Here is a 53,978-nt window from a genome sequence, read left to right on the forward strand (position 1 = left end):
GGGCACGGGCACGGCGCGGCCGGTGCCCCACCAGGCGGCGACGTCCGCGAGCGTGCGGGCGAAGTGCCGCCCGCTGACGTCCAGCCGCAGCACCACGCCCGCGTCCGGCGAGGCGTCGTGCTCGACCCAGAACCCGAACTCCCCGGTCTCCTCCACGACCCCGGTGCGCGTGCGCACCGGCTTGACGACCTCGCCCGCCGCGTACGTGCACACCGACACGTCGCCGGCGCCGACGAGGCAGCCGACGGGCGCGTTCCGCTCCAGCGCGGCGGTGCGCGGCCGGCGCCAGAACGGCGGCAGCCCCCGGTGCTCACCCCCGTCGGCCGCCCAGAACGCGGTCACGTCCACGCACGGCAACCGCCAGCCGACCCGTACGGGCGCCGGCCGGTCGGGCACGACCGTGATCTCGGCCACGCCCGGCGGTCCCGGGACGACGGTCCACGAGAGCGAGGCGGCGGCCATGGCGTCCAGCACGATCCCGGCGCCGCCGGCGGCGGTCAGGCCGGTCGGCACGCGCTCCTCGCGGATCGGCGCGAACGCCTCGTCGTGGGGCTGCCAGATGCCGGGGGCCAGGCTCACGGCCGCTCCCGCGTCGGTCGCTCCTGCGTCACGGCTCCTCCTGCGTCCCGGTGGGTCCTGTGTCACGGCTGGCCCTGCGTCCCGGTCGGTCCTGTGTCACGGTGGGTCCTGCGTCACGGCTGGCCCTGGAGGGTGAACAGGGACTGGATGGCGACGGCGGCCGCGCCGCGGGCCCACTGCTCGAACGGGCGGGGCCGCAGGACGAGCCGGCACTCGGCGGCGGCGCCGAACGCCTGGCCGGTGAAGCCCCGCCGGATCTGCTCCTCGAACAGGTCGTAGGCCGCCAGCCCCTGCACGTCGCCGGTCACGATGATCCGCTCGGGGCCGACGAGGTTGGCCATGGCGGCCACGGCCAGGCCGATGGCGTGCCCGGCGCGGGCGAACACCTCGCGCGCCGCGGGGTCGCCGGCGTGGGCCAGCTCGATCGCGCCGTCGACGGTGAGCGCGGCGTCGCCGGTCGCGGATCTGACGGCCGCCAGGATGGGCGCGGTCCCGGCGATGGCTTCGACGCAGCCCCGCCCGCCGCAGTGGCACGCGGGCTCGTCACCGCCGACCGGCACGTGGCCGATCTCACCCGCGACGCCGTGCGACCCGGCCACCACGCGGTCGTTGACCACCAGTCCGCACCCTATGCCGGCCCCCACCGTGACCAGCGCGAACGACGACGCCCCGAGGCCCTCGCCGAACCACTGCTCGGCCACGGTGAGCGACTTGACGTCGTTCTCGACGGTCACTGTCAGGCCGGTGGCCTCGGCGGCCATCCGGGCCAGCGGCACCTGGCGCCAGGTGAGGAACGGCGAGTAGCGCACCACGCCGTGGGCCTTGTCGACGTCGCCGGACACGGCCAGGCCGAGCCTGTGGCACCGCTCCCGGTAGGCGGGGCGGACGTCGAGCAGCTCGGACACCAGCGCGGCGATCTCGGCCACCACCTCCTCGGCGGACGCCGTGCGCAGGGGCCGGCGGGCCGACTCCATGACCTGGGCGCGCAGGTCGGTGACCACGCCGATGAGCTCGTCGTCGGTGATCTTCACCCCGGCGAAGAACTGCCGGTCGGGCCTGATGGCCAGCGGGCTCGCCGGCCGCCCCGCGCCGGGGCCGGGCCGCTCGGTCGCCTGGAGCTCCTCCAGGTAGCCCGCCTCGATGAACGGGCGGGCCGCCTTGGTGACCGCGGCGGACGACAGGCCGGTCCGCCGGGCGATCTCCACACGGGACACCGGCCCCTGCGTGAGGACCATGGTGAACACGGTGGCCGACGCTGGGGTGGTGAGCGGTGCGAGCATGAGCCAAATTAACTTCGTTAGGAAAGGAATTGTCAAGCCGGCGGCATCCGCCTCCAAGCCGCCTGGCGGGGGCCCTAGGACTCGGCGGCCGAACGGGTGTCACGGTGCGGCCGCGGGCGGGTGTCAGCCCAGCGAGCGCAGGCCGCGGAGGGTGATCTCGGTGGCGACCAGGGCCGCGTCCAGCGCCTGGTCCATGGACTCGCCCCGCTCGACGCTGGCCATGACCGCCAGCTTGGCCGCGCCCGCGAACGCGCCCACCGCCGCGGCGGCCTCCACCGGGCTCAGCCGCCCGCGGTAGGACTCGTGGAGCGCCCGCGCCAGCCGGAGCTGGCTGGTGTAGAGCAGGTGGAGGGCGCGCGCCTGGAGGGCCGGGACCGTCATCATGAGCCGGATCCGCAGCGGCATCTCCTCCACGGCGTAGTTCTCGTCCCCGGCGGCGTGGGCCAGCGCGTCCCGCGCGATCCGCGTCAGCAGGTCAGGCAGCGGCTCGTCCGGCGCCCGGTCCCGCACGAGCGCGGCCGTGCGCTCCATGCGGCTCTCCATGTCATGGAAGATCACGTCCTCCTTGCTCGCGAAGTAGCTGAAGAACGTGCGCGTCGACACGTCGGCCTCCGCCGCGATCTCCGCGAGCGTGGTCTCCTCGTAGCCCTTCTCGGCGAACAGCCGGAGCGCGGCCTCGATCAGCGCCCGGCGCGTGCGCTGCTTCTTGCGCTCCCGGATTCCCGCCATGGCGGAACTGTACTGCACGCATTTTAGTTTTTCATCCGTTGAAAGTTTGCATTCGCTGATGTTTTGTGGAAGGTGACCCGGAAGGAGACCACAGATGTCCGAGCTGACCATGTCCACCGACCGCGAACGCCCCTTCGACCCTCCCGACCGCCTCACCGAGCTGGGCGGGGAGGCGCCTCTCCACCGGCTGACGTTCGCCGACGGCCACGAGGGCTGGCTGGCCACGGGCTACACCGCTGTGCGCGCCGTCCTCGCCGACCCCCGCTTCAGCAACCGGCCCGAGCACATCCACCCCACCATCCCGGCCCGCGCGGCCGTCGCCAAGGAACTGCGGGAGAAGGCCTTCGTGCCGCCCGGGTTCTTCCTGCGCATGGACGCGCCCGAGCACACCCGCTACCGCAAGCTGCTCACCGGCCAGTTCACCGTCCGCCGGATGAAGCAGCTCGAACCCCGCATCGAGGAGATCACCCACGCCCGCCTCGACGCCATGGAGGCCGCGGGCAAGCCCGCCGACCTGGTCGAGCAGTTCGCCCTGCCCATCCCGTCGCTGGTGATCTGCGAGCTGCTCGGCGTGCCGTACGAGGATAGGGAGCGCTTCCAGCGCGACTCGAAGGCGCTGCTCGCCCTGGAGAGCGGGGCGGCGGAGGTCATGGACGCCATGACCAGCATGACCTCCTACCTCGGCGAGCTCATCCGGCGCAGGCGCGCCGAGCCGCGCGACGACCTGATCAGCGGCCTCGCCCAGGGCGGGGAGCTGGCCGACGACGAGCTGACCGGCGTCGCGTTCCTGCTGCTCGTGGCGGGGCACGAGACGACCGCCAACATGCTCGGGCTCGGCACGTACGCGCTGCTGCGCAACCCGGACCAGCTCGCCGCCATGCGCGACGACCCCTCCGTGGTGGACAACGGCGTCGAGGAGCTGCTGCGCTACCTCACGATCATCCACATCGGCCCGATCCGCACCGCGCTGGAGGACGTCGAGGTCGAGGGCGTCGCCATCGCGAAGGGCCAGTCGGTCGCCCTGTCCCTGCCGGTCGCCAACCGCGACTCCGCCCGCTTCCCCGGCGGGGATACGCTCGACGTGACTCGGCCCGCCGGCGGCCACCTGACCTTCGGGCACGGCATCCACCAGTGCCTCGGGCAGCAGCTCGCCCGGATCGAGATGCGCATCGGCTACCGGGCGCTGCTGCGCCGCTTCCCCGGGCTGCGCCTGGCCGTGCCGCCGGAGGAGGTGCCGATGCGGACGGACATGAGCATCTACGGGGTGCACCGCCTCCCCGTCACGTGGTAGGGAGATCATCATGGAGATCAAGGCAGACACGACCGTGTGCATCGGGGCGGGCATGTGCGCGCTCACGGTGCCCCAGGTCTTCGACCAGAGCGACGAGGACGGCACGGTGGTCCTCCTGGAGACGGCGCCCCCCGAGGAGCTGGAGGAGGCGGTCAGGCGCGCGGTGACCCTGTGCCCGTCGGGAGCGCTGTCGGTCACCCCCTGACGCCGCGCGAGGGGTGCGTCGAGAGTCCCTATCCGACATGCCGATCGAACCTGTGTTCTGAAACGGGTTGACACCGAGCGTGATCGAAATTATGTTCGACGTAGTGGCGTGAGGCTCGCGGCTCACGTCGAAGGACCTGGTCGCGGGCCACGCTTCCCCCAAGCGGGACCCGCGGTCAGGCTCCACGGGCGAAGGGCGTGTCCTCGTCGTCGGCGGAGACGAGTCGGGGCACGTCCTGGCCGGACGGGGAGAGGGGAAGCTTCTCGTCCGGCCCGCCCGGCGGAATTGTCGGTGGCGCCTGCGATTCTGGCTTCACCGGTGGTGACGCCGGCAGCCGCCCACGACCCCAAGGAGGCGTGCACATGGCACCACGGTCAAGAGACCCGCAGGGTCCCAGGCTGTCGCCCGCCGTTCGGGCGCACCTGACGGATTCCCGTTCCTGCCTGGCGGAGGCGACGGTCGCGCGCACCCCGGCATCCCGATATGTGGCAGCACACCTGGCGGCGCTCCGAGCGGCCGCCGCGATCCTGGCCGCCCGGCCCCGGCCGATGGAGGGCCGCAGGCGCCGCCTGCGCAGCGCGTGGGAGCTGCTGCCCGAGGCGGAGCCCGAGCTCGCCGAGTGGGCCGCCTACTTCGAGGTGAGCGCCGCCAAGCGCGCCGCCGCCGAGGCGGGCATGGTCCGCGGCGTCTCCGCGGCCGACGCCGACGAGCTGCTGTCCGAGGCCGACACCTTTGTGACGCGAGTGGAGGAGATCCTGGGGGTCCCTACCCAACCCCAGTTGCCCGTCGACGTTCCTTTGGCCGGGTGACCCGCCGCCGCACCCCACCACCCCAGGGCCCGACCCTCTTCTAGCGCCCCTTTCGACCGGACGCGCGCAGCATCCCGGTCAGACGGCGAGCCCTCGCGGCACGCGTCGCCTCGCCCGGTCACCTCCGGGGGCCCCTCACGCGCGGCGGACGATTCCTGCCCACGCCCGCGTCGGAGTCGGCGTCCAGCTTGCCGGAGCGCTGCGAACGAGAAGCGTCACGGCGGGTCCCCCTCGCCCGAGCCGGCACACGGCCCCCGCACCGCCCCCCTCGAAGCGCAGCGGCCCCACCCGCACGCGGCCTCCCGGTGCCCGCCCACAAGCGCCTGCGGCCCCACCCGCCCGCCCCGAAGCGCACCCGCCCGCACGCGCATGCCGGAAGCCCAAGCAGCCCGCACGCGGCCTCCCCGCTCACGCGGCCTCCCCAGCGCACGCCTGAGCGCGCGGCCCTGTCCAGTGCACGCCCGGAACTGCCCGCGGCCCCGAAGCGCAGGCGGCCCGCGAAGCGCAGGCGGCCCCGAAGCGCACGCAGCCGTACGTCAGAACTGGGGCCGGACACGCCTGAGGGGCGCGCAGTGCGGTGCGCGCCCCTCAGGTGAGAACATCGCCCCCGGAACGGGAGCCGACCGAGCGGGAGCCGGTGGGGCCAGGTGCCGGTGGGGCCGGGCCCGGGTCCGGCGGGGTCAGAACGACTCGACCGCCCGGCGCGCCTCCGCGTCGAGGACACCCCAGCTGATGAGCTCCTCCGTCAGCTCGCTGGGCGACTTGTCATAGATCACGGCCAGGGAGCGCAGATCCTCCTGGCGGATCGACAGCACCTTGCCGTTGTAGTCGCCACGCTGGCTCTGGATGGTGGCGGCGTAGCGGGCGAGCGCTCCGGCCTTCTCCTTGGGCAGCGTGGCCAGCCGCTCCAGGTCGATCACAAGCTTCGGGGTCGGCCCGAGCGGGCTGGGCGCGGCACCGCCCGGCAGGAGCTCGGAGACGGGCACCCCGTAGAAGTCGGCAAGCTCGGCAAGCTTCTGCACCGTGACCGCGCGGTCGCCACGCTCGTACGAGCCCACGACCACGGCCTTCCACCTGCCACGCGACTTCTCCTCGACCCCGTGCAGGGACAGACCCTGCTGGGTGCGGATGGCGCGCAGTCGTGCACCCAGCGACTTCGCGTACTCAGACGGCATCGTGTGGCCCCCCGGCTCTCGTATGTATCGCTATCAGTAGATTGTGCTCCCTCGCGGTGAACGCCGAAGCCACCGGGGGTCTGGTGCCGAATACGGCACCATCGGTAGCCATGGCCTTGGGTTTACCCCCAAAACGCCGCGAGGTGTGGTTACGCACAGTGACGGTAAAGGGGAGGACGCCTAAGGTCAAGCTGATTGGAAAAAAGATGCCGAATCCGATCCGGGAGGCTACGCCACATTAGCCCCAGTTGTCCCGGCAATAACGGTACTTCGTCACGATTTGTCGAGTACGAGATTTCCGTTTCACGGCTGCCGAGTGAGGATCATCACAGGGCACGTGGCCGCCCGGACAATCTTGACGGAGGTGTCACCGAGGAAGACGCGGCGCAGCGGCCCACCCGTGCTCGACGCGCACAGGAGCAGCTCCCCGCTCACCCAGGACGCGGTGGCGAGCGCCTGGCCCACGTTCCGCCCCTCCAGCACCTCGACCTCCACCTCCAGCCGCCGCCGGTGCCCCCGGGCCGCCGCCTTGAGGTCGGCCGCCGTCTGGTCGCGCAGCCGTTCGAGCATCCGCTCCTCGACCTCGACCCGCCTGCCGCTGCTGACGACCAGCGTCACCAGCCGCAGCGGCACCTCCAGGGCGGCCGCCGCCTGGGCGGCCGAGACGACCGCCGCGTCGGCGGACGGGCCGCGCCGGTAGGCGACCGTGATGCGCTCGAAGGCGCCCGGCGGCTCGTCCGCGAAGCCGCGCGGGGCCAGCAGCACCGGCACCGAGGAGGAGTGCAGCAGCTGGTCGGCGGTGCTGCCGATCTCGATGCGGCCCTTGCCGCCGCCCGGCGCCGAGCCGATCACGACGACGTCCGCCCCGCGCCTGCGGGCCAGCTCCACCAGCCCGCGCCCGCTGCCCTTGTGCATGTGGATCACGTAGTCGGCGTCGTCGCCCACGATCTGCCGGGCCTGGGTGAGCGTGCTCTCGGCCTGCTCCTCCAGGTAGGCGCGCCAGGCGGTCTCCTCCGCCCGCGCCGGTCCGGGCGTGGTCCAGGCCGGCGGCTGCACGGTCGCCACCGTGAGGCGCCCCCCGGCCTGCTTGGCCAGGAGCGCGGCCAGCACGATCCCGTCGCGGCCCCTCGGCTCGGGAATGGCTCCGGCGAGAATGTTGTCGAACCGCATCAGACCACCTCGGCGTTCAGCCGCGACTTGCGGAAGCCGTACAGGAAGTATCCGGCCAGGCCAGCCAGCATCCACAGCCCGAACGCGATCCACGTGACGCCCGCGAGCCCGGCCATCACGATGGCACAGAAGATCGCTCCGAGCACCGGCGTGACCGGGAAGAGCGGCGTGCGGAAGCTGCGGGGCAGCTCGGGGCTGCGGTAGCGGAGGACGAGGACGCCCACGTTCACGATGAGGAACGCGAACAGCGTGCCGATGCTGGTGGCCTCCGCGAGCTGCCCGAGCGGGACGAACCCGGCGAGCACCGAGATGAACGCCGCGACGATCAGCGTGTTGGCGACCGGCACCTGGTGGCGCGGGTTGACCTTCTGGAACACGTGGGGGATGAGCCCGTCACGGGACATGGCGAACAGGATGCGGGTCTGGCCGTAGATGACGGTCAGCACGACGCTGGCGATGGCGATGACCGCGCCGAAGGAGATGATGATCCCGGCCCAGGTGGAGCCGGTGGCGAGGTCGGCCACCTGCGCCAGGCTCGCCTCGGTGCTCTCCGGGTTGAACTGGGTCCACGGCATGGCCCCGACCGCGGCGGCGGCGACGAGCACGTACAGGACCGTCACGATGACCAGCGACAGGATGATCGCCAGCGGCAGGTCACGCCTGGGGTTCTTGGCCTCCTCGCCGGCCGTGGAGGCGGCGTCGAAGCCGATGTAGGAGAAGAACACCTGCGAGGCGGCGGCGGTGATGCCGGCCACGCCCAGCGGCGCGAACGGCGTGAAGTTGCGCGCCTCGAACGCCGAGAACGCCACCACGCAGAAGAACGCCAGCACGACGATCTTGATGATGACGAACACGGCGTTGGCCGTGGCGCTCTCGGAGGCCCCGTACAGCAGCACCCAGGTGGCGAGCACGACGATGAGGATGGCCGGCAGGTTGATGACGCCGCCGTCCTGGCCGGGCGAGCCGATGATCTCGGCGGGCAGCTGCCACCCGAACAGGCCGTGCAGGAACGAGTTGAGGTACTGCCCCCAGCCGACGGCCACCGCCGCCACCGAGACGGCGTACTCCAGCATGAGGCACCAGCCGCACACCCAGGCGATCAGCTCGCCCAGCGTCGCGTACGCGTAGGAGTAGGACGAGCCGGACACCGGGATGGTGCCGGCGAGTTCGGCGTACGACAGCGCCGAGAACAGGGCGGTGATGGCGGCGAGCAGGAAGGACAGCACCACCGCCGGACCGGCCTTGGGCACGGCCTGGCCGAGGATGACGAAGATGCCCGTGCCGAGCGTGGCGCCGACGCTGAAGAGCGTGAGCTGCCACAGGGACATGGTGCGGCGCAACTCGCCGCCCTCGCCCCGGCCGCCCTCCGCGACGATCTGCGCGGTCGGCTTGGTGCGGAAGAGCCGTTGGGCCAGTGTCACCGGGAACCTCCTTCGGACCTAGAGCCGGGCCTGGAGCCGCGCCTAGAGCGTGCTCGTCAGGGGCCAGCGGGCGTTGGGCGTGACGATGGTGCCCGCGGAGCCCTCCAGGATCTGCTCCGCCTGGTCGAGCCGGCCGATGGCGGCCATGTCGCCCGTCGTCTCGACGAACCGGCACACGGCCTCGACCTTCGGCCCCATGGAGCCGGCCGGGAAGTCCAGGGCGCGCAGCTCGTGGGGGGTGGTGTGGCCGATCTCGCTCTGCCCGGGGGTGCCGAAGCCGCGCATGACGCGCGGCACGTCGGTGAGGATGAGGAACGCGTCGCACTCGAGCGCCTCGGCGAGCATCGAGGCGGTCGCGTCCTTGTCGATGACGGCCTCGACGCCCGACAGCCGGCCGTGCTCGTCGCGGATGACCGGCACGCCGCCGCCGCCCGCGCAGATCACGACGACCTCCTCGCGCAGCAGCCGGCGGATGAGCCGGGTCTCCACGACCCGCTGCGGCGCGGGGGAGGGGACGACGCGCCGCCAGTAGTCGCCGTCCTGCTTGACGGTCCAGCCGTACTCGGCGGCCAGCTTCCCCGCCTCCTCGCGGTCGTAGACCTGGCCGACGAACTTGGTCGGGTCGTCGAAGGCCGGGTCGACCGCCGACACCAGCGTCTGCGTGACCATGGCGAGGACCTGGCGGCCGGGCAGCGCGTTCTGCAGGGCCTGCAGCATCCAGTAGCCGATCATGCCCTGGGTCTGCGCGCCGAGCGCGTCGAAGGGGTACGGCCTGGTCAGGTGGTGGTCGGCGGCGCTCTCCAGGGCGAGCAGGCCGATCTGGGGGCCGTTCCCGTGCGTGATGACCAGCTCGTGCCGCTCGGCCAGCTTGGCCAGCGTCCGCACGGACGAGGCCACGTTGGCGACCTGCGTGTGCGCGTCCGGCTGCTGCTGCCGCTGGAGCACCGCGTTGCCGCCCAGCGCGACGATGACCCGCATACGGTCCCTCCTCATCCCACCGAAGACGCAGTCCCGCTCGAAGAAGCAGTCCCGCTCAGATGCCGTCGCGCTCGATCGGGCAGCTCATGCAGCGGGGGCCGCCGCGGCCCCGGCCGAGCTCGCTGCCGGGGATCGTGATGACCTCGATGCCGTTGTCGCGCAGGAAGTTGTTGGTCGTGGTGTTGCGCTCGTAGGCGATGACCACGCCGGGCTCGACGGCCAGCGCGTTGCAGCCGTCGTCCCACTGCTCGCGCTCGGCGGCGTAGACGTCCTGCGTGGGCGTGAGCACCTCGATGTCGTCGAGGCCGAGCGCGCGGCCGATGGCGCGGTGCATGTCCTCGGGCGGATGGTCGGTGACCTTCAGCTCCTTCTCGGTGTCGCCCGGCTCGATCGTGTACGACGGCAGCATGCCGAGCCCGGCGTACTTGGTGAACACGCCCACGTCCACCATGGTCATGACGGTGTCGAGGTGCATGAAGGCGCGCGCCTTCGGCATGTCCAGCGCCACGATCGTGCGCACCGACCCGGCCTGGAACAGCCGCTGCGCGAACATCTCGACGGCCTGCGGCCGGGTGCGCTCGCTCATCCCGACGAGCACGGCGCCGCGGCCGATGACGAGCACGTCCCCGCCCTCCAGCGTGGCCGGCGCGATCGCGTGGCCGGGCAGCCAGACGTGGAAGCCGCCCTTCTGCGGCTTGCCGAAACCGTCGGCGAACGTGGGATGGAACTGGTAGACGGCCTCCATGTTCACGGTCTCGCGCATGCGGGCCTTCTTGCGCATCGCGTTGATGGAGACGCCGTCGTACACCCAGCAGGAGGTGTCGCGGGTGAACAGGTGGTTGGGCAGCGGGGGCAGGACGAAGCCGTCGTCGGGGAGCGCGTGGTAGGCCACCGACTTGGGGTCGCAGTCCAGCTCCGCCAGCTCCCGCTTGGTGATGCCGCCCGTCAGGTACGTCTGCAGGGTCTCGGAGTCCATCGCGTCGAGCGTGTTGCGCACGTCGTCCACCGCCAGCGGGCCCATGAACCGCTCGTCCACGATCGCGTCGAGGATGTGCTTGCGCGCCTCGGGGATCTCGACGGTCTCCCGCAGCAGGTCGGCCAGGATGTGCACCTCGACGCCGCGGCTGCGCAGCGCCCGCTGGAACTCCTCGTGCTCCTCCATCGCCCGCTGCACCCACAGGACGTCGTCGAACAGGAAATCGTCCTTGTTGGTGGGCGTGAGCCGCTTGAGGGCCAGGTCCGGCTTGTGCAGCAGGACCTGACGGAGCCTGCCCACCTCGGAATCGACATGGAACGTCATTGTCTGTCTATCCCCCGAGGAGCGCGTGTCACGCGGGCGGGGTCCCCCCGTTGTGGCTGGTAGCCCCTGGTACTGTGGGTGCGACCAACACCCTTTAAGACCCGTCCCGTGAGGCGGGAAAGGTGGTGAATCTCCCATGTCCGAATCCAGGGCCGTCCTCGAGGGCCCGGACATCCATCGGGCGCTGACCCGCATCGCGCACGAGATCCTCGAGCGCACCAAGGGCGCCGGCGAAGTCGTCCTCCTCGGCATCCCGACCCGCGGCGCCACCCTGGCCCGCCGGCTCGGCGACCGCATCGAGCAGTTCGAAGGGGTCAAGATCCCCGTCGGCTCGATCGACATCACGATGTACCGCGACGACCTGCGGCTCAAGCCCGCCCGCCCGCTCGGCCACACCGAGCTGCCCCCCGACGGCGTCGACGGCAAGACCGTCGTGCTGGTCGACGACGTCCTCTACTCCGGCCGCACCGTGCGCGCCGCCCTCGACGCGCTCAACGACCTCGGCCGGCCGACCTCGGTGCAGCTCGCCACGCTGGTCGACCGGGGACACCGGGAGCTGCCGATCCGCGCCGACTACGTCGGCAAGAACCTGCCGACCGCGAAGAGCGAGAAGGTCAAGGTCTACCTGGAGGAGATCGACGGGCGCGAGGCCGTGCTGCTCATCAAGGAGGACGCCAAGTGAACCGCCACCTCATCTCCGCCGGCGACCTCACCAAGGACGACGCGCTGCTCATCCTCGACACCGCCGAGGAGCTGGCGAGGGTCTCGGAACGTTCCATCAAGAAGCTGCCCACGCTGCGCGGCCGCACGGTGGTCAACCTGTTCTTCGAGGACTCCACCCGTACGCGCATCTCGTTCGAGGCCGCGGCCAAGCGCCTGTCGGCCGACGTGATCAACTTCTCGGCCAAGGGGTCCAGCGTCTCCAAGGGCGAGTCGCTCAAGGACACCGCGCTCACCCTGGAGGCCATGGGCGCCGACGCGGTCGTCATCCGGCACGGCTCCTCGGGCGCGCCGCACCGGCTGGCCACCTGGGTGCGCGGCAGCGTCGTCAACGCCGGCGACGGCACCCACGAGCACCCCACGCAGGCGCTGCTCGACGCGTTCTCGATGCGCCGCCGCCTGGGCGGCCTCGACGGGCGCCGCATCACGATCGTCGGCGACGTCCTGCACAGCCGGGTCGCCCGCTCCAACGTGCTGCTGCTGGCCACGCTCGGCGCCGACGTCACGCTGGTCGCGCCGCCCACGCTGCTGCCGGTCTCGGTCGGCACCTGGCCGTGCGAGGTCTCCTACGACCTCGACGCGGTGCTGCCGAAGTCCGACGCGGTGATGATGCTGCGCGTGCAGAAGGAGCGGATGAACGCCGCCTACTTCCCGAGCGAGCGCGAGTACTCCCGCCGCTACGGTCTGGACCGCGACCGGTTCGCCAAGATGCCCGACGACGCCATCGTGATGCACCCCGGCCCGATGAACCGGGGCATGGAGATCGCCGCCGAGGTGGCCGACTCCCCGCGCTCGACCATCGTCGAGCAGGTCGCCAACGGTGTGACCATCCGCATGGCCGTCCTGTACCTGCTGCTCGGGGGAGAGACCGTAGCGTGATCATAAAAAATGTGCGGGTTCTCGGCGGAGAGCCCGTGGACATCCGCGTCGAGGACGGCCTCATCGCCGAGATCGGCCCCGGCCTGACCGGCGGCGCCGGTGCCGAGGTCGTCGACGGCGGCGGCGCGATCGCCCTGCCCGGCCTGGTGGACCTGCACACCCACCTGCGCGAGCCCGGCCGGGAGGACGCCGAGACGGTCCTGACCGGCACCCAGGCCGCCGCCCGCGGCGGCTACACCGCCGTCCACGCCATGGCCAACACCTCGCCCGTCGCCGACACCGCCGGCGTGGTCGAGCAGGTGTGGCGGCTCGGCCGCGAGCACGGCCACTGCGACGTGCAGCCGGTCGGCGCCGTCACCGTCGGCCTGGAGGGCCGGCAGCTCGCCGAGCTCGGCGCGATGGCCGACTCCGCGGCCCAGGTCCGCGTCTTCTCCGACGACGGCAAGTGCGTCAGCGACGCCGTGCTCATGCGGCGCGCCCTGGAGTACGTCAAGGCGTTCGACGGCGTCGTCGCCCAGCACGCCCAGGAGCCGCGGCTGACCGAGGGCGCCCAGATGAACGAGGGCGTCGTCTCCGGCCGGCTCGGCCTGACCGGCTGGCCCGCGGTCGCGGAGGAGGCGGTCATCGCCCGCGACTGCCTGCTGGCCGCGCACGTCGGCTCCCGCCTGCACGTGTGCCACGTCTCCACCGCCGGCTCGGTCGAGATCATCCGCTGGGCCAAGTCCAAGGGCTGGAACGTCACGGCCGAGGTGACCCCGCACCACCTGCTCCTCACCGACGACCTGGTCGAGGACTCCCCGGTGGGCGCCTACAACCCCATCTACAAGGTCAACCCGCCGCTGCGCACCCGCGCCGACGTGGAGGCGCTGCGGGCCGCGCTGGCCGACGGCACGATCGACGTCGTCGCCACCGACCACGCCCCCCACCCGGTCGAGGACAAGGAGACCGAGTGGTCGGCCGCGGCCATGGGCATGATCGGCCTGGAGACGGCGCTCAGCGTGGTCCAGGAGGCCATGGTCGACACCGGGCTGCTCGACTGGGCCGGCGTCGCGGACCGCATGTCGGCCGCCCCGGCGCGGATCGGCCGCCTGCCCGGCCACGGCCGTCCCCTGGCGGCGGGCGCCCCGGCCAACATCACCCTCTACGACCCGTCCGCCCGCACCCCGGTCGACCCGGCGGCCTACGCCTCCAAGAGCAGGAACACACCGTACGAGGGCATGACGCTGCCCGGCCGCGTGGTGGCGACGTTCCTGCGCGGTACGCCCACCGTCCTCGAAGGGAAGTTGACGTGACACAAGCGGTGCTCGTACTGGAAGACGGCCGCGTCTTCCACGGGACCCCCTACGGCGCCGAGGGCGAGACGTTCGGCGAGATGGTCTTCAACACCGGCATGACCGGCTACCAGGAGACCCTGACCGACCCGTCCTACCATCGGCAGATCGTCGCCATGACGGCCCCGCACATCGGCAACACCGGCGTCAACGACGAGGACCCCGAGTCGGGTCGCGTCTGGGTGGCCGGCTACGTCGTGCGCGAGCCGTCCCGCGTCGTCTCCAGCTGGCGGGCCAACCGCTCGCTCGACGACTACCTCAAGGAGCAGGGCGTCGTCGGCATCGCCATCACCGGCACCCGCGCCCTGACCCGCCACCTGCGCGAGCGCGGCGCCATGCGCGCCGGCATCTTCACCGCGCCGGCCGAGCCGGTGGAGGCGCTGGTCGAGCGCGTGCGCTCGGCGCCCGCCATGGAGGGCGCCGACCTGGCCGCCGAGGTGGCCACCGCCGAGCCGTACGTGGTGCCGGCCGTCGGCGCCAAGCGGTACACGGTCGCGGCCGTGGACCTCGGCATCAAGGGCATGACCCCGCACCGCATGGCCGAGCGCGGCTGCGAGGTGCACGTGCTGCCCGCCACCGCCACCGCCGAGCAGATCCTCGGCCTGCGGCCGGACGGCGTGTTCTTCTCCAACGGCCCCGGCGACCCGGCCACGGCCGACGTCGAGCCGCTGCGCGAGGTCCTGTCGAGCGGCACCCCGTTCTTCGGCATCTGCTTCGGCAACCAGCTGTTCGGCCGGGCCCTGGGCCTGTCCACGTACAAGCTGCGTTACGGCCACCGCGGGGTCAACCAGCCCGTCCAGGACGTCCGCACGGGCAAGGTGGAGATCTCCGCGCACAACCACGGGTTCGCCGTGGACGCGCCGCTCGACGGGCCCTTCGACACCCCGTTCGGCCGGGCCGAGGTCAGCCACGTCAATCTGAACGACCGCTGCGTCGAGGGCCTGCGGCTGCTCGACGGCCGCGCCTTCAGCGTCCAGTACCACCCGGAGGCCGCGGCCGGCCCCCACGACGCCGCCTATCTCTTCGACGAGTTCTGCGAGGTCATGAACCGTGCCCAAGCGTGAGGACATCAGGTCGGTCCTGGTGATCGGCTCCGGGCCGATCGTCATCGGGCAGGCGTGCGAGTTCGACTATTCCGGCACCCAGGCCTGCCGCGTGCTGCGGGCCGAGGGCTTCCGGGTGATCCTGGTCAACAGCAACCCCGCCACGATCATGACGGACCCGGAGTTCGCCGACGCCACCTACGTCGAGCCGATCACTCCCGAGTACGTCGAGAAGATCATCGCCAAGGAGCGGCCCGACGCGCTGCTGCCGACGCTGGGCGGCCAGACCGCGCTCAACACCGCGGTCGCGCTGCACGAGTCGGGCGTGCTGGAGCGCTACGAGGTCGAGCTGATCGGCGCTGACTTCGACGCCATCCAGGCCGGCGAGAACCGCGAGCGGTTCAAGGAGATCGTCGCCAAGGTCGCCCGCGAGCACGGCCTCAACGCCGAGTCGGCCCGCTCGGTCATCTGCCACACCATGGACGAGTGCCTGGCCGCCGTGGGCGAGCTGGGCTACCCGCTGGTGGTGCGGCCGTCGTTCACCATGGGCGGCGTCGGCTCCGGCTTCGCCTACGACGAGAGCGACCTGCGGCGCATCGCCGGCGCCGGCCTCGACGCGTCGCCGACCACCGAGGTGCTCCTGGAGGAGTCCATCCTCGGCTGGAAGGAGTACGAGCTGGAGGTCATGCGCGACAAGGCCGACAACGTCGTCATCGTGTGCTCCATCGAGAACATCGACCCGATGGGCGTCCACACCGGCGACAGCGTCACCGTCGCGCCCGCGCTGACTTTGACCGACCGCGAGTACCAGAACATGCGCGACGTGGCCATCGCGGTCATCCGCGAGGTCGGCGTCGACACCGGTGGCTGCAACATCCAGTTCGCGGTGGACCCGAGCACCGGCCGCATGATCGTCATCGAGATGAACCCGCGCGTGTCGCGCTCCTCCGCGCTGGCCTCCAAGGCGACCGGCTTCCCCATCGCGAAGATCGCCGCCAAGCTGGCCATCGGCTACACGCTCGACGAGATCCCCAACGACATCACCCGCGAGACCCCGGCCTCCTTCGAGCCGACCCTCGACTACATCGTGGTCAAGGTGCCGCGCTTCGCCTTCGAGAAGTTCCGCGGCGCCGACCGGACCCTGACCACCCACATGAAGTCGGTGGGCGAGGCCATGGCCATCGGCCGCTCCTTCCCCGAGGCGCTGCAGAAGGCGCTGCGGTCGCTGGAGAAGTCCGGATCGTCGTTCTCCTGGGCGCCCGGCGACGAGGTGGCGCCCAAGGAGGAGCTGCTGGCCGAGTGCCGCGTCCCGCACGACGGCCGGCTGCGCACCATGCAGCAGGCCATCCGGGCCGGCGCCACCGCCGAGGAGCTCTACGCGGCGACCAACGTCGACCCGTGGTTCATCGACCAGCTCTTCCTGCTGCACGAGGAGGCCGCCGCGCTGGGCGAGGCTCCCGAGCTGACCCCCGGCGTGCTGGAGCGGGCCAAGCGCCACGGCTTCAGCGACGCGCAGATCGGCGAGATCCGCGGCGTCGGCGAGGCCCGCGTGCGCGACCTGCGCCACGCCCTCGGCGTCCGGCCGGTCTACAACACGGTCGACACGTGCGCCGCCGAGTTCGCCGCCAAGACCCCGTACCTCTACTCCACCTACGACGAGGAGAGCGAGGTCCCGCCCGGCGAGCGGGAGAAGGTCATCATCCTCGGCTCCGGCCCCAACCGCATCGGGCAGGGCATCGAGTTCGACTACGCGTGCGTGCACGCCTCCTTCGAGCTGTCGCGGGCCGGGTTCGAGACCGTCATGGTCAACTGCAACCCCGAGACCGTCTCGACCGACTACGACACCTCCGACCGGCTCTACTTCGAGCCGCTCACCCTGGAGGACGTCCTGGAGGTCGTCCACGCCGAGCAGCAGACCGGCCCCGTCGTGGGCGTCATCGTGCAGCTCGGCGGGCAGACGCCGCTCGGCCTGGCCCAGGCGCTCAAGGACGCGGGCGTGCCCGTCGTCGGCACCACGCCCGAGTCGATCCACCTGGCCGAGGAGCGGGGCGCGTTCGGCCGCGTGCTGGCCGAGGCCGGGCTGCCCGCGCCCAAGCACGGCACCGCCACCACCGTCGCCGGGGCGCTGGCCGTGGCCGCCGAGATCGGCTACCCCGTGCTCGTGCGGCCCTCGTACGTGCTGGGCGGCGCCGGCATGGCCATCGTCTACGACGACGAGACGCTGAGCGGCTACATGGCGGCCCAGGAGGGCGGCCACCCGGTGCTGGTCGACAAGTTCCTCGACGAGGCCATCGAGATCGACGTGGACGCGCTGTACGACGGCGAGGAGCTCTACCTCGGCGGCGTCATGGAGCACATCGAGGAGGCCGGCATCCACTCCGGCGACTCGGCGTGCGCCCTGCCGCCCATCACGCTCGGCAGCCACGACATCAAGCGCATCCGCTCCGCCACCGAGGACATCGCCCGCGGCGTCGGCGTGCGCGGCCTGCTCAACGTCCAGTACGCGATGTCGGCCGGCGTCCTGTACGTCCTGGAGGCCAACCCGCGGGCCAGCCGTACCGTGCCGTTCGTGTCCAAGGCGACCGCGGTGCCGCTGGCCAAGGCGGCGGCCCGGGTGATGCTCGGCGCGTCCGTCGCCTCGCTACGCGAGGAGGGCATGCTGCCCGCCACCGGCGACGGCGGCACGCTGCCGATGGAGGCGTCCATCGCGGTCAAGGAGGCGGTGCTGCCCTTCAACCGCTTCCGCGGCGTCGACATCGTGCTCGGGCCCGAGATGCGCTCCACCGGCGAGGTCATGGGCATCGACGAGTTCTTCGGCGTCGCCTACGCCAAGTCCCAGGCCGGCGCCTACGGCGAGCTGCCCACCAAGGGACGCGCGTTCGTGTCCGTGGCCAACCGCGACAAGCGTGCGATGATCTTCCCGGTGCGGGCGCTGGCCGACCTCGGCTTCGAGATCCTCGCCACCGAGGGCACGGCCGAGGTGCTGCGCCGCAACGGCGTCCATGCCAAGATCGTGCGCAAGCACAGCGAGGGGCCCGGGCCCGGAGGTGAGCCGACGATCGTGCAGTGCATCCTCGACGGCGAGGTCGACCTGATCGTCAACACGCCGTTCGGCAGCCCGGGACAGTCCGGCCCGCGCCTCGACGGCTACGACATCCGCACCGCAGCGGTGCTGCGCGGCGTCCCGTGCATCACCACGGTCTCGGGACTCGCGGCGGCCGCCGCGGGCATCCAGGCCATCGTGCGGGGCGATGTGGGCGTACGGTCCCTCCAGGAGCACGCGCAGGCGCTGCGGGGCTAGCACGGCCCCGGGGCGCCCCACGGGAGGTGAAGGAGACTGGCCGGCACTCCGGTGCAGGTGACGGGCACGGTGCTGACGACGCGCCGGGTCGACGCCTACCATGCGCTGACGGTGGTGGCGCCCGGCATCGCTGAGCGTCACCGGCCCGGCCACTTCGTGTCCGTCGCCGTGGGCGGGTCCCGCACGTCCATGATCACCCGGCGTGCCTTCACCGTCCACGACGTCAAGCCCGATTACGGCGGCACGGTGGAGCTCGTCTTCACCGTGCGCGGCCCCGGTACGGCCTGGCTGGCCGAGCGGCGCGCCCGCGACACGCTCGACCTCGTCGGGCCGCTGGGGCGGCCGTTCCCGCTGCCGCGCGACCCGGTGCACTGCGTGCTCGTCGGTGACGAGTACGGCGCGGCGGTGCTGTTCCCGGTGGCCGACGCCCTCATGGAGCGCGGCTGCCGGGTCGACTTCCTGCTCGGCGGGGCGAGCGCCGACCGCGTGTTCGGCGCCATGCGGGCCCGGCGCATGGCCGCCACCACCACGCTCACGACCGAGGACGGCTCGCTCGGGCTGCGCGGCAGGGTCACCGACGCGCTGCCGTCGGTGATCGCCGACACCCGGGCCGACGCCGTCTACGCCTGCGGCCCCATGGACACGCTGCGGTCGGTCACGGCGGTGGCGATGGAGTTCGACATCCCGGTGCAGGTGGCGGTGGAGGAGTCGATGGCCTGCGGGATCGGGGTCTGCATGACCTGCGTGCTGCCGATCATCGGCGACGACGGGGTGACCCGGATGGTCCGCGCCTGCGCCGAGGGGCCGGTGTTCCGGGGGGAGCGGGTGCGGTTCGAGGACGTCGGAACGATCCCGTTCGACGCCCTGGGCGCGCCCGGAGGCGGTACGCGTCATGCCGTCTGACGCCTCGTGCACCCGCGGGCCGGGGTGAGCTGACATGCCCGTCGACATGCGCACGTTCCTCGCGCACGTGGAGCTCGCCAACCCCGTCACCACGGCCGCCGGCTGCGCCGCCGCCGGCCGCGAGCTGGCCCAGTTCTTCGACCTGCACCGGCTGGGCGCGCTGACCACCCGCTCCATCACGATGGCGCCGCGCGCCGGCCGCCCCACGCCGCGCATGGCCGAGACCGCCTCCGGCATGCTCAACGCCGTCGGCCTCCAGGGGCCGGGCATCGACGCCTTCCTCGAACGCGAGCTGCCCTGGCTCGCCCAGCGCGGCATCAGGACCATCGTGTCCATCGGCGGCGGCACCGTCGCCGAGTACTCCGAGCTGGCCCGCAGGCTCGCCGACGCGCCCGGCGTCACCGCGCTGGAGGTCAACCTGTCGTGCCCCAACATCGAGGACCGCGGCCGGGTCTTCGCCCGCGAGGGCGGCGCCGCGGCCGAGGTGATCGCCTCGGTGCGCTCCATCATGCGCTACGACGTCCCGGTGGTGGCCAAGCTGGCCCCGGACGTGGCCGACATCGTGGCCGTCGCCCGCGCCTGCGTGGACGCCGGGGCCGACGCACTGTCCATGATCAACAATCCGCTCGGCATGGCCATCGACACCATGGCGCTGCGGCCGTCGCTGGCCGCCGTGACCGGAGGGCTGTCGGGGCCCGCCATCCTGCCCCTGGCCGTACGGTGCGTGTGGCAGGTCCACGCCGCGCTGCCCGGGGTGCCGCTGATCGGCGTCGGCGGCGTCATGAGCGGCGAGGACGCCTTCCAGCTCATCCTGGCGGGCGCCTGCGCCGTCGGAGTGGGCACGGCGCTGTTCCACGACCCGTACGCGTGCCTGCGCATCGAGCGCGAGCTGGAGGACCTGCTCCAGGCGCGCGGCTTCCAGCGGCTGGCCGACGCCGTCGGCCTGGCCCACCGCCCGCCGGGGAGCGCCCCCCGGCACCTGCCCGTCGACTCTGAGGAGAGCTCCCCGTGACGCCCGCACCCATCGCCGTCGCCCTCGACGCCCCTGACCTGGAGACCGCCGCCCGCTGGGCCGGGCTGGTGACCCCGCATGTCAGCACCGTCAAGGTGGGCCTGGAGCTGTACCTGCGCTACGGGCCGGACGTCATCGCGTCCGTGCGCGGGGCGAGCGGCGTCCGCGTCTTCCTCGACCTGAAGCTGCACGACATCCCCAACACGGTCGCCGGGGCCGCCAAGGCCGTCTCCCGCCTGCGCCCGGCCATCCTGACCGTCCACGCCGCGGGCGGCCCCAGGATGATCCAGGCGGCCGTGGAGGCCGCCCCGCACACGCAGATCGCCTCCGTGACCGTTCTCACCTCGCTCAGCGAGGCCGACCTGGCCCGCATCGGCTTGGAGGGCCCGGCGGACGACGCGGTGCGCCGCCTCGCGGCCATGTCGGTCGAGGCGGGCGCCACGGCCCTCGTGTGCAGTCCCAACGAGGTCGCCGCCGTCCGGGCGGAGGTGGGGCCGGACATCACCCTCATCACGCCGGGGGTGCGGCCCGCGGGGGCGGACGTCCAGGACCAGGCCCGGGTCGCCACGCCGGAGCAGGCGCTGGCGGACGGCGCGGACCTGCTGGTGATCGGCCGCCCCATCACGGCCGCCCCGGACCCCGGCGCCGCCGCCGCCTCCATCGCCGCCGCCCTCCGCCGCACCACACCCTCCTGACCGCGGCGGGCCCGACTTTCACGGGCCCCATTCTCGCGGGCCCCCACGTTCGCGGGCCCGGCCGGACGGGCTCTCACTCTCGCGGCCCGACTTTCGCGGGCCTCCACTTTCGCGGGCCCGACCGGACGGGCGCTCACCTTCGTGGGCCCGACTTTCGCGGCCCGACCGCACGGGGTCTCCCTCCGCGAGCTCCGCGCCCGTTCGGGGCGGGCCTGTGCCTCCGGGCCGCCCGGTGCGCCACCGGAGGCCTTCCCGCGCCGTCGAGGACCCTCCTGGGCGCGCCCGAGGGGGTGCCGAGCCCAAGGGCGCCAGGGGGCGTACGGCGGTGTCCCGCGGGGAGCGTTCGCGCGCCGCTCGCGAGCCCCGGTGGCCGCCCCGCCGGCGGCAGGCCGCGCCGCGAGATGCGGCCTGCCGGACGTCGCGCACCCGCGCGGACCCGCGTCGCGCACGAAGGCGTGACAGGGCCCGCGCGGAGCCGTCGTCCCCGGGCCGGGGAGCGTCCCCACGAACAAGATCAAATCATGGCACAAGCCTCACGGCGCCGCGACTGCGACAGGTTTGGGACGCCGTTCGACGTGGGGTTTCGGACGCCAGGATCGCCGAGAATGCGATCATCGTCCCCTTTGTTGCCGGACCTCCCAAGCGTCGGGAGAAGCGGGAAGTGAAGGCGATTTCGTCAGCACACCGTAGCGTCATGGACACACAAAGTGACGAAGTTGACTTTGTCAGGAGAGAAACTGGCCTTGGCGTTGCTTAGGGGTCGATGACCAGCTAGTTTCCCTTCCCGTCCGAGTACGTCGACAAGAAATTCGAGGTGACCCGGCGTGGCTCTTCCTCCCCTGACCCCTGAGCAGCGCGCCGCAGCCCTGGAGAAGGCTGCCAAGGCCCGTAAAGAGCGTGCCGAGGTCAAGAACCGGCTCAAGCACGGCGCGGTTTCTCTGGCTGAGGTGCTCAAGGATGGGCAGACCGACGACGTCATCGGCAAGATGAAGGTCTCGGCTCTGTTGGAATCGCTCCCCGGCGTGGGCAAGGTCCGCGCCAAGCAGCTCATGGAGCGGCTCGCCATCGCCGAGTCCCGCCGCGTGCGGGGTCTCGGCGCGAACCAGAGGGCTTCCCTCGAGCGCGAGTTCGGTGGCAACGAGAGCTAGTCTCTGTTCCACACGAAAGCGCAGGTTCGACGGGGGGTAGGAAGGTGACCGAGAGGTCATGGTCCGGCGATGCAAGGGCCCACGAGGCCGTCCGCGCCGGGACGAAGGTCGACTTCCTCCCCTCCGGTGACAGACGTCTGACGGTCCTGTCAGGGCCGTCGGGCGTCGGCAAGTCCACGGTCGTCGCCGAGATCCGGCGGGCACACCCCGAGGTGTGGCTGTCGGTCTCGGTGACCACCCGCAGGCCCCGGCCCGGCGAGGTGCACGGGGTCCACTACTTCTTCGTCGACGGTCCCGAGTTCGACCGGCTCGTCGAGGCCGGCGAGCTGCTGGAGTGGGCGGAGTTCGCGGGCAACCGCTACGGCACGCCGCGCGCGGCCGTGCTGGAGAGGCTCGCCGCGGGCGTCCCCACCCTGCTGGAGATCGACCTGGAGGGCGCCCGGCAGGTGCGGCGGAGCATGCCGGACGCGCTGCTGGTGTTCCTCGCCCCGCCCAGCTGGGAGGAGCTCGAGAAGCGGCTGCGCGGGCGCGGCACCGAGCCCGAGGACGTCATCGCCCGCCGCCTGGAGGCCGGCCGGGTCGAGATGGCGGCCGAGAAGGAGTTCGACCTCACCCTGGTGAACACGGATGTCGAAGACGTGTGCCATCGGCTGATAGATTTGATGACCGACCCTCTGGGGGTCACGACAACCACCAACCGAGAGGTCTGACAATCGTGGCAGGCACGGCTCCGGTCGCCGAGGGCATCACCAACCCGCCGATCGACGCGCTGCTCGACATCGTCGACAGCAAGTACTCCCTGGTGATCATGGGCGCCAAGCGCGCTCGCCAGATCAACGCCTACTACTCGCAGCTCGGCGAGGGCCTGCTCGAGTACGTCGGCCCGCTGGTCGAGACGCACGCCCAGGAGAAGCCCCTGTCCATCGCGCTGCGCGAGGTCTCCGAGGGCCTGCTCAACGCCGAGCCCATCGAAGGCGCGGTCTGACCCCTTCGATGAAGGTCGTCCTCGGCGTCAGCGGCGGCATCGCGGCCTACAAGGCGTGTGAGCTCCTCCGGCTCTTCACCGAGTCCGGGCATGAGGTGCGGGTCGTGCCGACCCGCGAGGCGCTGCGGTTCGTGGGCGAGCCCACCTGGGCCGCCCTGTCCGGCCACCCGGTGTCGGCCGAGGTGTGGGACGACGTCCACGAGGTGCCTCACGTCCGCATCGGACAGGGCGCCGACCTCGTCGTCGTGGCGCCCGCGACCGCCGACGTGCTCGCCAGGGCCGCCCACGGGCTGGCCGGCGACCTGCTCACCAACACCCTGCTGACCGCCCGGTGCCCCGTGGTGTTCGCCCCCGCGATGCACACCGAGATGTGGCAGCACCCCGCCACCCGCGCCAACGTCGCGACGCTGCGCGAGCGGGGCTCCATCGTGATCGACCCGGCCGTGGGCCGGCTCACCGGCGCCGACACCGGCCCCGGCCGCCTGCCAGACCCGGCCGAGATCTTCCAGGTGTGCCTGCGCGTGCTGCGCGGCCGCCCCCGCGACCTGGCGGGGCGCAAGGTGGTGATCTCCGCCGGCGGCACCCGCGAGGCCATCGACCCGGTCCGCTACATCGGCAACCGCTCCTCCGGCCTTCAGGGCTACGCCCTCGCCCGCACGGCCGCCGCCCGGGGCGCCGAGGTCACCGTGGTCGCCGCCAACGTCTCCCTGCCCGACCCCGCGGGCGCCACGGTGGTGCGGGTGGAGTCCACCGCCGAGCTGCGCGACGCCGTGCTCGACGCCGCACCCGCCGCAGACGTGGTGGTCATGGCGGCGGCGGTCGCCGACTTCCGGCCCGCCGCCCCCCACGACTCCAAGATCAAGAAAACGGACGGGGAGCCGGAGCCGATCGCGCTGGTCAAGAACCCCGACATCCTGGCCGAGCTGGGCGAGCTGCGCCGCTCGGCCGCCGGATCCACCCCGGCCACCGTGGGCGCCGTCACGGGGGCTGTCACCGGCACCGTGACGGGCTCCGCGACCGACACCGTCGCCGGCGCCAGGACCGGGGCCGTCACGGGGGCCCCCGCCGGAGCCGGGCCGGGGGAGCGCCCGCCGTACCCTGCGGTGATCGTCGGGTTCGCCGCCGAGACCCACGACGTGCTCGCCAACGGCCAGGCCAAGCTCGCCCGCAAGGGCTGCGACCTGCTCGTCGTCAACCAGGTCGGCCCGGGCCTCGCCTTCGGCACCCCCGACAACGCGGCCGTGGTCCTGGTCGCCGGGGGAGACCCGGTCGAGGTGCCGCGCGGGCCCAAGGAGGACGTCGCCGACGCCGTCTGGGACCTGGTCGCCGCCCGCCTCGCCTGACCCCGTCCAGGCGCCCTCTTCCGGACCGGTGGATTACCGGATCGGCTGTTGCTACACCCCCCGGTGCTGCGGATACTTGGCACGAAGGGGGACTCGATGCCGGTGAGCTCCGCTGTCAGGGATCGTTGCAGGACGTTGCTGGGAGACCAGGAGCAGATCCTCTACGTCTTCCCCGCGCTGTCCCTCGGCCCGCCCGGAGCCGCCAACTTCCTCATCGTCGTCACCGACAGGGCCATCTCGGTCCTCGCCACCCGCATGCTCAGGACCGACCGGCCCGTGTCCGTCTACGCCGCCTTCCCCCGCCACACCCGGCTCGGGCCGATCATGCAGGCTCCCGGGCCGGTGATCGAGCTCGGGTCCATGGCCTTCGAGTTCGACGAGGAGTACGCGGCCGTCGTCGCCGCGGCCGACGCCGAGGTGTTCGCCCCCGAGACGTTGCCCCCTGACCCCTTGCCCGATCTGTAAAGTCCCTTTTTGTGAAGTCCCTGTTCGCGTGGCGGTTTCGCGACCGGACGGCCGGTAGGGCTAGACTTCGGCGAGGCCCTGGCCCGTTCAGCAGCCGGAGCCGCACATCCGTCAGCAGCCGCTGCATGAGGAGCCACTGAGTTGTCACGCCGCCTGTTCACCTCGGAGTCGGTCACCGAGGGCCACCCGGACAAGATCGCTGACCAGATCAGTGACGCGATTCTCGACACCATGCTCAAGGACGACCCCAAGAGCCGGGTCGCCGTCGAGACGTTGATCACCACCGGCCAGGTCCACGTCGCGGGCGAGGTGACGACCGAGACCTACGTCGACATCCCCGGCGTCATCCGGGAGAAGATCCTGGAGATCGGCTACGACGCCTCCCACAAGGGCTTCGACGGCGCCTCGTGCGGCGTCTCGGTGTCCATCGGCGCCCAGTCGCCCGACATCGCCCAGGGCGTCGACGACGCCTACGAGCACCGTGTCAGCGGCGACGCCGACGAGCTCGACCGCCAGGGCGCCGGCGACCAGGGCCTCATGTTCGGCTACGCCTGCCGCGAGACGCCCGAGCTGATGCCGCTGCCGATCACGCTGGCCCACCGGCTCGCCAAGCGCCTGGCCGACGTGCGCAAGTCCGGCACCGTGCCCTACCTGCGTCCCGACGGCAAGACCCAGGTCACGATCGAGTACGACGGCGACCGGCCGGTCCGTCTCGACACCGTGGTGGTCTCCACGCAGCACGCGGCCGAGATCGACCTCAAGGAAATGCTGACGCCCGACATCAAGGAGCACGTGGTCGACCCCGTGCTCGCGGGCCTCGACATCGACATCGAGGGCTACCGCCTGCTCGTCAACCCGACCGGCCGCTTCGAGATCGGCGGCCCGATGGGTGACGCCGGCCTCACCGGCCGCAAGATCATCATCGACACCTACGGCGGCATGGCCCGCCACGGTGGCGGCGCCTTCTCCGGCAAGGACCCGTCCAAGGTCGACCGCTCCGCCGCCTACGCGATGCGCTGGGTCGCCAAGAACGTCGTGGCGGCCGGCCTGGCCGACCGCTGCGAGGTCCAGGTCGCCTACGCCATCGGCAAGGCCCAGCCGGTCGGCCTGTTCGTCGAGTGCTTCGGCACCGAGAAGGTGCCGGTGGAGAAGATCCAGGAGGCCGTCCTCCAGGTGTTCGACCTGCGCCCGGCCGCGATCATCCGTGACCTCGACCTGCTGCGCCCGATCTACTCCGAGACGGCCGCCTACGGCCACTTCGGCCGCGAGGGCTTCTCCTGGGAGTCCACCGACCGCGCCGAGAGCCTGCGCACCGCCGCGGGTCTCTGACCTCACCGGCTCGCCGGCCACACCGGCCCACGGCCTCCGATGCCGCGTCCCGCTCCGGCGAGACGCGGCATCCGCGCGTCCGGAGACGGCCGGGAGACGCTCCGGAGACGACCGGCATCCGCGTGTCCGGAGACGGCCGGGAGACGAGGCGGCAGCCGGGCGTCAGGGGGTGGGGACGGTCTCCCGGGCCCAGGCCGCCAGCAGCCGGAGGGCGGTCTCCGACGGCGACCCCTGCTCCACGGTGTGCGCGATCAGCGCCTGGTCGGGGTCGTCGGGGAACCGCATGGTCTCGAACCCGAGGTCCAGCCGGCCCACCACGGGATGCAGGTAGACGTACCGCCCGTGGGTCTTGTCCTTCACCCGGTGCTCCTCCCACGCCCGCCGGAACTCCGGGCTGGCGGCCGCCAGCTCGTCCAGCAGCGCCGCGGTCCGCGGGTCGTCCGGGTGGCGGGCCGCGTCGAGACGCAGGTAGGCGACCACGTCACCGGCCTTGCCCGGCCAGTCCTCGTACAGGCCGCGCATCCCCTCGTCGAGGAACACCAGCCGCGCCAGGTTGCGCTGCTCCGGCGGCAGCGCGCCGAAGTCGGTGATCAGTGCCGCGGCGAGCCGGTTCCAGGCCAGGACGTCCGTGTCGCGGCCCACGATGTACGCGGGCACGCCGTCGGCCAGGTCCAGCAGGCGGCGCAGCCCCGGCCGGACCCGCTGGGGCTGCACCGGCCCGCGCTCGCTCCCGGACCAGGGCCGCGCCAGCCGGTGGAGGTGCTCGCGCTCCACGTCGTCCAGCCGCAGGGCGCGGGCGACCGCGTCGAGCACCTCCTCGGAGAAGTGCAGGGTGCGGCCCTGCTCCAGGCGCACGTAGTGGTCCACGCTCACCCCGGCCAGCAGGGCCAGCTCCTCCCTGCGCAGCCCGGGGACGCGCCGCCGGCCCCCGTAGTCGGGCAGCCCCAGCTCCTCGGGCCGCAGCCGCGCCCGCCGGGATCGCAGGAATTCGCCCAGCTCGGCGCGTCTGTCCAGTGCCATGCGGACCAGTATCCCGGACCGCCGGCTGCCGTTGCCTGGTCACGCCGTGCCCAGGCACGCGACGGCACTGGGTAGGGCCGCGGCGGGCGGCCAGAGTGATGACCGCCGGGAGGAACCCGGCGACCTCATCACACGGGAGAACGCTCTGATGACCATCACCCACCTGCCCACCAGCCCGCTCGGCCGCACCGGCATGGACATCAGCCGGGTCGGCTTCGGCTCCTGGGCCGTCGCGGGCTCCGGCTGGCGCTTCGGCTGGGGCGCCACCGACGACGCCCAGTCCGTCGCCGCGATCCGCCACGCCCTCTCCTCCGGCGTCAACTGGATCGACACCGCCGCCGTGTACGGCCTCGGCCACTCCGAGGAGCTCGTCGGCAAGGCCGTCGCGGACCTGCCCGGGTCCGAGCGGCCGTACATCTTCACCAAGGCCGGCCTCGTGTGGGACCCGGACGACCCGCAGGCCGCGCCGCGGCGGATCATGCGCCCCGACAGCGTGCGGCGCGAGGTCGAGGACTCGCTGCGGCGCCTCGGCGTCGAGCGCATCGACCTGTACCAGGTCCACTGGCCGGACACCGGCGAGTCCCTGGAGTACGCCGGTGACGGATCCGGGGCGGTGTCGCCCAACGCCACCCCGCTGGAGGAGTACTGGCAGGTCATGGCCGACCTGAAGGCCGAGGGCAAGGTGCGGGCCATCGGCCTGTCCAACCACTCGCCGGAGCAGCTGGCGGCGGCCGAGCGGATCGCCCACGTCGACGTGATCCAGCCGCCGTTCTCGGCGATCAACCGCTCGGCGGCGGCCGAGATCGCCTGGGCGCACGCCCACGGCACCGGCGTGATCGTCTACTCGCCGCTCCAGTCGGGGCTGCTGACCGGCGCCTTCACCGCCGAGCGGGCCGCCGCGCTGCCCGCCGACGACTGGCGCTCGGCCCACCACGACTTCACCACCGGGCTGGCGGCCAACCTGCGCCTGGCCGCCGCGCTGCGGCCCGTCGCCGAGCGGCACTCCGCGACCGTGGCCGAGGTGGCGATCGCCTGGACGCTGGCGTGGCCGGGCATCACCGGGGCCATCGTGGGCGCCCGACGGGCGGACCAGGTGGACGGCTGGGTGGGCGCCGCCTCCGTGACGCTCACCCCGGCGGACCTCGACGAGATCGCCGCCGCGATCACGGCCACGGGCGCGGGCTCCGGCCCGGCCCGCCCGTGACGGTCCACGGACGGGCGGCATGCGGCTCGTCGTCGTCACCGAGTGCCTGGCCGCGCCGGGGTGGGAGGACCGGCTCCGCACCGCCCTGGAGGCGCTGATCGAGCCGTCCCTGGAAGCGCCGGGCTGCCTGGCCTACCAGCCGTACGCGGACCCGAACCGGCCCGCCCGGATGGTGGTCGTGGAGGAGTGGGAGGACGAGGGCGCGCTCGCCCGGCACCGGGACGGCGCCCCGTACCGGCACGCGTGCGACGTGCTGGACCTCGTCCTCGCCCGCCCGGTCACGGCGCGCAGGCTCGTGCCCGCCCGAAGCGGGTCCTGAGGCGACGTCGGAGCATGGGCGGCGCCGGGCGAGGTGCCGGCGTGGTCCTGCAGGTCGCGGGGTTCTGGTAGACGTAGTCCGTGACAGACTCCGACGACGCCCTGCTGCCGCTCGACGCCGTGCGGCCCGCGGTGGTGCCGTCCAAAGGGGCGCCGGTTCCCGCGCCCTCCGACCCGGTGGCCAGGGTGGCGGTGGACAACCCGCTGCCCCACCTCGACCGGCCGTTCGACTACCTGGTGCCCGCCACGATGCACGAGAGCGCGCGGCCGGGGGTGCGGGTGCGGGTGCGGTTCGCCGGCAAGCTCGTCGACGGGTTCGTGCTCGAACGGGCCGAGCGCAGCGAGCACGCCGGGCCGCTGACCGCCCTGGAGCGGGTGGTCTCGCCCGAGCGGGTGCTGACGCCGGAGATCGCGGGCCTGGCCCGGGCGGTCGCCGACCGGTACGCGGGCACGTTCGCCGACGTCCTCCGCCTGGCCGTCCCGCCCCGCCACGCCAAGGCCGAGGCGGAGGTCCCGGCCGTGCCGGGGGAGCGGGAGGGCCGCGCGGCCGAGCCCTCTGCGGCCGAGCCCACCGCGGGCGAGCCGACCACGGGCGAGCCGACCACGGGCGAGCCGACCACGGGCGAGCCCGCCACGGGCGAGTCCTCGACGGCCGCGTCGGGCGCCGGACCGTGGGACTCGTACCCGGCCGGTGCCTCCTTCCTGAAGGCGCTCACGGAGGGCCGTGCCCCGCGCGCCGTCTGGCAGGCGCTGCCCGGCGCCCGCGGGTGGGCCCCCGAGGTGGCGGAGGCCGTACGGGCCACGCTGGACGGCGGCAGGGGGGCCGTCGTGGTCGTGCCCGACGGGCGCGACGTGGCCCTGGCCGACGCCGCGCTGGCCCGCGCGCTGGAGCCCGGGGCGCACGTGGCGCTCACGGCCGACCTCGGCCCGGCCGAGCGCTACCGCCGCTGGCTGCGCCTTCTCAGGGGCCAGGCGCGGGCGGTGGTGGGCACGCGGGCGGCGATGTTCGCGCCGGTGGCCGATCTGGGCCTGGCGGTCATCTGGGACGACGGCGACGACCTGCACGCCGAACGGCTCGCCCCCTACCCGCACGCCCGCGAGGTGCTGGCGCTGCGGGCGTACCGCTCCGGCGCGGCCATGCTCGTCGGCGGCTACACCCGCACCGCCGAGGCCACCCAGCTCGTCAGCACCCGCTGGGCCCGGCCGATCGTCGCCTCCCGCCAGACCGTGCGGAGCCTCGCCCCGCGCGTACGGCCGGCCGGCGAGGACGCCGAGCTGGCCAAGGACCAGGCGGCCCGCGCGGCGCGGCTGCCCAGCCTGGCCTGGCGGGCGCTGCGCCAGGGCCTGGAGGAGGGGCCGGTGCTGGTGCAGGTGCCCCGGCGCGGCTACCTGCCGGCCGTGGCGTGCCAGCGGTGCCGCGCCCCCGCCCGCTGCGCCCTGCCCCCCACCCGTCTCGCCCCCTCGCCCGCCGGACCTGCCGGACCGGCCGGGCCCGCCGGGGAGCAGCAGGAGGCCGGGATGCTGGCCGTGGCGGGGGAGGAGCCGCTCTGCCACGGCCCCCTCGCCCTGCGCGCGGGGCACGCCGCCCCCTACTGCCGCTGGTGCGGGCGCGTCGACCCCGGCTGGCGGTGCCCCCACTGCGGCGGGGCGCGGCTGCGGGCCGTGATCGTCGGGGCCCGGCGTACCGCCGAGGAGCTCGGCCGCGCCTTCCCCTCCACGCCTGTGCGCACGTCCGGCCGTGACGGGGTGCTGGCCACCGTGCCGGCGGCGCGGGCCCTGGTCGTCGCCACGCCCGGCGCGGAGCCGGTCGCGGAGGACGGGTACGCCGCCGCGGTGCTGCTCGACGCGTGGTCGCTGCTCGGCCGGGCCGACCTGCGGGCCTCCGAGGAGGCGCTGCGCCGGTGGATGAACGCCGCCGCCCTGCTCCGTCCCGCCGCCGAGCTGGTGGTGCTGGCCGACGCCGGGCTGCCGGCCGTACAGGCGCTGCTGCGGTGGGATCCGATCACGCACGCCGAGCGCGAGCTGGCCGACCGGGCCGAGCTGGGCTTCCCGCCCGCGGTCCGCATGGCGACGCTCACGGGCGTCTCCTCCGCGGTGCGGCAGATGCTCGACGAGGTACGACTGCCCGCCGACGCGCAGGTGCTCGGCCCGGTGCCGATCGACGAGGCCGGGCAGGAGCGCGCCATGATCCGCGTGCCACGCCCGGGAGGAGCGGTACTGGCCGCGGCGCTCAAAGGGGCCAGCGGAGTGCGCGCGGCGCGTAAGGCGCCGGATGTCGTGAGGGTGAGTGTCGACCCGCTCGACCTGATTTAGGCCGTTTCCCCGATTCGCTCATCTGTAAGTCAGCCGTTAGCGTGCCTTTGTGTCGATCGAATGGGTGAACCAGGCCATCGACGACCTGCGTGCTTGGGGACGGGCGCGGGGAGTCGAGGTGGACGCGGACGAGGTCCGCCTGCTCTGCGACTACGCCAGCGACTACCTCGACGTCAACGCGCCGGGCGACTTCACCCCCGCCGCGTTCGACGAGCTGCTGCTGTCCATCTACCCGCGCAAGGTCATCACCCCGCCCGAGAGCGCCCCCCAGACCGTGGCCGCCGCCCGCACCCTGGTCGACTACCTCCAGGACACGGGCGGGGCGAGCGCCGCCGTCGCGGGGGAGATGCGCGACCGGATCGACGACATCGAGCCCAGGATGTCCGACGCGCTCGCCGACGAGTCCAACTTCGGCATGGCCAAGAGCCTGTTCAGCTCCATCGGACCCGAGTCCCTGGAGCAGTCCATCGCGATCCCCTCCGGCGAGCTGCCCGACCTGGGTGAGGCGCCCTGCGACTGCCCGGGGTGCTCGCCGCTGCCCGGCGTGCGGCTCGTCCCGCCGGAGGACCTGCTGGAGGCGCTGGAGCGCGTGCCGCTCTGGACGGCCGTGCAGGGGGGCGGGGGAGCGCGGGAGCAGTCGTACGAGGAACTGGTCGGCGAGTTGCGGCGGCACCTCGACGACGCCGAATCAGCTGACGACGCCGAATCAGATGGCGCCGGCGGCTCAGGTGACGACGGCGAATCAAGTGACGACGGCGGCTCAGGTGACGACGCGGGGGAGGTGGCGTTGGGGCGGTGGGCGCGCGTGGTGGCCTACCTCGTCGACCACGACACCCGCGGCGCCGTCACCGGCAGCGCCGAGCTGGACGAGGAGCTCTACGACCTGTTCGACATGTTGTACCGGCTGCGGACCGGGGTGCCGGTCTCCGTCATCGGCGACTACCTCCAGGAGGTCGTGGACGACGGCGACGTGGACGTTCCGGGGACGCTGGAGCGGCTGGCCTGGTGCGGGCTGATCGAGAGGGCGCCCGGCCCGCCGGGATTCCTGCCGCCCCGCGGGCCGGGAGCGGGCGGGACGCGGCCGGGCGACGGCGGAGCCGGACCGGGGGGCCGCGGGCTCGCCCCGGTCGCGGGCCGCATCGGCGCCGCCCCGCACACCGGCCCGGGCCCCCAGCGCGGCTTCGCGGGCCGGCGCGACTCAGGCGCGCCTTCGGCGCCCCACGGCGGCACGGCGGGTGGTACGGCGGGCCATGGCGGTACGGCGGGTGGTGCGGCGGGCCACGGCGGCACGGCGGGTGGTACGGCGGGCCATGGCGGTACGGCGGGCGGTACGGCGGGGCTGACGCCGCTGGCCGTGTGGGCGCTGCGTGAGCACTACCTCGCGCTCGGCGTCGACGCCCCCGAGGCGCCCGACCTGGCCGAGGCCGACGCCACCGGGCTGGTCGAGGGCCTGCTCGACGGCTTGCCCACCGAGGTGGCCGAGGACGACATCGCCCGCTGGCTCAGCCGCCGCACCCCCGGCGAGGCCGCCGCCCAGCTGCTGGCCGCCGCGTCCGGCGCGCCGGCCGTGGCCCGCGGCATCGCCGTCACCATCGTGGACCACCTGGGCGCCGAGGCCGAACCCGAGGTGCGCGCCGTCCTCGACGACACCGAGCTGCGCCCCCACGCGATCCACTGGCTCGCCTCCCGCGGCCTGCCGGCGCCCTCGCTCACCCAGGACGAGCTGCTCTGGGTCAGCGTCGACATGCTGGCGCTGGCGATGCCCGCGGCCGAGGAGGACCCCGACATCTTCGCCGAGAACATGGCCGCCTCCGGCCCGCCCGCCCACCTCATCGAGGAGATGTGGCGGGTGGACCACCCCGACGTGGTGGACGTGCTGGAGCTGCTCGGCCGTTCGATCCCCGACGGCACGGTCGCCAAGGCGGCGCGCAAGGCCGCGTTCAAGGCGCGCTCCCGGGCGATCAGATAGGACCCCCGACGGCCCGACCGGGATCACGCGATGAGTACGTCCCTGTGACTTGTGTGCAGTAAGTTTCGTGGGTGGCCAACAATGTCTTCGACCTCGCCGAGCTGCGCAAGCTGATCGATGAGCAGCCCGCCGTGCCGCCGCGCTCGCCGCAGGAGACGGCTGAGGAGCACGAGGCCCTGACGTTCCCGCCCGTGACCCTCCTCCCCGACGCGGAGCTGGCCCGGCTGGTGCCCGCCGTGCCGCTCGTGGCCGACGCCATCCGCCTCGCCGCGTGGACCGGCACCCGCCCCGTCACCCCCGAGGGGCTGCTTCCCGAGCCTGACGAGGCCGCCGCGGCCGAGACCCTCGGCGTCGAACCGGCGCGGCTGCGCCTCATCTGGATCGTCGCCGTCAACACCGGCCTGCTGCAGATCATCCGCGGCCAGGCGCTGCGCGGCCCGCTGCCGGAGCTGCTCACGGTCGAGGCGACGCTGGAGTTCTGGGACGGCGTGGTGATGGACGTCCTCGACCGCGCCGACGAGGGGCTGACCGGCTCCACCGTGGTCGACGAGCACCTCGCCGAGATGCTGGCCACCGTCTACTCCGTGCGCTCCGGCGTCGCCGTCGCCAACCTCGCGCGGGGCATCCTGCAGTCCCACGAGGTCGCCTGCCGGCCGGGCACCGTGCAGCTGCGCCGGCTGGCCGCCTCGCTGCCCGCCGAGCTGCTGGAGGCGCTGGCCCTGCTCGCGTACTGCGGCCTGGTCGAGCAGACCGACGCGGGCCGCACGGCGCTCACGCCCCTCGGGGTGTGGGCGATCCGCCGCGATCTGCTGCGCGAGGGCCACGACGCGCCGACGGCCGCCGAGGTGGAGGTGTTCGCCGACCTGTCGGCCGCCGAGCTGGTCGAGGCGCTGGTGAAGGGCGCCGCGACGCAGAGCGCCGTGGCGGGCTGGCTCGAACGCCGCCCGCCCGAGGAGGCCGCCCGCGAGCTCGTCGAGATCGCGGCGCAGGGCACGGCCGGGCAGCGCGGCGCCGTCGGCGCCATCCTGGAGGAGCTCGGCCCCGAGGCCGAGGCGCCGGTGCGCCGGGCGCTGGAGCTGCCGCTGATGCGCCGCTACGCCGCGTCCTGGCTGCACATCCGCGACCTCGACGCCCCCGCGCTGAGCGCCGACGACCACACCTGGATCGCGGTCGACTCCCTGGCGGCGCTCATGCACCTGTCCGGCCACGCCGCCGGGCGGCTCGACCCGCCCGAGCCCGGCGAGGACCTGATCCGGCTCGTCGGCGAGATGCCCGCCGTCGACCACCCCGACACGATCGCCGTCCTCGACATGCTCGCCTCCGCCCACGACGACCCCGCCGTCGTCAAGGCGGCCCGCAAAGCGGCGATGAAGGCGCGATCCCTGGAGCACACTAAACTGGGCTCACCCCACCGAAGCGAAACGGAGTGACCCCTTGGCGATCCAGTCGATCCGGCTGTTCGGAGACCCGGTGCTGCGCACCCCGGCGGCCCCTGTCGTCGACTTCGACAAGGAGCTCCGCAAGCTGGTCAAGGACCTGACCGACACGATGATGGACGCGCCGGGCGCCGGCCTGGCCGCCCCGCAGATCGGCGTCGGGCTGCGCGTGTTCACCTACTACGTGGACGACCAGCTCGGTCACCTGATCAACCCCGACCTCGACCTGTCCGCCGAGCTCGACGAGGAGGGCGAGGAGGGCTGCCTGTCCTTCCCGGGGCTGTCCTACCCGACGCCGCGCGCCGTCCGCGCCGTGGCCAAGGGCTTCGACATGCACGGCGAGCCGATCGTGCTCGAAGGCACCGACCTGATGGCCCGCTGCTTCCAGCACGAGACCGACCACCTCGACGGCATCCTGTTCATCGACCGGATGGACCCCAAGCAGCGCAAGCTCGCCATGAAGGCGATCCGCGAGGCCGAGTGGAGCGGGCTGTCCGCGCCGACGGTCAAGTTCTCCCCGCACGCCACCGGCGGAAGGGCGCTCTGAGCCGATGCGCCTGGTCTTCGCGGGCACGCCCGAGACGGCGCTGCCGTCGCTCCGCGCGCTGATCGACTCGCCGCGGCACGACGTGGTGGCGGTCGTCACCCGCCCCGACGCCCAGTCGGGCCGGGGCCGCAAGGTCCACCCCTCGCCGGTCGCCGAGCTGGCCGAGGAGGCGGGCATCCCGGTGCTCCGTCCCGCCAAGGCCGGCGACCCCGAGTTCCTGAAGCAACTGGCCGAGCTGGAGCCCGACTGCTGCCCCGTGGTGGCCTACGGCGCGCTGCTGCCGCAGTCCGCGCTCGACGTGCCGCGCCACGGCTGGATCAACCTGCACTTCTCGATCCTGCCCGCCTGGCGCGGCGCCGCCCCGGTGCAGCACGCGATCCTGCACGGCGACGAGATCACCGGCGCCTCGACGTTCCAGATCGTCAAGGAGCTGGACGCCGGGCCCGTCTACGGCGTGCTCACCGAGGAGGTGCGGCCGGACGACACCAGCGGCACGCTCCTCGACCGGCTCGCCCTGTCCGGGGCCGGGCTGCTCGCGGCCACGCTCGACGGCGTCGAGGACGGCACGCTGGAGGCCCGCCCGCAGCCGCCCGACGGGGTGAGCGTCGCCCCCAAGATCAACGTCGTGGACGCGGAGGTCGACTGGTCGGCGCCCGCCATGCGGATCGACCGGCTCGTCCGAGCCTGCACCCCCAACCCCGGCGCCTGGACGACGTTCCGCGGTCAGCGGCTCAAGCTCGGTCCGGTCGCCCTCGCGCCGTCCGCCGGCGCCCTCGCCCCGGGCGCCATCGCCGCGGGCAAGAACTCCGTCCTGGTCGGCACCGCCACCCACCCGGTCGAGCTGGACGCGGTGCAGCCGCAGGGCAAGCGGGTGATGAGCGCGGGAGAGTGGGCGCGGGGGGCACGCGTCGAGAACGGCGACCGGTTCGAGTGACCGGGCCGCACGGTGCCGGCCGACGCGGTCGGCACCGGCCGGCGCCGGGCGGCGTGACCAGGTGGCGTCGGCCGCTCGGCCTGACCGGGTCAGGTGTCCGGGCGGCGTGACCGGTCGCTTCGTACCGGTAGGCCTGAACCGGGCCGTGCGTCCGGGCCGTGTGGCCGGGCGGCGGGATCGTGAGGCATGACCGTCGCGTGAAACGTGCGGCGGGATGGATCGCAGACATGAGGGAAATCCGGGGATGAGCAGCAGCGGGGGCCGTGGGCCCGAGGACCGTGGCACGGGCCGCCAAGGCGGTCGCGGCCGGGATCGGGCCGCCGGCGGGCAGGCGCGGGCGGACAGTCCCGGCGGTGGAAGGGCCGGACGTGGGCGTGGCGGAGCCGGCAGGGCACCGCGTGACCCCGCGCGTAACGCCGCGTTCGACGTCATGCGCGCCGTCGACGAACGCGACGCGTACGCCAACCTGCTCACCCCGCGCCTGCTGCGCGAACGCGGGCTGAAGGGGCGCGACGCGGCCCTGGCCACCGAGCTGGCCTACGGCACCCTGCGCGGCCTCGGCACGTACGACGCGATCATCGCGATCTGCAGTGACCGCGCGCCCGACCCCGGCGTGCGCGACGCCCTGCGGCTGGGCGCCCATCAGCTCCTCCGGATGCGCGTCCCGCCGCACGCGGCCGTGGGCACCACGGTCGACCTGGTACGGCAGCGCATCGGCCCGGGAGCGGCCAAGTTCGTCAACGCGGTGCTGCGCAAGATCGCCTCTCGCACGCTCGAAGAATGGCTGCCGATCGTGGCGCCGGACCTCGCCGACGATCCGTCGGGCCATCTCGCGGTCGTCCACAGCCACCCGCGCTGGGTGGTCAGCGCGTTCCGCGACGCGCTCGGGGGCGAGATCGAGGAGACGGCCGAGCTGCTCGCCGCCGACAACGCCCGGCCGCTCGTCACGCTGGTGGCCCGGCCGGGGCGCTCGTCCCGGCGGGAGCTGCTCGACGCGGGCGCCGAGCCCACCCGCTACTCGCCGTACGGGGCGCACCTCACGGAGGGCGACCCGGGCCGGATCGCGGCGGTCGCCGAGACCCGCGCAGCCGTGCAGGACGAGGCCAGCCAGCTCGTCGCCCTCGCCCTGACCCGCGTACCCCTCGGCCCGGCCGGTCCGGGAACCGGGGCCGGTGAGGGGCGCGAGGAGCTGTGGCTGGACATGTGCGCCGGCCCGGGCGGCAAGGCGGGCCTCCTGGACGCCGTCGCCACGTACGGGGATCTGACCGGCGTGCCGTCGAGTGCCTCCGGTCCGGCTCATGCCGGTGCGCCCGCGGACGGCGACGGCCGGGGCGACGCGGATCACGAGCGGCAGGGGCCGGTGGCGTTCCGGGGTGGAGCGCGGCTGGTGGCGGCCGACGTGCAGCCGCACCGCTCGCGGCTCGTGTGGCAGACCACCCGGGACGCGGGCGTGATCACCGCCGACGGCACCCGGCCCGCCTGGCGGCCCGGGACGTTCGACCGCGTCATGCTCGACGCCCCCTGCACGGGGCTGGGCGCGCTGCGGCGCAGACCCGAGGCGCGGTGGCGGCGCGACCCCGCGAGCGTGGCCGAGCTGGGGCGGCTCCAGCGCGCCCTGCTGAGCACCGCCCTCGACGCGACCCGTCCGGGCGGGGTCGTCGCGTACGTCACCTGCTCCCCGCATCTGGCGGAGACCCGGGTCGTGGTCGGCGACGTGCTCGCGCGCCGCGACGACGCGGAGCGGCTCGACGCCCGCGCGTACCTGCCCGAGGTCGAGGGCCTGGGGGACGGGCCGTACGCCCAGTTCTGGCCGCACCGCCACGGCACCGACGCGATGTTCCTCGCCCTCCTCCGCAAGCGCGGGTAGCGGTCCGCGTGATCCGGTGGTGCGCGCGCGTGGGCGCGCATGCGGATGCGGGGGCGTGCCGGAGAGCGGGGCGCCCGACCCCGCCGCCGCATGCCGGAGAGCGGGGCACCCGAACCGGCGGCCGCATGCCGGAGGGCGGGCGCCCGAACCGGCGGCCGCGTGCCGGAGGGCGGGCGGCTGACCCGGAGGCCGCGCACCGGGGCCGGGTTCAATAGACTCGGCACATCATGGCCGTACAGATCTCTCCCAGCATCCTGTCCGCCGACTTCGCGCGGCTCGCCGACGAGGCAGCGGCGGTGTCCAACGCCGACTGGCTGCACGTCGACGTGATGGACAACCACTTCGTGCCCAACCTCACGCTCGGCCTGCCCGTCGTCGAGTCGCTGCGCAAGGCCACGTCCCTGCCGCTCGACTGCCACCTCATGATCGAGGACCCCGACCGGTGGGCGCCCGCCTACGCCGAGGCCGGGGCCGGGAGCGTCACCATCCACGCCGAGGCCGCGCGGGCGCCGGTGCGCACGCTGCGCCAGATCCGGTCGCTGGGCGCGCGGGCGGCGCTCGCCCTCAACCCGGGCACCGCCGTCGAGCCGTACGAGGGGCTGCTGGGCGAGATCGACATGCTGCTGCTGATGACGGTCGAGCCGGGGTTCGGGGGGCAGCAGTTCCTCGACATGGTGCTGCCGAAGATCCGCACCGCCCGCGCGCTGATCGAGCGGCACGGCGGCCAGATCTGGATCCAGGTGGACGGCGGGGTCACGAGCGAGACCATCGAGCGGGTCGCCGAGGCGGGGGCGAACGTGTTCGTCGCCGGCAGCGCCGTCTACGGGGCCAGCGACCCCTCGGCCGCCGTGGAGGCCCTGCGCGTCCAGGCCGCCGGCGTCACTCTGTGACGCGTTCGCTCCCTCTCCGGGCTGCTCCCTCTCCGGGCTGCTCCCTCTCCGGGCTGCTCCGGCTCCGGCGCAGCCCGGTCCCGAGCGTGGGTCAGGGGCCGGCGAAGAGGTCCACGAGGTCGTCGAAGGCGGCCACGAGGATGGCCCCGATCAGCCCGGCGACGCCCGCCACCACCACCCCGGCGAGCGCGGGCGACCCGGCCGGCTGCAGCAGGCCGAGCGCGGCGGCGATGATCAGCAGGCCGTTGCGGACGAGGTGACGGGCTCCGAGCGGGGCCGCGGACGCGCCGAAGCAGCGGCAGGGGGCGCGCCGTCCGCGCCGCAGCGCGACGGCGATCGCCACGGTGAACGCCGCCAGCAGCAGCAGGGCGAGTCCCAGGCCGTACGCCACGACGCCGGACACCCCCGCGACCAGTGGTACGGCCACCAGGAGCGCCACCAGCCCCTCCAACGCGGCCACCACGACCGCCAGCGGGCGGGTCAGAGCGCGGGGCACCGGGACGAGGTCGGGCAGCGAGCGGGCGAACCCGGCCAGGTCGCGTGCCTTGGACACGGCCGTGATGGCGAAGACGACGGCGATCAGCCAGGCGCATCCGACCCGCACGTACTCCACTCGCGAACCTCCACCGTCCGTCGTACGTCCATCATGGCCACCGGCCGGGAAGAACACGGCGATCATGATGATCCGGCGGTCCGGGGCCCCGGCGCAATGGCGTACGTCACATTGGTGGGTCATGAAATATGCGGAAACGCGAATCGAGCCCAGACGCGACACCGGCAAAGTGACATAAACCCACCCACACCTGGGTAACTGCTCACTTATGACGGATCACGGCCTGTTCGGCCCCCGGTCGGTGACCTGGCGCGTGATGGGGGAGCCGATCCTCCTCGTCGGCGGGCTGCGCGCGCTGCTCATGCAGGGGCTGCACCCGCGTGCCATGCGCGGTGTCCTCCAGCACTCCGCCCTCATGGACCCGGCCGAGGCGTGGTCCCGGTTCGTACGCACCACGGAGTTCGTCCGCGTCCGTACGTACGGGACGACAGCCGAGGTGGAGCGGGCCGGCCGGCGCGTCCGCAAGATCCACGCCAGCCTGACCGCGCACGACCCCGACACCGGCGAGGAGTACCGGCTCGACGAGCCCGAGGCGCTGCGGTGGGTGCACGTCGGCGAGGTGGACTCCTACCTGACGGTGGCGCGGCGCGGCGGGGTCAAGCTCAGCGACGACGAGGCCGACGCGTTCGTGGCCGAGTGGCGGCGGGCGGCCGAGGTGGTCGGCCTCGCGCCGGACACCGTCCCCGGAACGGTCGGCGAGCTGCGTGACTACATCGAGGCGCAGCGCCCCGGCCTGCGCTTCGTGCCCGAGGCGGCGCACCCGCTGCGGCTGTCGCTGAACGCCCCGCTCCCGTTCATCCTCACGCCGCTGCGCGCGGCCGTGCCCGCGCTGACGATGCTGGCGTTCGCGACGCTGCCGCGCTGGGCCCGCAGACTGTACGGCCTGCCCGCCACCCCGGTCGGCGACCTGTGGGCGACGGCCACGCTGCGCGCCCTGCACACCGGCCTCGGGCTCGTCCCCGCCCAGGTCCGCTACTCCCCGGCGGCCCGCGAGGCCCGTCGCATCATGGCCGCCTGACATTTGACCAAGCGGCCGCTTGGTTGCCATAGTGGGGGGTGCGCGCCTGCCACTTGCGGTGGCATGGCAAACTGGTACAAGAACAGAGCTAGCGTGCTCCGGGGTCGGTGAAACTCCGAACCGGCGGTTACAGTCCGCGACCCGGCCGATGCCATCGGCCGGTTGACCCGGTGAAATTCCGGGACCGACGGTCAAAGTCCGGATGGGAGGAAGCGCGCGGGTGTCCGGCGATCGCCGGGCGCCTCTGTGATGCGTACGCGCATCGCCCGATCCCCCGGGGCCCGCCATGGCCGAGAGCCGATGGCGAGGAGGAGACCCGGGGTGGAGACCAGGGCCGTGGCGGACGCCACAGATCCCGCGGCGCATGACGCCGATCCCCTGACCCGTGAGACCGGATTCATGGCGCGCGCCGTCGAGCTGGCGGCGCGCGGGCACGGCACCACCAGCCCCAACCCCGTCGTGGGCTGCGTCGTCGTCGACGCCGCCGGACGGATCGCGGGGGAGGGCTTCCACGCCCGCGCCGGCGGGCCGCACGCCGAGGTCGTCGCGCTGCGGCAGGCCGGCGAGCGGGCGCGTGGCGGCACCGCGTACGTGACGCTGGAGCCGTGCGACCACACCGGCCGCACCGGGCCGTGCAGCCGGGCGCTGCTCGACGCCGGCGTCGCCCGCGTCGTGGTCGCCGTGCCCGACCCCACGCCACGGGCGGCCGGCGGAGCGGCCCGGCTGCGGGCGAACGGCGTCGCCGTCGAGACCGGGACCCTCGCCGAGGAGGCGGAGCGGGTCAACGCCGAGTGGCTGACGTTCGCGCGCCTGGGCCGGCCGCACGTGACGTGGAAGTTCGCCGCGACCCTCGACGGGCGCTCGGCCGCCGCCGACGGCACCAGCCAGTGGATCACCTCGCCCGAGGCCCGCGCCGACGTCCACCGGCTGCGGGCGCGGGCCGACGCGATCGTGGCGGGCATCGGCACCGTCCTGGCCGACGACCCCCGCCTCACCGCCCGCCCCGCCCCCGAGGCTCCCGCCGGGAGCAGTCCGTTGCGGGTGGTGGTCGACTCCGAGGGACGCACCCCGCCGCGCGCCCGCGTGCTGGACGGCGAGGCGCCCACGCTGGTCGCCGTGGCCCCCGGCGCCCCCACCCCCTTCGAGTCCCCGGCCGCCGAGGTCCTCCGCGTCCCCCGCGACCCCGACGGCGGCCTCGACCTCGTACCGCTGCTGCGGGAGCTGGCCCGCCGCGACATCGTCAGCGTGTTCCTGGAGGGCGGCCCCACCCTGGCGGGCTCCTTCCTGCGGCACGGCCTGGTCGACCGGGTCGTGGCCTACGTCGCTCCCGCCCTCCTCGGCTCCGGCGCCGCCGCCCTGGGCGACGCGGGCGTCACCGGCATCGCCGGCATCCACCGCCTCGTCCTCGACGACGTCACCCGCGTCGGCCCCGACCTCCGCCTGACGGCCCGCACCGGGCCTTCCCTTCCCCGCACCCGCCCCCGCAAGGAGCAGTGATGTTCACCGGAATCATCGAAGAGAAGGGTGAGGTGGCCGCCCTCGTGCAGGACGGCGGCTCCGCCCGGTTGTCCGTGCGCGGCCCGCTCGTCACCTCCGACGCCTCCCACGGCGACTCCATCGCCGTCAACGGGGTCTGCCTCACGGTGGTGGAGGTCGACGGCGACGTGTTCACCGTGGACGTGATGCGGGAGTCGCTCGACCGCACCTCCCTCGGCCGGCTGCGGGAGGGCGCCGCCGTCAACCTGGAGCGGGCCGTGCGCGCCGACCAGCGCCTCGGCGGCCACATCGTGCAGGGCCACGTCGACGGCACCGCCGTGCTGCTGTCGCGCGAGCCCGGCGAGCGCTGGGACGACCTGCGCTTCTCCCTGCCCGGACCGCTCGCCCGGTACGTCGCCGAGAAGGGCTCCGTCGCCATCGACGGAATCAGCCTGACCGTCACGACGGTTGACGACGAAGACTTCGGCGTGAGCCTCATCCCCACCACGCTGAAGCTGACCACGATGGGCGAGCGCCGGGTCGGCGACCTGGTCAACATCGAGGTCGACGTGATCGCGAAGTATGTCGAAAGGCTGGTGGGCAAGCAGTGAACTGGGCAGAGGCCGGATTCACCGTGTTCGGCACCCATGTGCTCTGGACGGACCTGGTCGGCAACATCGCCGCCCTGGCCACGGTCCTGCTGGCGGTGCGCAAGTCCCTGTGGACGTGGCCGGTGCAGCTCACCGGCGCGGTGCTGCTGTTCATCGCCTCGATCAACGCCCACATCACCGGCAACGCGCTCAAGCAGGCGCTGTTCGGAGCGCTGGCGATCTACGGCTGGTGGGCGTGGCGGCGCGGCACCCAGGAGGGCGGACTGCCGGTGCGGCCCGCGACGAGCACCGAGCGCACCTGGCTCGTCGCCGTCATGCTGGTGGGCACCGCCGTGGTCGGCGTCCTGTTCTGGGTGACCGGGCTGTCGTGGGGGGCGCACGTTCCGCTGCCCAAGGGCGGTTTCCTGGTGGCCGCCGACGCCTACATCTTCGTCGGCAGCGCCGTCGCCACGTGGGCGCAGGGCAGGGCCCTGGTCGACTTCTGGATCGTGTGGGTGGCGGTCGACCTGGTGGGCGTCCCGCTGGCGTTCAGCTCGGGGCTCGTGGTGTCCGGCGCGGTGTACGGGGTGTTCTTCGTGCTCGTCCTGTACGGGTTCGTCAAGTGGCTCAGGGAGTACCGGGCCCGGGTGGCCTCCGGCGGGACCGTGGCGGTGGCGTCGTGAGCGGCATCCGGTTCGACCCGGTCGAGCGGGCCGTCGCCGACATCCGCGACGGCCGGCCGGTCGTGGTCGTGGACGACGAGAACCGCGAGAACGAGGGCGACCTGATCTTCGCGGCGGGCAGGGCCACGCCGGAGCTGTGCACGTTCACGATCCGGCACACGAGCGGGATCATCTGCGTGGCCATGGAGGGGCGCGCCCTCGACCGGCTGGGCCTGCCGCTCATGGTGTCGCAGAACAAGGAGCGCATGCGCACCGCGTACACGATCACCGTGGACGCCCGCGACGGCGTCACCACCGGCATCTCCGCGGCCGACCGGGCCAGGACCATCCGCACGCTGGCCGACTCCGCGACCGAGCCGAACGAGCTGGTCCGGCCCGGCCACATCTTCCCGCTGCGCTACAAGGACGGCGGCGTGCTGGCCCGGCGCGGCCACACCGAGGCGGCCGTGGACCTGGCCCGGCTCGCCGGGCTGTCACCGGCCGGGGCGCTGGCCGAGATCGTCAACGACGACGGCACCATGGCCAGGCTCCCGCGGCTGCGCGCCTTCGCCGACGAGCACAGCCTGGCCCTCATCTCCATCGAGCAGCTCGCCGACCACCGGCGCCGCGTCGAGAGCATGGTCACCCGGGTCGCCGAGACCAGCGTGCCCACCGCGTACGGGATGTGGCGAGCCTACGGCTACGCCAGCGCCCTCGACGGCGGCGAGCACGTCGCCCTCGTCTACGGCGACCTCGACGGCGGCGACGACGTCCTGGTCCGCGCCCACTCCGAATGCCTGACCGGCGACGTGTTCGGCTCGCTGCGCTGCGACTGCGGCCCGCAGCTCGACCACGCGATGGCCGTGATCGCCGAGGAGGGCCGCGGCGTGGTCGTCTACCTGCGCGGCCACGAGGGGCGCGGCATCGGCCTGCTCGCCAAGCTCAAGGCGTACAGCCTCCAGGACAACGGCAGCGACACCGTCGACGCCAACCTGGAGCTGGGGCTGCCGGTGGACGCCCGCGAGTTCTCCAACGCCGGGCAGATCCTGGCCGACCTCGGCGTCAAGTCGGTCCGCCTGCTCACCAACAACCCGGCCAAGCTCCGGGGCATGGACGGCTACGGCATCGAGGTGCTCGGGCGCGAGCCCATGCCGGTGGCGATGAACCCCTACAACGAGCGGTACCTCACGGCCAAGCGCGAGCGCCTCGGCCACGACATCTCGGAGGCGTCATGAGCGGAGAGGGACGTCCCGCGAGCCCGGCGGCGCCGGACGCCTCGGGGCTGACGGTCGGCGTGGTGGCCGCGAGCTGGCACGCCAAGATCACCGACCAGCTCGTGGCGCGGGCCGTGCGGGCGTGCGACGACAGCGGCGCGAGCGCCACCGTCGTCCGGGTGGCCGGGTCGCTGGAGATCCCCGTCGTGGCGCAGGCGCTGGCCCGCCGCTGCGACGCCGTCGTGGCGCTCGGCGCGGTCATCCGCGGCGAGACCGCCCACTTCGACTACGTCTGCGACTCCGTGACGTCCGGGCTGACCCGGGTCTCGCTCGACGAGAGCACCCCGGTGGGCAACGGCGTGCTCACCTGCGAGACGCTCGACCAGGCCCTCGACCGGGTCGGGCTGCCCGGCAGCAAGGAGGACAAGGGATACGAGTCGGCGGTCGCGGCGATGGAGACGGCACTCCTCCTGCGGGACCTCGCCTGAGCTGCGGTAGGTTCGACGCGTGCCCGAGCCTGTGTCCGCCCCGGCCCTGCCCGTCACCTGGCGCCCGCGCCGGGGGAGGATCGTCCCGTACGTCTTCGCCGTGCTCGTCGTCGCGGGGGCCGCGCTGATGGCGCTGCTCATCGCGGAGCCGTTCCAGCTCGCCGACCGGGTCGCGTTCGTGGTGTTCGGGCTGGCGGTGGCGTGGGTGCTGCACCTGCTCGGGCGGGTGCGCGTCGAGGCGGACGAGGAGGGCCTGACCATCGTCAACGCCCTGCGCACCCACCGCTACAGCTGGCCCGAGGTCATCGACATCACGCTCCTCGTGGGCGACCCGTGGCCCCGGCTCGACTTCTCGGACGGCCGTACGATCGGCGCGATGGGCATCCAGGGCTCGGAGAAGGCCCGCGCCCGCCGTGCCACGGCCGAGCTGTCCGCCCTCATCCGCGAGCGCGGCGAGGCCCGCGAGGACTGACGCCGGACGGTCCGGCGCGTAGCCTGAAAGCGTGCTGGGGCGGACGGGTGAGGCGAGAAGCGCGGTCGGTGGCAGAGCGGGCGTCAGCGCGGGTGCGAGGGCGGGCATCGAGTCGCCGGACACGCTCGCCGAGCTGCTCGACCGGCAGGCGTACCTCGCCGACGAGGGGCTGGCCACGGCCGCCTTCCTGGCGCTGCGGATGGGCCGGCCGCTGTTCCTCGAAGGGGAGGCCGGCGTCGGCAAGACCGAGCTGGCCAAGGCGCTCGCCGCGCTGCTGGAGGCGCCGCTGATCCGGCTGCAGTGCTACGAGGGCCTCGACGCCGCCCAGGCCCTGTACGACTGGGACTTCGCCCGGCAGCTGCTCCACCTCAAGGCGGCCGAGGCCGCGGGCGTCACCGACGTGGGCCGGCTGGAGGGCGAGATCTACGACCGGCGCTTCCTCGTCGCCCGGCCGCTGCTGAAAGCCCTGGAGACGAGCCCGTGCGTGCTGCTGGTCGACGAGATCGACCGGGCCGACGACGAGTTCGAGGCGTTCCTGCTGGAGGTGCTGTCGGACTTCACGATCTCCATCCCCGAGCTCGGCACCGTGCGGGCCGAGACGCCGCCGGTCGTCGTGGTCACCTCCAACCGCACCCGCGAGGTCCACGACGCGCTCAAGCGCCGCTGCCTCTACCACTGGCTGGAGCACCCGAGCTTCGAGCGGGAGGTGGCGATCCTGCTGCGCCGGTTGCCGCAGTGCACCGAGACGCTGGCCGGGCAGGTCGCGCGGGCCGCCGCCCGGCTGCGCGGCGCGGGGCTGGTCAAGCCGCCGGGCGTGGCCGAGACGCTCGACTGGACCGAGGCGCTGCTCACGCTCGGCGCCAGGGAGCTGGACCCGGCCAGGGCCGCCGTCACGCTGGGCGCCGCGCTCAAGTACCGCGAGGACGTGGAGAGCGTCCTGTCCGGCGGGCTGCTGCGACATGAGTGAGCCGCTCGACGGGCTGGCCGCCACCGTGACCGGGTTCGCGCGGACGCTGCGGGCCGCCGGCGTGGGCGCCGACCACGAGCGGACCCGGACCCTGCTGCGCGCCCTCGACCACCTCGACGTGGCCCGGCCCCGGGACGTCTACTGGGCCGGCCGCTTCACCCTCTGCGCCGGCCCCGACGACCTGCCGCGCTACGACCGCTGCTTCCAGGCGTACTTCGGCGGCCGCGCCGCGGACCGCCGCGCCGCCGCCCCGGTGACCGTGACCCGGCACACCCTCACCCTGACCGACGACCCGGGCAAGGACACAGGCGACGACACCGGGGACGAGGACGAGCGCGACAGCGCACCCGGCAGCGCCAGCCGTACCGAGCTGCTGCGCCACCGCGACGTGGCCGCCCTCACCGAGGCCGAGCGGGCCGAGGTGCACCGGCTGCTGTCGATGCTGCGCGCCGGGCGCGCGCCGCGGCGCTCCCGGCGGTTCGAGCCGTCCTCCAGGGGCCGGCTCGACCAGCGGCGCACCCTCCGCGAGGCGCTGCGCAAGGGCGACGTGGCCCGCCTGCTGCGCAGGACGCACACCGTCCGGCCGCGCGGCGTCGTCCTGTTCGTCGACGTCAGCGGGTCGATGGCCCCGTACGCCGAGACGCTGCTGCGCTTCGCGCACGCCCTGGTCCGCGGCGAGCCGCGGGCCACCCGCGTGTACTCGGTCGGCACCCGCCTCACCCCCGTGACGGCCGAGCTGCGCCACCGCGACCCCGGCACGGCGCTGGCCGAGGCGTCCCTGGCCATCCCCGACTGGAGCGGCGGCACCCGGCTCGGCGAGGAGCTGCGGGAGTACCTCGCCCGCCACCACGCCCGCGGCCAGATCGTGGTGATCGCCTCGGACGGCTGGGAGCGCGGCGACCCGAGCCTGCTGGGCGCGCAGGTGGCCCGCCTCGCCCGGCAGGCGTACCGGGTCATCTGGGTCAACCCACACAAGGGGTACGAGGACTACGAGCCGCTGACCGGGGGCATGCGGGCCGTGCTGCCGTACCTGGACGACCTGGTGGCCGGGCACAGCCTGGCCGCCTACGAGGCACTCAGCGAAAGGCTCGCCCATGCGTGACGTGCTGCCGGAGATCACGGGGTGGTGGCGGTCGGGGCTCAGCTTCGGGCTGGCGACCGTGGTCAGCACGTTCAGCAGCGCGCCGCGGCCGCCGGGGGCGGCCATGGCGGTGCGCGGCGACGAGGTGGTCGGCAGCGTGTCGGGCGGGTGCGTCGAGGGCGCGGTGTTCGAGCTGGCCGCCGGGATCGACGAGCCCGTCCTGCAGAGGTACGGCGTGACGGACGACGACGCGTTCGCCGTGGGCCTGACCTGCGGCGGCATCATCGACATCCTGGTCGAGCCGGTGTCCGTCGAGACGTTCCCGGAGCTCGGCGACATCGCCCGCTCGGTGGAGGGGCACGAGCCGGTCGCCGTGGCCACCGTCGTGTCCGGGCCCGGCCGGGTCGGCGCCCGCCGCGTCGTCTGGCCCGGCCGCTCGTCCGGCACGCTCGGCCTCGACCGGCTCGACGAGGCCGTGGACGACGACGCCCGCGGCATGCTGGCCCAGGGCGTCACCGGGATCAGAAGGTACGGTCCGCAGGGGGAGCGGCGGCTGGACGACCTGGCCGTGTTCGTCCACTCGTTCGCGCCGCCGCCCCGCATGCTGGTGTTCGGCGCGATCGACTTCGCCGCCGCGGTGGCCCGGCTCGGCAAGTTCCTCGGCTACCACGTGACGGTCTGCGACGCCCGGCCGGTCTTCGCCACGCCCAGGCGCTTCCCGGAGGCCGACGAGGTGGTGGTCAAGTGGCCGCACGACTACCTCGCCTCGGTCGGCGTGGACGGGCGCACGGTCATCTGCGTGCTCACGCACGACCCGAAGTTCGACGTGCCGCTGCTGGAGGTGGCGCTGCGCACCCCGGCCGGGTACGTCGGGGCGATGGGCTCGCGCCGCACCCACGAGGACCGGCTGGCCCGGCTGCGCGAGGCCGGCCTGGGGGAGGAGGAGCTGGCCCGGCTCCGCTCGCCCATCGGCCTCGACCTGGGCGCCCGCACCCCGGAGGAGACGGCCGTGTCGATCGCGGCCGAGCTGATCCAGCTCAGGTGGGGCGGCTCCGGCCGGCCCCTCAGCGACACCGCCGGCCGCATCCACCACGAGGGCCCGTGAGCGCCGGGGCGCGCCGCGTGGCCGGGCTGCTGCTCGCGGCCGGCGAGGGCTCGCGGCTCGGCACCCCGAAGGCGCTCGTGGAGCACGAGGGGGAGCGGCTCGTCGACCGGGGCGTGCGGCTGCTGGAGGAGGGCGGCTGCCACCCGGTCGTGGTGGTGCTGGGCGCGGCGACCGTTCAGGTGCGTGGCGCGGTGGTGGTGCGCAACCCCGGCTGGAGGTCCGGCATGGGCTCGTCGCTGCGGGTCGGCCTGGCGGCGCTGCCCGAGGAGGCCGGGGCGGTCGTGGTGGCCCTGGTGGACCAGCCGTTCATCCGGCCGGAGGCGGTCCGCGCGCTGGTCGCCAGCGGCGCGCGGCTGGCCGTCGCCACGTACGGCGGGCGGCGGCGCAACCCGGTGCTGCTGTCGCGGCGCGACTTCGCCGAGGTGGCCCGGCTGGCGGCGGGGGACACCGGCGCCCGGCCGTTCCTGAAGGCCCATCCGGAGCTGGTGACCGGGGTGCCGTGCGACGGACTCGGCGATCCGGCCGACATCGACACCCCGGCCGACCTGGAGCGGCTGTCCAGGGACGGTTAGAGGCGGAAGGAGGCGGTGGCCGCGCGGTGGTCGCTGCCCGTCGCCGGGGCCACGCCGGCCTCGGTCGCCGTCATCCCCTTGTACAGGATGTGGTCGGGCCGGGTGATGGGGAACGACGACGGCCAGGTGAACCCGAAGCCGCGGCCCGCCTCCTGCTGCGCGTCGGACAGCGGCGGCGTCAGCCCGCGCATGCCCCGGTCGGTGGTGGCGGTGTTGAGGTCGCCGAGCAGCAGGATCCGCTTGCTGGGGTCGGCGTCCACCAGCCGGCGCGCGGCGGCCAGCGACTCGTCGCGCGAGGCGGTCTGGCCGGGCCGGGCCGAGGCCAGGTGCATGACGTACACGGTGACGTCGCCCTCGGGCGTGTCCACCACCGCCCGCAGCGCCCGCACCCAGCCCATGCCGACGTCGAGCGGCTTGGACTCGCGGATCGGGTAGCGGCTCCACAGCCCGACCGTGCTGACCGTGTAGCGATGGGGGAACAGCGTGTTCAGCCGCTTGGCGGCGGGGCCGCCGGGAGTCAGCTCCTGCGCGGCCAGCAGGTCGAGGCCGTCGGCGATGGTCCGTACGGCGGTGCCGGAGGAGCTGTTGGTCACGCCGACGTTGACGGTGCCGACCGACAGGTCGGCGGGCCCGCCGGGCGGGGTGCGTAACCAGGCGGGCCCGAACATCGCCGCCCACACCAGCCCCGGCACCAGCGCCGCCACGAGGGCCGCCCGTGAACGGGCCAGGGCCGCGAGGCCGAGCAGGACGGGCACGGCGAGGCCGAGCCAGGGGAGCACGCTCTCCACCACGGGGGTGAAGCCGCCCATCGCGGGGATCAGCCGATGCCCCGCCAGCACCACGGCCACCACGACCGCCGCTGTCACCACGATCCGCCCGACGACTCTCTTCAGCATCGGCCCCTCTCCGAGATCGGCACCAGGCTAGCCGGTCGCCGTACCGCGCGCCGACCCGCTAATCTGTTGCCCTCGCAACGGAATATCATTCGGTCTCGGGAGCCCGGTATGCGCATCGGTATGGCACTCAACTACTCGGGCGGCTTCAAGGAGACGGTCGCCGAGCTCGCCGACTACGAGAAGGCCGGGCTCGACATCGTCTTCGTGGCCGAGGCCTACAGCTTCGACGCGGTCAGCCAGATGGGCTACATCGCGGCCCGGACCGAGCGGCTGGAGATCGCCTCCGGCATCCTGCCGATCTACTCGCGCACGCCCACCCTGCTCGCCATGACCGCCGCCGGCATGGACTTCGTGTCCAACGGGCGGTTCACGCTCGGTCTCGGCGCCTCCGGGCCGCAGGTCATCGAGGGCTTCCACGGAGTGCCGTACACCGCGCCGCTCGGCCGTACCCGGGAGGTCATCGAGATCTGCCGCCAGGTGTGGCGGCGCGAGCGCGTCCAGTACGAGGGCCGGCACTACACGCTGCCGCTCCCGGCCGGTCAGGGCACCGGCCTCGGCAAGCCGCTCAAGCTCATCAACCACCCGGTGCGCCCGCGCATCCCCATCGTCGTGGCCGCCATCGGCCCCAAGAACGTCGAGCTGGCCGCCGAGCTGGCCGAGGGCTGGGAGCCGATCTTCTACATGCCGGAGAAGGCCGCGGCGGTGTGGGGCGAGTCCCTGGCCGCCGGCAAGGCCAGGCGCGACCCCGAGCTCGGCGAGCTGGACGTGATCGCCCAGGCGTCGCTGGCCATCGGCGACGACGTGGCCGGGCTGCTGGAGTTCGGACGGCCGATGGCGGCCCTCTACATCGGCGGCATGGGCGCCAAGGGCCGCAACTTCTACAACGACCTGGCCCGCCGCTACGGCTACGAGAAGGAGGCCGAGCGGATCCAGGAGCTGTACCTCGACGGCAAGAAGGACGAGGCCGCGGCGCTCGTGCCCCACGAGCTGCTGGAGAGCATCTCCCTGATCGGCAGCGAGGGCTTCGTGCGCGACCGCGTGCGGGCGATGAAGGAGTCGGGCGTGACCACGCTGAACGTCGCGCCGCTCGGCCGCACGCACGAGGAGCGGGTGCGGCTCATCGAGCAGATCAAGGACATCGCCGGCTGACGGCGGCTTCCGTCACTGTGACGCCGATCACCTCCGGAACGTGGAATACGGCCGGAGGTGCGGTGTGTTGGACAGACTCGTGAGGTTTTCCGTGGTCATCGTGTGGCTGGTCGAGCGCCTGCACATCGACCTTTGCCGGGTGATCGGGGCCATCTGTCGCTGATCGCGCTCTGACGCGCTCGATCGCCGATCCCCTTTCAACGCCACCCCAGGCGCCACCTCCCTGCCCGCATGACGTGCGCACCGCCGTGCCGTCCGCACCTCCGGAGTCTTCCTTCCGTGAAGAGATTCAGCTTCTCCCTGCAACTGCTGCTGGGCCTCGCGCTCGGCGTCGCCCTCGGTTTCGTCGCCAAGATCTGGGACGTGGCCTGGCTCACCGAGACCCTGACCAAGGTCGGCCAGATCTTCGTCCAGCTCCTCAAGGTGGCCGTGCCGCCGCTGGTGTTCACCGCCGTGCTGGTCAGCGTCGCCAACCTGCGCAACGTCAACGGCGCCGCCCGGCTGGCCACCAAGACCCTGCTGTGGTTCCTCGCCACCGCGGCCGTGGCCGTGGCCTTCGCCATCGCGCTCGGCCTGGTGATCAACCCCGGCCAGGGCGTCACCCTCGACACCGGCGCCGCCAAGGCCCCCGATCTGGAGGGCGCCGGCACCTGGCTCGACTTCGTCACCGGCATCCTGCCCACCAACGTCTTCACCGCCTTCACCGAGATGAACGTCCTCCAGATCGTCTTCCTGGGAGCCGTCCTCGGCGCCGCCGCCCTCGCGATCGGCGACAAGGCCGAGCCGTTCCTCGCCCTCAGCCGCTCCGTCCTGGAGCTGGTGCAGAAGGCGCTGTGGTGGGTGATCCGCCTGGCCCCCATCGGCACCGCCGGCCTCATCGGCAAGGCCGTGTCCACGTACGGCTGGGAGCTGCTCGCGCCGCTCGCCAAGTTCAGCGTCGCCGTCTACGTGGGCTGCTTCATCGTGCTGCTGGCCGTCTACCCGGTGCTGCTGTCCGTCTGGGGCAAGGTCAACCCGCTGACCTTCTACCGCAACGCCTGGCCCGCCATCGAGCTGGCCTTCGCCTCCCGCTCCTCGGTCGGCACCCTGCCCCTGACCCAGCGCGTCACCATCGAGCGCAACGGCGTGGACGCCGACTACGCCTCCTTCGCGGTGCCGTTCGGCGCCACCACCAAGATGGACGGCTGCGCCTCGGTCTACCCGGCGCTGGCCGCCATCTTCGTGGCCCAGGTCTTCAACGTGCCGCTGGGGGTGGGGGAGTACCTGCTGATCGCGTTCGTCTCGGTCGTCGGCTCGGCCGCCACCGCCGGCCTCACTGGGGCGACGGTGATGCTCACGCTGACGCTGAGCACGCTGGGCCTGCCGCTGGAGGGCGTCGGCCTGCTGCTGGCGATCGACCCCATCCTCGACATGATCCGCACCGCGACCAACGTGACGGGCCAGATGGTGGTGCCGGTGCTGGTGGCCCGCTCGGAGGGCCGCCTGGACGAGGCCGTCTTCAACGCGCCGCCGCAGGAGCTGGACGCCCCGCTGCAGCCCGAGCGTCCGGGACGCGCCCCGGAGCCGGCCACGGCCTGATTCCGGAGTCCGTGTGAGGGCGGGAAGCCACTGGCTTCCCGCCCTTCGCGCTGTCTGACAATCTCCGGCCTTTGGGTGGGATATCTACCTGTTTAGGGGGGATCGCTCCGTTTGCCGGGTACGCCAGTCACCGAGGCAGTGGAGGAGGTACACCATGGGTATCGGCGAATGGCTGAAGAAGGCCAAGGACGTGGCGAAGGAGCACTCCACGCAGACCGACGAGGCGCTCCGCAAGGCCGAGCAGTTCGCCCAGGAACGAACCGGCCACAAGCACGACGAGCAGATCGGGCAGGGCTTCGACGCGGTCGAGCGCACGTACCAGGACGGCGGCGAGGGCCAGACCTGCGAGGCGCCGGCCGACACGGGACAGGCCGGGGAACGGCCGGTGGGACCGGAGGAGGGCGGCGAGCGGCCGCAGCCCCCGCGTCCCTGAGCAGGTCGGCGGCGGTGCTCTCCTGAATCCGCGCTTCGGGGGACGGCTGGGGCTCTATGGTGGGTCGAAAATGCCGTTTCTGTAGTTATTGGCGGGGATATGTCGGACGAAGCGCCGTCCATGGTCGCTGGCCGGTACCGGCTCGACGAGCGCATCGGCAACGGGCCGATGGGAGAGGTGTGGCGAGGGTACGACACGCGTGCCGACTGGACCGTGGCGGTGAAGCTGCTCCGGCCGGGCGCCGCCACGCGGGAGGTGCTCCAGCGGCATGCCGAGGCGGTGGCCCGGGTCATCCACCCGAACGTCGCCATGGTGCTCGACGTGGGCGACGAGGACGGCACGCCGTACCTGGTGATGGAGTACCTCGGCGGCGAGAGCCTGGGGGAGGAGCTGGGCTCGCGCGGGCCGCTGCCGATCGCCGAGGCGTGCGACCTGGTGGGCCAGGCCGCCGCCGGGCTGGACGCCGCCCACCGCGCCGGGGTCGTGCACGGGCAGGTGGACCCGGACACCTTCCGGCGGGCCGGCAGCGGGGTGCTCAAGGTCGTCGGGTTCGGCCTGGCGGGGCTCGCCGCGCCGGGTACCCGGTACACCGCTCCCGAGCAGGCCGCCGGGCGCCCGGCCGAGCCCGCGTCGGACCTGTACGCCCTGGGGTGCGTCTGCTACGAGCTGCTGACCGGCCGCCCGGCGTTCGAGGACCCTCCGGGGGACGCCGCCGAAGAGGGGCGGGCCGAGCCCGCGTCGCCGAGCCGGCACCGTGCCGAGGTGCCCGCCGAGCTGGACCGGCTGGTGCTCTCGCTCCTGGCCGCGGACCCCGCCTCCCGCCCTTCCGGCGGCGAGCCGGTACGGCGGGCGCTGGCCGCCATCGCCCGCCCCCGCCCCCAGACCGCCCCGCCCCCCGTCACGGGCGCCACGGCCCCGCCCCCGCCCTCCGCCCCGGCCCCTTCCCATGCCACCGGCGCGTCGCCACACGGCCCGCGACCGCCCGCCCCGGGCCCGGGCGCCCCGGGCCCCCCCCCCCCCCCGGCCCGGCCGGAGTGGTGTGCGCGTACGTCGTCAGCGAGGTCGTCAAGACCGT

Annotated in this window: 52 protein-coding genes, 1 pseudogene and 1 riboswitch; of the genes and pseudogenes, 42 read left to right on the top strand and 11 right to left on the bottom strand. The window is 73.5% G+C overall.

Going from position 1 to position 53,978, the window contains the following annotated elements; all coding sequences use genetic code 11:
- From ABZS51_RS28455 to ABZS51_RS28465, 3 genes and pseudogenes are all read right to left on the bottom strand, one after another.
- Window positions 1–579: pseudogene (locus ABZS51_RS28455) on the bottom strand (hypothetical protein); the annotation flags it as partial.
- A gap of 113 nt (window positions 580–692) precedes the next feature.
- The gene (locus ABZS51_RS28460; protein ID WP_355447120.1) at window positions 693–1,859 is read right to left on the bottom strand and encodes an ROK family transcriptional regulator; all 1,167 of its coding nucleotides are present in this window, start codon (window positions 1,857–1,859) and stop codon (window positions 693–695) included.
- Window positions 1,860–1,982: 123 nt separating this feature from the next.
- Window positions 1,983–2,588, bottom strand: a complete 606-nt coding sequence (locus tag ABZS51_RS28465; protein WP_310714311.1) for a helix-turn-helix domain-containing protein — start codon at window positions 2,586–2,588, stop codon at window positions 1,983–1,985.
- Between the two features lie 94 nt (window positions 2,589–2,682).
- On the opposite strand from ABZS51_RS28465, the gene ABZS51_RS28470 reads away from it, so the two are divergent.
- The 3 genes from ABZS51_RS28470 to ABZS51_RS28480 all read left to right on the top strand — a co-directional run bounded on the left by ABZS51_RS28470 (window position 2,683) and on the right by ABZS51_RS28480 (window position 4,893).
- The gene (locus ABZS51_RS28470) at window positions 2,683–3,879 is read left to right on the top strand and encodes a cytochrome P450 (RefSeq protein WP_355447123.1); all 1,197 of its coding nucleotides are present in this window, start codon (window positions 2,683–2,685) and stop codon (window positions 3,877–3,879) included.
- 10 nt (window positions 3,880–3,889) lie between these two features.
- Window positions 3,890–4,084 (top strand): ferredoxin, encoded by a 195-nt coding sequence (locus tag ABZS51_RS28475; RefSeq protein WP_310714316.1) that lies wholly within the window; start codon window positions 3,890–3,892, stop codon window positions 4,082–4,084.
- A 362-nt stretch (window positions 4,085–4,446) separates the two neighbouring features.
- Window positions 4,447–4,893, top strand: coding sequence for an SAV_6107 family HEPN domain-containing protein (locus ABZS51_RS28480; RefSeq protein WP_355447126.1), 447 nt, complete (start codon window positions 4,447–4,449; stop codon window positions 4,891–4,893).
- A 680-nt stretch (window positions 4,894–5,573) separates the two neighbouring features.
- Here the strand turns inward: ABZS51_RS28480 and ABZS51_RS28485 are convergent.
- From ABZS51_RS28485 to ABZS51_RS28505, 5 genes are all read right to left on the bottom strand, one after another.
- Window positions 5,574–6,068, bottom strand: a complete 495-nt coding sequence (locus ABZS51_RS28485) for a transcriptional regulator (RefSeq protein WP_026214021.1) — start codon at window positions 6,066–6,068, stop codon at window positions 5,574–5,576.
- A 303-nt stretch (window positions 6,069–6,371) separates the two neighbouring features.
- Window positions 6,372–7,238 carry a universal stress protein gene (locus ABZS51_RS28490; protein WP_355447129.1) on the bottom strand — a complete coding sequence of 289 codons (867 nt, stop codon included), beginning with the start codon at window positions 7,236–7,238 and terminating at the stop codon, window positions 6,372–6,374.
- Entirely contained in the window at window positions 7,238–8,659 is a 1,422-nt protein-coding gene (locus ABZS51_RS28495; protein ID WP_355447132.1) for an amino acid permease, read from the bottom strand. Before ABZS51_RS28495 ends, ABZS51_RS28490 begins: the two co-directional genes overlap by 1 nt.
- 42 nt (window positions 8,660–8,701) lie before the next feature.
- The gene (gene arcC / locus ABZS51_RS28500; protein WP_355447135.1) at window positions 8,702–9,637 is read right to left on the bottom strand and encodes a carbamate kinase; all 936 of its coding nucleotides are present in this window, start codon (window positions 9,635–9,637) and stop codon (window positions 8,702–8,704) included.
- 55 nt (window positions 9,638–9,692) lie between these two features.
- Window positions 9,693–10,937, bottom strand: a complete 1,245-nt coding sequence (locus ABZS51_RS28505; RefSeq protein WP_355447138.1) for an arginine deiminase — start codon at window positions 10,935–10,937, stop codon at window positions 9,693–9,695.
- A gap of 136 nt (window positions 10,938–11,073) precedes the next feature.
- On the opposite strand from ABZS51_RS28505, the gene pyrR reads away from it, so the two are divergent.
- The 14 genes from pyrR (at window position 11,074) to metK (ending at window position 26,091) form a co-directional block, all read left to right on the top strand.
- Window positions 11,074–11,619, top strand: coding sequence for a bifunctional pyr operon transcriptional regulator/uracil phosphoribosyltransferase PyrR (gene pyrR, locus ABZS51_RS28510; protein ID WP_310714340.1), 546 nt, complete (start codon window positions 11,074–11,076; stop codon window positions 11,617–11,619).
- Window positions 11,616–12,536: an aspartate carbamoyltransferase catalytic subunit gene (locus ABZS51_RS28515; protein ID WP_310714342.1), complete on the top strand. Its 921-nt coding sequence runs from the start codon at window positions 11,616–11,618 to the stop codon at window positions 12,534–12,536. Before pyrR ends, ABZS51_RS28515 begins: the two co-directional genes overlap by 4 nt.
- An 11-nt stretch (window positions 12,537–12,547) precedes the next feature.
- Entirely contained in the window at window positions 12,548–13,828 is a 1,281-nt protein-coding gene (locus tag ABZS51_RS28520) for a dihydroorotase (RefSeq protein WP_355447142.1), read from the top strand.
- Window positions 13,825–14,931, top strand: a complete 1,107-nt coding sequence (carA, locus tag ABZS51_RS28525) for a glutamine-hydrolyzing carbamoyl-phosphate synthase small subunit (RefSeq protein ID WP_310714345.1) — start codon at window positions 13,825–13,827, stop codon at window positions 14,929–14,931. Before ABZS51_RS28520 ends, carA begins: the two co-directional genes overlap by 4 nt.
- Window positions 14,918–18,211, top strand: coding sequence for a carbamoyl-phosphate synthase large subunit (carB, locus tag ABZS51_RS28530; protein WP_355447146.1), 3,294 nt, complete (start codon window positions 14,918–14,920; stop codon window positions 18,209–18,211). Before carA ends, carB begins: the two co-directional genes overlap by 14 nt.
- 51 nt (window positions 18,212–18,262) lie before the next feature.
- A complete protein-coding gene (locus ABZS51_RS28535) occupies window positions 18,263–19,114 on the top strand; it encodes a dihydroorotate dehydrogenase electron transfer subunit (protein WP_310714350.1) in 852 nt (283 codons plus the stop codon).
- 34 nt (window positions 19,115–19,148) lie between these two features.
- Window positions 19,149–20,126 carry a dihydroorotate dehydrogenase gene (locus ABZS51_RS28540; protein ID WP_355447150.1) on the top strand — a complete coding sequence of 326 codons (978 nt, stop codon included), beginning with the start codon at window positions 19,149–19,151 and terminating at the stop codon, window positions 20,124–20,126.
- Window positions 20,123–20,821 (top strand): orotidine-5'-phosphate decarboxylase, encoded by a 699-nt coding sequence (gene pyrF / locus ABZS51_RS28545; protein ID WP_355447153.1) that lies wholly within the window; start codon window positions 20,123–20,125, stop codon window positions 20,819–20,821. Before ABZS51_RS28540 ends, pyrF begins: the two co-directional genes overlap by 4 nt.
- 824 nt (window positions 20,822–21,645) lie before the next feature.
- The gene (mihF, locus tag ABZS51_RS28550) at window positions 21,646–21,969 is read left to right on the top strand and encodes an integration host factor, actinobacterial type (RefSeq protein WP_020541698.1); all 324 of its coding nucleotides are present in this window, start codon (window positions 21,646–21,648) and stop codon (window positions 21,967–21,969) included.
- Window positions 21,970–22,106: 137 nt separating this feature from the next.
- On the top strand, window positions 22,107–22,679 hold the full coding sequence (gmk, locus tag ABZS51_RS28555; RefSeq protein ID WP_310714420.1) for a guanylate kinase: 573 nt from the start codon (window positions 22,107–22,109) through the stop codon (window positions 22,677–22,679).
- Between the two features lie 5 nt (window positions 22,680–22,684).
- Complete coding sequence (gene rpoZ / locus ABZS51_RS28560) at window positions 22,685–22,954, top strand: DNA-directed RNA polymerase subunit omega (RefSeq protein ID WP_310714360.1); 270 nt, start codon at window positions 22,685–22,687, stop codon at window positions 22,952–22,954.
- A gap of 8 nt (window positions 22,955–22,962) precedes the next feature.
- A complete protein-coding gene (coaBC, locus tag ABZS51_RS28565) occupies window positions 22,963–24,297 on the top strand; it encodes a bifunctional phosphopantothenoylcysteine decarboxylase/phosphopantothenate--cysteine ligase CoaBC (protein WP_355447156.1) in 1,335 nt (444 codons plus the stop codon).
- 135 nt (window positions 24,298–24,432) lie between these two features.
- On the top strand, window positions 24,433–24,762 hold the full coding sequence (locus ABZS51_RS28570) for a hypothetical protein (RefSeq protein WP_355447159.1): 330 nt from the start codon (window positions 24,433–24,435) through the stop codon (window positions 24,760–24,762).
- 141 nt (window positions 24,763–24,903) lie between these two features.
- A complete protein-coding gene (gene metK / locus ABZS51_RS28575; protein WP_310714367.1) occupies window positions 24,904–26,091 on the top strand; it encodes a methionine adenosyltransferase in 1,188 nt (395 codons plus the stop codon).
- A 162-nt stretch (window positions 26,092–26,253) separates the two neighbouring features.
- Here the strand turns inward: metK and ABZS51_RS28580 are convergent, their stop codons facing one another.
- Window positions 26,254–27,111: a helix-turn-helix transcriptional regulator gene (locus ABZS51_RS28580; RefSeq protein ID WP_355447163.1), complete on the bottom strand. Its 858-nt coding sequence runs from the start codon at window positions 27,109–27,111 to the stop codon at window positions 26,254–26,256.
- A 148-nt stretch (window positions 27,112–27,259) separates the two neighbouring features.
- Here ABZS51_RS28580 and ABZS51_RS28585 point away from each other — a divergent pair, with 148 nt between their 5' ends.
- From ABZS51_RS28585 to rpe, 9 genes are all read left to right on the top strand, one after another.
- On the top strand, window positions 27,260–28,315 hold the full coding sequence (locus tag ABZS51_RS28585) for an aldo/keto reductase (protein WP_355447166.1): 1,056 nt from the start codon (window positions 27,260–27,262) through the stop codon (window positions 28,313–28,315).
- Window positions 28,316–28,334: 19 nt separating this feature from the next.
- Window positions 28,335–28,634, top strand: coding sequence for a putative quinol monooxygenase (locus ABZS51_RS28590; protein WP_355447169.1), 300 nt, complete (start codon window positions 28,335–28,337; stop codon window positions 28,632–28,634).
- An 80-nt stretch (window positions 28,635–28,714) separates the two neighbouring features.
- Window positions 28,715–30,946 (top strand): primosomal protein N', encoded by a 2,232-nt coding sequence (locus tag ABZS51_RS28595; RefSeq protein WP_355447172.1) that lies wholly within the window; start codon window positions 28,715–28,717, stop codon window positions 30,944–30,946.
- Between the two features lie 49 nt (window positions 30,947–30,995).
- A complete protein-coding gene (locus tag ABZS51_RS28600; protein WP_355447175.1) occupies window positions 30,996–32,915 on the top strand; it encodes a hypothetical protein in 1,920 nt (639 codons plus the stop codon).
- Window positions 32,916–32,986: 71 nt separating this feature from the next.
- A complete protein-coding gene (locus tag ABZS51_RS28605; protein ID WP_355447178.1) occupies window positions 32,987–34,345 on the top strand; it encodes a hypothetical protein in 1,359 nt (452 codons plus the stop codon).
- A 4-nt stretch (window positions 34,346–34,349) separates the two neighbouring features.
- Window positions 34,350–34,898 carry a peptide deformylase gene (def, locus tag ABZS51_RS28610; protein WP_310714383.1) on the top strand — a complete coding sequence of 183 codons (549 nt, stop codon included), beginning with the start codon at window positions 34,350–34,352 and terminating at the stop codon, window positions 34,896–34,898.
- 4 nt (window positions 34,899–34,902) lie between these two features.
- Window positions 34,903–35,832 (top strand): methionyl-tRNA formyltransferase, encoded by a 930-nt coding sequence (gene fmt / locus ABZS51_RS28615; protein ID WP_355447181.1) that lies wholly within the window; start codon window positions 34,903–34,905, stop codon window positions 35,830–35,832.
- Window positions 35,833–36,076: 244 nt separating this feature from the next.
- A complete protein-coding gene (locus ABZS51_RS28620) occupies window positions 36,077–37,699 on the top strand; it encodes a transcription antitermination factor NusB (protein WP_355447184.1) in 1,623 nt (540 codons plus the stop codon).
- Window positions 37,700–37,926: 227 nt separating this feature from the next.
- The gene (gene rpe, locus ABZS51_RS28625) at window positions 37,927–38,589 is read left to right on the top strand and encodes a ribulose-phosphate 3-epimerase (RefSeq protein WP_355447187.1); all 663 of its coding nucleotides are present in this window, start codon (window positions 37,927–37,929) and stop codon (window positions 38,587–38,589) included.
- A 91-nt stretch (window positions 38,590–38,680) separates the two neighbouring features.
- Here rpe and ABZS51_RS28630 read toward each other — a convergent pair whose 3' ends face one another.
- Window positions 38,681–39,202: a MauE/DoxX family redox-associated membrane protein gene (locus tag ABZS51_RS28630; protein WP_355447190.1), complete on the bottom strand. Its 522-nt coding sequence runs from the start codon at window positions 39,200–39,202 to the stop codon at window positions 38,681–38,683.
- Between the two features lie 208 nt (window positions 39,203–39,410).
- Here ABZS51_RS28630 and ABZS51_RS28635 point away from each other — a divergent pair, with 208 nt between their 5' ends.
- The 11 genes from ABZS51_RS28635 (at window position 39,411) to ABZS51_RS28685 (ending at window position 48,847) form a co-directional block, all read left to right on the top strand.
- The gene (locus ABZS51_RS28635) at window positions 39,411–40,220 is read left to right on the top strand and encodes an oxygenase MpaB family protein (RefSeq protein ID WP_355447193.1); all 810 of its coding nucleotides are present in this window, start codon (window positions 39,411–39,413) and stop codon (window positions 40,218–40,220) included.
- Window positions 40,221–40,309: 89 nt separating this feature from the next.
- Window positions 40,310–40,440: riboswitch (FMN riboswitch) on the top strand.
- A 101-nt stretch (window positions 40,441–40,541) separates the two neighbouring features.
- On the top strand, window positions 40,542–41,717 hold the full coding sequence (gene ribD / locus ABZS51_RS28640) for a bifunctional diaminohydroxyphosphoribosylaminopyrimidine deaminase/5-amino-6-(5-phosphoribosylamino)uracil reductase RibD (RefSeq protein WP_355447196.1): 1,176 nt from the start codon (window positions 40,542–40,544) through the stop codon (window positions 41,715–41,717).
- Window positions 41,717–42,307, top strand: coding sequence for a riboflavin synthase (locus ABZS51_RS28645; protein ID WP_355447199.1), 591 nt, complete (start codon window positions 41,717–41,719; stop codon window positions 42,305–42,307). Before ribD ends, ABZS51_RS28645 begins: the two co-directional genes overlap by 1 nt.
- Window positions 42,304–42,969, top strand: a complete 666-nt coding sequence (locus ABZS51_RS28650; RefSeq protein WP_310714396.1) for a nicotinamide mononucleotide transporter family protein — start codon at window positions 42,304–42,306, stop codon at window positions 42,967–42,969. Before ABZS51_RS28645 ends, ABZS51_RS28650 begins: the two co-directional genes overlap by 4 nt.
- A complete protein-coding gene (locus ABZS51_RS28655) occupies window positions 42,966–44,183 on the top strand; it encodes a bifunctional 3,4-dihydroxy-2-butanone-4-phosphate synthase/GTP cyclohydrolase II (protein ID WP_355447203.1) in 1,218 nt (405 codons plus the stop codon). Before ABZS51_RS28650 ends, ABZS51_RS28655 begins: the two co-directional genes overlap by 4 nt.
- Window positions 44,180–44,650 (top strand): 6,7-dimethyl-8-ribityllumazine synthase, encoded by a 471-nt coding sequence (ribH, locus tag ABZS51_RS28660; protein WP_310714401.1) that lies wholly within the window; start codon window positions 44,180–44,182, stop codon window positions 44,648–44,650. The genes ABZS51_RS28655 and ribH overlap by 4 nt, the downstream gene beginning before the upstream one ends.
- 19 nt (window positions 44,651–44,669) lie before the next feature.
- Window positions 44,670–45,122, top strand: a complete 453-nt coding sequence (locus tag ABZS51_RS28665; protein WP_355447206.1) for a PH domain-containing protein — start codon at window positions 44,670–44,672, stop codon at window positions 45,120–45,122.
- A gap of 106 nt (window positions 45,123–45,228) precedes the next feature.
- Window positions 45,229–46,089: a MoxR family ATPase gene (locus ABZS51_RS28670; RefSeq protein ID WP_355447227.1), complete on the top strand. Its 861-nt coding sequence runs from the start codon at window positions 45,229–45,231 to the stop codon at window positions 46,087–46,089.
- Complete coding sequence (locus ABZS51_RS28675; RefSeq protein ID WP_355447209.1) at window positions 46,082–47,191, top strand: VWA domain-containing protein; 1,110 nt, start codon at window positions 46,082–46,084, stop codon at window positions 47,189–47,191. The genes ABZS51_RS28670 and ABZS51_RS28675 overlap by 8 nt, the downstream gene beginning before the upstream one ends.
- Window positions 47,184–48,275: an XdhC/CoxI family protein gene (locus ABZS51_RS28680; protein WP_355447212.1), complete on the top strand. Its 1,092-nt coding sequence runs from the start codon at window positions 47,184–47,186 to the stop codon at window positions 48,273–48,275. The genes ABZS51_RS28675 and ABZS51_RS28680 overlap by 8 nt, the downstream gene beginning before the upstream one ends.
- Window positions 48,272–48,847: a nucleotidyltransferase family protein gene (locus ABZS51_RS28685; protein ID WP_355447215.1), complete on the top strand. Its 576-nt coding sequence runs from the start codon at window positions 48,272–48,274 to the stop codon at window positions 48,845–48,847. The genes ABZS51_RS28680 and ABZS51_RS28685 overlap by 4 nt, the downstream gene beginning before the upstream one ends.
- Here the strand turns inward: ABZS51_RS28685 and ABZS51_RS28690 are convergent.
- Window positions 48,844–49,743, bottom strand: a complete 900-nt coding sequence (locus tag ABZS51_RS28690) for an endonuclease/exonuclease/phosphatase family protein (RefSeq protein ID WP_310714410.1) — start codon at window positions 49,741–49,743, stop codon at window positions 48,844–48,846. The genes ABZS51_RS28685 and ABZS51_RS28690 overlap by 4 nt on opposite strands.
- A 108-nt stretch (window positions 49,744–49,851) precedes the next feature.
- On the opposite strand from ABZS51_RS28690, the gene ABZS51_RS28695 reads away from it, so the two are divergent.
- From ABZS51_RS28695 to ABZS51_RS28715, 5 genes are all read left to right on the top strand, one after another.
- The gene (locus ABZS51_RS28695) at window positions 49,852–50,892 is read left to right on the top strand and encodes an LLM class F420-dependent oxidoreductase (RefSeq protein WP_355447218.1); all 1,041 of its coding nucleotides are present in this window, start codon (window positions 49,852–49,854) and stop codon (window positions 50,890–50,892) included.
- Between the two features lie 100 nt (window positions 50,893–50,992).
- On the top strand, window positions 50,993–51,055 hold the full coding sequence (locus ABZS51_RS28700) for a putative leader peptide (RefSeq protein WP_355447230.1): 63 nt from the start codon (window positions 50,993–50,995) through the stop codon (window positions 51,053–51,055).
- A gap of 116 nt (window positions 51,056–51,171) precedes the next feature.
- On the top strand, window positions 51,172–52,470 hold the full coding sequence (locus ABZS51_RS28705) for a dicarboxylate/amino acid:cation symporter (protein WP_310714414.1): 1,299 nt from the start codon (window positions 51,172–51,174) through the stop codon (window positions 52,468–52,470).
- Between the two features lie 154 nt (window positions 52,471–52,624).
- On the top strand, window positions 52,625–52,903 hold the full coding sequence (locus ABZS51_RS28710; RefSeq protein WP_355447221.1) for an antitoxin: 279 nt from the start codon (window positions 52,625–52,627) through the stop codon (window positions 52,901–52,903).
- A 120-nt stretch (window positions 52,904–53,023) separates the two neighbouring features.
- A partial coding sequence (locus ABZS51_RS28715) for a serine/threonine-protein kinase (RefSeq protein ID WP_355447224.1) occupies window positions 53,024–53,978 on the top strand: 955 nt, incomplete at its 3' end.

Origin of the sequence: Nonomuraea sp. NPDC005501 (assembly GCF_040605905.1) — a bacterium.
Lineage (GTDB): Bacteria > Actinomycetota > Actinomycetes > Streptosporangiales > Streptosporangiaceae > Nonomuraea.

Excerpts from the sequence above, each read along its gene's own strand:
- ABZS51_RS28460 (WP_355447120.1), bottom strand. The coding sequence starts at position 1,859 with ATGCTCGCACCGCTCACCACCCCAGCGTCGGCCACCGTGTTCACCATG.
- ABZS51_RS28465 (WP_310714311.1), bottom strand. The coding sequence starts at position 2,588 with ATGGCGGGAATCCGGGAGCGCAAGAAGCAGCGCACGCGCCGGGCGCTG.
- ABZS51_RS28470 (WP_355447123.1), top strand. The coding sequence starts at position 2,683 with ATGTCCGAGCTGACCATGTCCACCGACCGCGAACGCCCCTTCGACCCT.
- ABZS51_RS28475 (WP_310714316.1), top strand. The coding sequence starts at position 3,890 with ATGGAGATCAAGGCAGACACGACCGTGTGCATCGGGGCGGGCATGTGC.
- ABZS51_RS28480 (WP_355447126.1), top strand. The coding sequence starts at position 4,447 with ATGGCACCACGGTCAAGAGACCCGCAGGGTCCCAGGCTGTCGCCCGCC.
- ABZS51_RS28485 (WP_026214021.1), bottom strand. The coding sequence starts at position 6,068 with ATGCCGTCTGAGTACGCGAAGTCGCTGGGTGCACGACTGCGCGCCATC.
- ABZS51_RS28490 (WP_355447129.1), bottom strand. The coding sequence starts at position 7,238 with ATGCGGTTCGACAACATTCTCGCCGGAGCCATTCCCGAGCCGAGGGGC.
- arcC (WP_355447135.1), bottom strand. The coding sequence starts at position 9,637 with ATGCGGGTCATCGTCGCGCTGGGCGGCAACGCGGTGCTCCAGCGGCAG.
- ABZS51_RS28505 (WP_355447138.1), bottom strand. The coding sequence starts at position 10,937 with ATGACGTTCCATGTCGATTCCGAGGTGGGCAGGCTCCGTCAGGTCCTG.
- pyrR (WP_310714340.1), top strand. The coding sequence starts at position 11,074 with ATGTCCGAATCCAGGGCCGTCCTCGAGGGCCCGGACATCCATCGGGCG.
- ABZS51_RS28540 (WP_355447150.1), top strand. The coding sequence starts at position 19,149 with ATGCCCGTCGACATGCGCACGTTCCTCGCGCACGTGGAGCTCGCCAAC.
- coaBC (WP_355447156.1), top strand. The coding sequence starts at position 22,963 with ATGAAGGTCGTCCTCGGCGTCAGCGGCGGCATCGCGGCCTACAAGGCG.
- ABZS51_RS28580 (WP_355447163.1), bottom strand. The coding sequence starts at position 27,111 with ATGGCACTGGACAGACGCGCCGAGCTGGGCGAATTCCTGCGATCCCGG.
- ABZS51_RS28585 (WP_355447166.1), top strand. The coding sequence starts at position 27,260 with ATGACCATCACCCACCTGCCCACCAGCCCGCTCGGCCGCACCGGCATG.
- ABZS51_RS28590 (WP_355447169.1), top strand. The coding sequence starts at position 28,335 with ATGCGGCTCGTCGTCGTCACCGAGTGCCTGGCCGCGCCGGGGTGGGAG.
- fmt (WP_355447181.1), top strand. The coding sequence starts at position 34,903 with ATGCGCCTGGTCTTCGCGGGCACGCCCGAGACGGCGCTGCCGTCGCTC.
- ABZS51_RS28620 (WP_355447184.1), top strand. The coding sequence starts at position 36,077 with ATGAGCAGCAGCGGGGGCCGTGGGCCCGAGGACCGTGGCACGGGCCGC.
- rpe (WP_355447187.1), top strand. The coding sequence starts at position 37,927 with ATGGCCGTACAGATCTCTCCCAGCATCCTGTCCGCCGACTTCGCGCGG.
- ABZS51_RS28635 (WP_355447193.1), top strand. The coding sequence starts at position 39,411 with ATGACGGATCACGGCCTGTTCGGCCCCCGGTCGGTGACCTGGCGCGTG.
- ABZS51_RS28645 (WP_355447199.1), top strand. The coding sequence starts at position 41,717 with ATGTTCACCGGAATCATCGAAGAGAAGGGTGAGGTGGCCGCCCTCGTG.
- ribH (WP_310714401.1), top strand. The coding sequence starts at position 44,180 with ATGAGCGGAGAGGGACGTCCCGCGAGCCCGGCGGCGCCGGACGCCTCG.
- ABZS51_RS28675 (WP_355447209.1), top strand. The coding sequence starts at position 46,082 with ATGAGTGAGCCGCTCGACGGGCTGGCCGCCACCGTGACCGGGTTCGCG.
- ABZS51_RS28680 (WP_355447212.1), top strand. The coding sequence starts at position 47,184 with ATGCGTGACGTGCTGCCGGAGATCACGGGGTGGTGGCGGTCGGGGCTC.
- ABZS51_RS28690 (WP_310714410.1), bottom strand. The coding sequence starts at position 49,743 with ATGCTGAAGAGAGTCGTCGGGCGGATCGTGGTGACAGCGGCGGTCGTG.
- ABZS51_RS28695 (WP_355447218.1), top strand. The coding sequence starts at position 49,852 with ATGCGCATCGGTATGGCACTCAACTACTCGGGCGGCTTCAAGGAGACG.
- ABZS51_RS28710 (WP_355447221.1), top strand. The coding sequence starts at position 52,625 with ATGGGTATCGGCGAATGGCTGAAGAAGGCCAAGGACGTGGCGAAGGAG.